The organism is Paenibacillus sp. S28 (assembly GCF_016624415.1).
GTDB classification, from domain to species: Bacteria; Bacillota; Bacilli; order Paenibacillales; family Paenibacillaceae; genus Paenibacillus_AQ; species Paenibacillus_AQ favisporus.
Genome location: NZ_JACVTM010000016.1, coordinates 56,826 through 114,496, shown reverse-complemented (window position 1 = coordinate 114,496; position 57,671 = coordinate 56,826). Strand labels below are relative to the sequence as shown.

Annotated in this window: 52 protein-coding genes (2 of these 52 cut by a window edge); 37 read left to right on the top strand and 15 right to left on the bottom strand. The window is 53.3% G+C overall.

The window, feature by feature from the left end:
• The 4 genes from IAE55_RS27780 to IAE55_RS27765 all read left to right on the top strand — a co-directional run.
• A protein-coding gene (locus IAE55_RS27780) for a LysR family transcriptional regulator (RefSeq protein ID WP_145165097.1) crosses the window boundary here: on the top strand, positions 1–306 show its 3' end. The gene continues 558 nt to the left of window position 1, outside the view; the window shows 306 of its 864 coding nt (coding positions 559–864); its start codon lies off the left edge, out of view; it ends in the stop codon at positions 304–306.
• 256 nt (positions 307–562) lie between these two features.
• Positions 563–2,260: an extracellular solute-binding protein gene (locus IAE55_RS27775; protein WP_442793359.1), complete on the top strand. Its 1,698-nt coding sequence runs from the start codon at positions 563–565 to the stop codon at positions 2,258–2,260.
• 36 nt (positions 2,261–2,296) lie between these two features.
• Positions 2,297–4,183, top strand: a complete 1,887-nt coding sequence (locus tag IAE55_RS27770) for a sensor histidine kinase (RefSeq protein WP_200634444.1) — start codon at positions 2,297–2,299, stop codon at positions 4,181–4,183.
• Positions 4,184–4,190: 7 nt separating this feature from the next.
• Positions 4,191–5,750 carry a response regulator gene (locus IAE55_RS27765; protein WP_200634443.1) on the top strand — a complete coding sequence of 520 codons (1,560 nt, stop codon included), beginning with the start codon at positions 4,191–4,193 and terminating at the stop codon, positions 5,748–5,750.
• A 91-nt stretch (positions 5,751–5,841) separates the two neighbouring features.
• On the opposite strand, the gene IAE55_RS27760 is transcribed toward IAE55_RS27765, so the two are convergent.
• Together IAE55_RS27760 and IAE55_RS27755 are read right to left on the bottom strand one after the other, a co-directional pair.
• The gene (locus IAE55_RS27760) at positions 5,842–6,681 is read right to left on the bottom strand and encodes an alpha/beta fold hydrolase (protein WP_200634442.1); all 840 of its coding nucleotides are present in this window, start codon (positions 6,679–6,681) and stop codon (positions 5,842–5,844) included.
• 33 nt (positions 6,682–6,714) lie between these two features.
• Complete coding sequence (locus IAE55_RS27755; RefSeq protein WP_145165089.1) at positions 6,715–7,365, bottom strand: hydrolase; 651 nt, start codon at positions 7,363–7,365, stop codon at positions 6,715–6,717.
• 286 nt (positions 7,366–7,651) lie between these two features.
• Here IAE55_RS27755 and IAE55_RS27750 point away from each other — a divergent pair, with 286 nt between their 5' ends.
• Together IAE55_RS27750 and IAE55_RS27745 are read left to right on the top strand one after the other, a co-directional pair.
• A complete protein-coding gene (locus IAE55_RS27750; protein WP_076176227.1) occupies positions 7,652–7,837 on the top strand; it encodes a XapX domain-containing protein in 186 nt (61 codons plus the stop codon).
• Positions 7,838–7,862: 25 nt separating this feature from the next.
• Entirely contained in the window at positions 7,863–9,695 is a 1,833-nt protein-coding gene (locus tag IAE55_RS27745; RefSeq protein WP_200634441.1) for an amidohydrolase, read from the top strand.
• A 127-nt stretch (positions 9,696–9,822) separates the two neighbouring features.
• Here IAE55_RS27745 and IAE55_RS27740 read toward each other — a convergent pair whose 3' ends face one another.
• Entirely contained in the window at positions 9,823–11,064 is a 1,242-nt protein-coding gene (locus IAE55_RS27740) for an MFS transporter (RefSeq protein ID WP_200634440.1), read from the bottom strand.
• Positions 11,057–11,485 carry a hypothetical protein gene (locus IAE55_RS27735; RefSeq protein ID WP_145029768.1) on the bottom strand — a complete coding sequence of 143 codons (429 nt, stop codon included), beginning with the start codon at positions 11,483–11,485 and terminating at the stop codon, positions 11,057–11,059. The genes IAE55_RS27740 and IAE55_RS27735 overlap by 8 nt, the downstream gene beginning before the upstream one ends.
• A gap of 359 nt (positions 11,486–11,844) precedes the next feature.
• Between IAE55_RS27735 and IAE55_RS27730 the strand changes: the two genes are divergently transcribed.
• Together IAE55_RS27730 and IAE55_RS27725 are read left to right on the top strand one after the other, a co-directional pair.
• Positions 11,845–12,795, top strand: coding sequence for a ring-cleaving dioxygenase (locus tag IAE55_RS27730; protein ID WP_200634450.1), 951 nt, complete (start codon positions 11,845–11,847; stop codon positions 12,793–12,795).
• A complete protein-coding gene (locus tag IAE55_RS27725; RefSeq protein WP_145949889.1) occupies positions 12,792–13,412 on the top strand; it encodes an alpha/beta hydrolase in 621 nt (206 codons plus the stop codon). The genes IAE55_RS27730 and IAE55_RS27725 overlap by 4 nt, the downstream gene beginning before the upstream one ends.
• Positions 13,413–13,468: 56 nt before the next feature.
• Here the strand turns inward: IAE55_RS27725 and katA are convergent, their stop codons facing one another.
• On the bottom strand, positions 13,469–14,926 hold the full coding sequence (gene katA, locus IAE55_RS27720; protein WP_325168693.1) for a catalase KatA: 1,458 nt from the start codon (positions 14,924–14,926) through the stop codon (positions 13,469–13,471).
• 259 nt (positions 14,927–15,185) lie between these two features.
• On the opposite strand from katA, the gene IAE55_RS27715 reads away from it, so the two are divergent.
• On the top strand, positions 15,186–15,569 hold the full coding sequence (locus tag IAE55_RS27715; protein WP_145165078.1) for a cupredoxin domain-containing protein: 384 nt from the start codon (positions 15,186–15,188) through the stop codon (positions 15,567–15,569).
• Positions 15,570–15,628: 59 nt separating this feature from the next.
• On the opposite strand, the gene IAE55_RS27710 is transcribed toward IAE55_RS27715, so the two are convergent.
• On the bottom strand, positions 15,629–17,044 hold the full coding sequence (locus IAE55_RS27710) for an MFS transporter (RefSeq protein WP_200634438.1): 1,416 nt from the start codon (positions 17,042–17,044) through the stop codon (positions 15,629–15,631).
• 196 nt (positions 17,045–17,240) lie between these two features.
• Between IAE55_RS27710 and IAE55_RS27705 the strand changes: the two genes are divergently transcribed.
• Positions 17,241–17,594, top strand: a complete 354-nt coding sequence (locus IAE55_RS27705; RefSeq protein WP_105445333.1) for a winged helix-turn-helix transcriptional regulator — start codon at positions 17,241–17,243, stop codon at positions 17,592–17,594.
• A 106-nt stretch (positions 17,595–17,700) separates the two neighbouring features.
• Here the strand turns inward: IAE55_RS27705 and IAE55_RS27700 are convergent, their stop codons facing one another.
• The 4 genes from IAE55_RS27700 to IAE55_RS27690 all read right to left on the bottom strand — a co-directional run bounded on the left by IAE55_RS27700 (position 17,701) and on the right by IAE55_RS27690 (position 21,254).
• Positions 17,701–18,798: a hypothetical protein gene (locus IAE55_RS27700; RefSeq protein ID WP_200634437.1), complete on the bottom strand. Its 1,098-nt coding sequence runs from the start codon at positions 18,796–18,798 to the stop codon at positions 17,701–17,703.
• Between the two features lie 12 nt (positions 18,799–18,810).
• Positions 18,811–19,512: an SPFH domain-containing protein gene (locus tag IAE55_RS34165; RefSeq protein WP_267918382.1), complete on the bottom strand. Its 702-nt coding sequence runs from the start codon at positions 19,510–19,512 to the stop codon at positions 18,811–18,813.
• Entirely contained in the window at positions 19,457–19,885 is a 429-nt protein-coding gene (locus IAE55_RS34160) for an SPFH domain-containing protein (protein WP_267918381.1), read from the bottom strand. Before IAE55_RS34160 ends, IAE55_RS34165 begins: the two co-directional genes overlap by 56 nt.
• 226 nt (positions 19,886–20,111) lie before the next feature.
• Positions 20,112–21,254 (bottom strand): tyrosine-protein phosphatase, encoded by a 1,143-nt coding sequence (locus tag IAE55_RS27690; protein ID WP_234489914.1) that lies wholly within the window; start codon positions 21,252–21,254, stop codon positions 20,112–20,114.
• A 274-nt stretch (positions 21,255–21,528) separates the two neighbouring features.
• On the opposite strand from IAE55_RS27690, the gene IAE55_RS27685 reads away from it, so the two are divergent.
• Both IAE55_RS27685 and IAE55_RS27680 read left to right on the top strand, forming a co-directional pair.
• Positions 21,529–21,882: a VOC family protein gene (locus tag IAE55_RS27685; protein WP_200634436.1), complete on the top strand. Its 354-nt coding sequence runs from the start codon at positions 21,529–21,531 to the stop codon at positions 21,880–21,882.
• Positions 21,883–21,910: 28 nt separating this feature from the next.
• Positions 21,911–23,629, top strand: coding sequence for an ABC transporter ATP-binding protein (locus tag IAE55_RS27680; RefSeq protein WP_200634435.1), 1,719 nt, complete (start codon positions 21,911–21,913; stop codon positions 23,627–23,629).
• Between the two features lie 112 nt (positions 23,630–23,741).
• Here the strand turns inward: IAE55_RS27680 and IAE55_RS27675 are convergent, their stop codons facing one another.
• Entirely contained in the window at positions 23,742–24,170 is a 429-nt protein-coding gene (locus IAE55_RS27675; protein WP_145165066.1) for a MarR family winged helix-turn-helix transcriptional regulator, read from the bottom strand.
• Positions 24,171–24,344: 174 nt separating this feature from the next.
• Between IAE55_RS27675 and IAE55_RS27670 the strand changes: the two genes are divergently transcribed.
• The gene (locus IAE55_RS27670) at positions 24,345–25,805 is read left to right on the top strand and encodes an MFS transporter (protein ID WP_200634434.1); all 1,461 of its coding nucleotides are present in this window, start codon (positions 24,345–24,347) and stop codon (positions 25,803–25,805) included.
• A gap of 155 nt (positions 25,806–25,960) precedes the next feature.
• On the opposite strand, the gene IAE55_RS27665 is transcribed toward IAE55_RS27670, so the two are convergent.
• Entirely contained in the window at positions 25,961–26,833 is an 873-nt protein-coding gene (locus IAE55_RS27665; RefSeq protein WP_200634433.1) for a CPBP family intramembrane glutamic endopeptidase, read from the bottom strand.
• Positions 26,834–27,036: 203 nt separating this feature from the next.
• Here IAE55_RS27665 and IAE55_RS27660 point away from each other — a divergent pair, with 203 nt between their 5' ends.
• The 4 genes from IAE55_RS27660 (at position 27,037) to IAE55_RS27645 (ending at position 33,710) form a co-directional block, all read left to right on the top strand.
• Positions 27,037–27,465, top strand: a complete 429-nt coding sequence (locus tag IAE55_RS27660) for a J-domain-containing protein (protein WP_325168692.1) — start codon at positions 27,037–27,039, stop codon at positions 27,463–27,465.
• Between the two features lie 104 nt (positions 27,466–27,569).
• A complete protein-coding gene (locus tag IAE55_RS27655; RefSeq protein WP_145165108.1) occupies positions 27,570–28,772 on the top strand; it encodes an MFS transporter in 1,203 nt (400 codons plus the stop codon).
• A 61-nt stretch (positions 28,773–28,833) separates the two neighbouring features.
• On the top strand, positions 28,834–30,465 hold the full coding sequence (locus IAE55_RS27650; RefSeq protein WP_200634432.1) for an SWIM zinc finger family protein: 1,632 nt from the start codon (positions 28,834–28,836) through the stop codon (positions 30,463–30,465).
• The gene (locus tag IAE55_RS27645) at positions 30,462–33,710 is read left to right on the top strand and encodes a DEAD/DEAH box helicase (protein WP_234489913.1); all 3,249 of its coding nucleotides are present in this window, start codon (positions 30,462–30,464) and stop codon (positions 33,708–33,710) included. Before IAE55_RS27650 ends, IAE55_RS27645 begins: the two co-directional genes overlap by 4 nt.
• 260 nt (positions 33,711–33,970) lie before the next feature.
• Here IAE55_RS27645 and IAE55_RS27635 read toward each other — a convergent pair whose 3' ends face one another.
• Positions 33,971–34,921, bottom strand: a complete 951-nt coding sequence (locus IAE55_RS27635) for a DMT family transporter (protein WP_200634431.1) — start codon at positions 34,919–34,921, stop codon at positions 33,971–33,973.
• 142 nt (positions 34,922–35,063) lie between these two features.
• Here IAE55_RS27635 and IAE55_RS27630 point away from each other — a divergent pair, with 142 nt between their 5' ends.
• Both IAE55_RS27630 and IAE55_RS27625 read left to right on the top strand, forming a co-directional pair.
• Positions 35,064–36,404: an aminotransferase-like domain-containing protein gene (locus tag IAE55_RS27630; RefSeq protein ID WP_200634430.1), complete on the top strand. Its 1,341-nt coding sequence runs from the start codon at positions 35,064–35,066 to the stop codon at positions 36,402–36,404.
• Between the two features lie 27 nt (positions 36,405–36,431).
• Entirely contained in the window at positions 36,432–37,154 is a 723-nt protein-coding gene (locus IAE55_RS27625) for an AAA family ATPase (protein ID WP_076176189.1), read from the top strand.
• Positions 37,155–37,233: 79 nt separating this feature from the next.
• Here IAE55_RS27625 and IAE55_RS27620 read toward each other — a convergent pair whose 3' ends face one another.
• Entirely contained in the window at positions 37,234–38,157 is a 924-nt protein-coding gene (locus tag IAE55_RS27620) for a LysR family transcriptional regulator (protein WP_200634429.1), read from the bottom strand.
• Between the two features lie 138 nt (positions 38,158–38,295).
• Between IAE55_RS27620 and IAE55_RS27615 the strand changes: the two genes are divergently transcribed.
• The 12 genes from IAE55_RS27615 (at position 38,296) to pruA (ending at position 48,691) form a co-directional block, all read left to right on the top strand.
• The gene (locus tag IAE55_RS27615) at positions 38,296–38,679 is read left to right on the top strand and encodes a tautomerase family protein (protein ID WP_200634428.1); all 384 of its coding nucleotides are present in this window, start codon (positions 38,296–38,298) and stop codon (positions 38,677–38,679) included.
• A gap of 67 nt (positions 38,680–38,746) precedes the next feature.
• Entirely contained in the window at positions 38,747–39,487 is a 741-nt protein-coding gene (locus IAE55_RS27610; protein ID WP_105445321.1) for an SDR family NAD(P)-dependent oxidoreductase, read from the top strand.
• 294 nt (positions 39,488–39,781) lie between these two features.
• Positions 39,782–39,985, top strand: a complete 204-nt coding sequence (locus tag IAE55_RS27605; protein ID WP_200634452.1) for a hypothetical protein — start codon at positions 39,782–39,784, stop codon at positions 39,983–39,985.
• Between the two features lie 366 nt (positions 39,986–40,351).
• Positions 40,352–40,915: a class I SAM-dependent methyltransferase gene (locus IAE55_RS27600; protein WP_200634427.1), complete on the top strand. Its 564-nt coding sequence runs from the start codon at positions 40,352–40,354 to the stop codon at positions 40,913–40,915.
• 72 nt (positions 40,916–40,987) lie between these two features.
• On the top strand, positions 40,988–41,905 hold the full coding sequence (locus IAE55_RS27595) for an aldo/keto reductase (protein WP_192717501.1): 918 nt from the start codon (positions 40,988–40,990) through the stop codon (positions 41,903–41,905).
• A gap of 54 nt (positions 41,906–41,959) precedes the next feature.
• A complete protein-coding gene (locus IAE55_RS27590; protein ID WP_192717502.1) occupies positions 41,960–42,556 on the top strand; it encodes a YdeI/OmpD-associated family protein in 597 nt (198 codons plus the stop codon).
• Positions 42,557–42,767: 211 nt separating this feature from the next.
• On the top strand, positions 42,768–43,385 hold the full coding sequence (locus IAE55_RS27585; RefSeq protein WP_200634426.1) for a hypothetical protein: 618 nt from the start codon (positions 42,768–42,770) through the stop codon (positions 43,383–43,385).
• Positions 43,386–43,526: 141 nt separating this feature from the next.
• Positions 43,527–43,853 carry a thioredoxin family protein gene (locus tag IAE55_RS27580; RefSeq protein WP_200634425.1) on the top strand — a complete coding sequence of 109 codons (327 nt, stop codon included), beginning with the start codon at positions 43,527–43,529 and terminating at the stop codon, positions 43,851–43,853.
• 203 nt (positions 43,854–44,056) lie between these two features.
• On the top strand, positions 44,057–45,262 hold the full coding sequence (gene rocD / locus IAE55_RS27575) for an ornithine--oxo-acid transaminase (RefSeq protein ID WP_200634424.1): 1,206 nt from the start codon (positions 44,057–44,059) through the stop codon (positions 45,260–45,262).
• Between the two features lie 6 nt (positions 45,263–45,268).
• A complete protein-coding gene (gene rocF / locus IAE55_RS27570; RefSeq protein ID WP_200634423.1) occupies positions 45,269–46,168 on the top strand; it encodes an arginase in 900 nt (299 codons plus the stop codon).
• An 18-nt stretch (positions 46,169–46,186) separates the two neighbouring features.
• A complete protein-coding gene (locus IAE55_RS27565; protein WP_200634422.1) occupies positions 46,187–47,101 on the top strand; it encodes a proline dehydrogenase family protein in 915 nt (304 codons plus the stop codon).
• A gap of 18 nt (positions 47,102–47,119) precedes the next feature.
• Positions 47,120–48,691: an L-glutamate gamma-semialdehyde dehydrogenase gene (pruA, locus tag IAE55_RS27560; protein ID WP_200634421.1), complete on the top strand. Its 1,572-nt coding sequence runs from the start codon at positions 47,120–47,122 to the stop codon at positions 48,689–48,691.
• Positions 48,692–48,866: 175 nt separating this feature from the next.
• On the opposite strand, the gene IAE55_RS27555 is transcribed toward pruA, so the two are convergent.
• Positions 48,867–49,322, bottom strand: coding sequence for a MarR family winged helix-turn-helix transcriptional regulator (locus IAE55_RS27555; RefSeq protein ID WP_076176161.1), 456 nt, complete (start codon positions 49,320–49,322; stop codon positions 48,867–48,869).
• Positions 49,323–50,055: 733 nt separating this feature from the next.
• Between IAE55_RS27555 and IAE55_RS27550 the strand changes: the two genes are divergently transcribed.
• From IAE55_RS27550 to trxB, 6 genes are all read left to right on the top strand, one after another.
• Positions 50,056–50,685 (top strand): TetR/AcrR family transcriptional regulator, encoded by a 630-nt coding sequence (locus IAE55_RS27550; protein ID WP_200634420.1) that lies wholly within the window; start codon positions 50,056–50,058, stop codon positions 50,683–50,685.
• 119 nt (positions 50,686–50,804) lie between these two features.
• The gene (locus IAE55_RS27545; protein ID WP_200634419.1) at positions 50,805–51,395 is read left to right on the top strand and encodes a permease; all 591 of its coding nucleotides are present in this window, start codon (positions 50,805–50,807) and stop codon (positions 51,393–51,395) included.
• A 209-nt stretch (positions 51,396–51,604) separates the two neighbouring features.
• Complete coding sequence (locus IAE55_RS27540) at positions 51,605–52,900, top strand: homocysteine synthase (RefSeq protein ID WP_105445308.1); 1,296 nt, start codon at positions 51,605–51,607, stop codon at positions 52,898–52,900.
• A 338-nt stretch (positions 52,901–53,238) separates the two neighbouring features.
• On the top strand, positions 53,239–54,540 hold the full coding sequence (locus IAE55_RS27535) for a hypothetical protein (protein ID WP_200634418.1): 1,302 nt from the start codon (positions 53,239–53,241) through the stop codon (positions 54,538–54,540).
• A 356-nt stretch (positions 54,541–54,896) separates the two neighbouring features.
• The gene (locus IAE55_RS27530) at positions 54,897–56,861 is read left to right on the top strand and encodes a heavy metal translocating P-type ATPase (RefSeq protein ID WP_200634417.1); all 1,965 of its coding nucleotides are present in this window, start codon (positions 54,897–54,899) and stop codon (positions 56,859–56,861) included.
• A gap of 278 nt (positions 56,862–57,139) precedes the next feature.
• Positions 57,140–57,671: the 5' portion of a thioredoxin-disulfide reductase gene (trxB, locus tag IAE55_RS27525; RefSeq protein ID WP_105445306.1), read on the top strand. 410 nt of this gene lie beyond the right edge of the window; 532 of the gene's 942 nt are visible here — the first part of the coding sequence; the start codon lies at positions 57,140–57,142; its stop codon lies beyond the right edge, outside the window.

Sequence of the window (57,671 nt, the reverse complement as noted above, 5' to 3'; positions counted from 1 at the left end):
TCTTCCTTATTTGTTGGGGATAAAAGTTTAATCGAGCAACTTCATACATTCAGCGAGAAAATCACCAAATCTTTACAATCGAATTTTGAGTCCACTTCGACGGCTATTCTTCTTTCTATGGTACTGCAAAAGTTGGGGGTAGCTATTTTGCCTGCTTCATCAATTGAAACATTTTCTGGCCAGCATCTGAAAATGATTCGTTTCGTAGATCCAACGCCTGTACGTGAGATTAAGCTTATTTTTAAAAAGTATCATCACCATAATCCTTCTGTTCAGAAATGTATCGATTTTTTTCTGGAATCGTAGATAGGGGAACTAAAACATCATAACTAACGAATGCGAGCCTAGACGAAGGAATATTTCCTGTCTTGCTCGCTTATTCGCGTTAGTCGGCATTAGGAAATATCCCAAATATAGTAACCCTGCGTATCATGTTAGACTCTTTCCTTTGCCTGCTATAACCTTTATACTAGCAATAAATTAAGGATTCTGAACGGCAATTGTCTGTTTTTGTGGAAATATATTAAATAATGGGATATTAACGGCCGAAGGGGAATTTTGAATGGACAAAATGCGTAAATCAGCAATGCTGTTACTGGCTCTGATGATGTGTTGGACTTTGGCGTCTTGTTCTGGGAACACTGACACATCGAGCAATGGTACTGCTGATGATACGATTTTCAACGCCAATCTTAAAAAGGCAGATGCTTCTCAAACGAAGCTATCTCCAAATGAGCCCGCCTGGAAGCTGGACACGACACCAATAACGTTTGACTGGTATATCAATTTCGATTGGTTCACCGGTAAGTGGGGGGGCAACGTAGTTTCCGATTATATAACGAAGAAGACGGGTGTCAGTTTGAACTTTATCGTGCCTGCTGGAGACGCCGGGGAGAAGCTCAACACGATGATGTCAGCAAGGTCGCTCCCTGACTTTATCACGCTAGGCTCGTACGAGGATTCCGTGCAGAAGATGATAAATGGAGATATGGTGCTTCCATTAAATGAGCTGGCGGAACAATACGATCCTTATTTTTTAAAAGTCGCTGACCCAGAGAAGCTTAACTGGTACACACAGGCTGACGGGAATGTGTACAGCTACCCGAATGCATCTTCATCCCCTGCGGATTATCAAAAATACGGGAAGCTTTTTACGTCTAATCAGACCTTTGTTGTTCGGAAAGACATGTATGAAGCCCTCGGGGAGCCGGATATGAGCACGCCGGAAGGGTTTCTCGGCGCACTGAAGGCTGCGAAGGAAAAGTTTCCGGAAGTAGACGGCAAGCCGCTCATTCCGATTGGCCTTCATGAATTTACGGAAACCGGCAACTATTCGCTGGAAGACTATCTTCAGAACTTTCTAGCCATTCCGAAGCAGAAAAACGGCAAATTGTACGACCGTCGAAGCGACCCGACCTATTTGAAATGGCTGAAGATGTTTCGCCAAGCGAATGAGGACGGACTGATGCCGACAGATGTCTTTCTTGATGAGAAACGAGTGGAAAAGGACGAAAAAATATCGCAAGGGCGTTATTTTGCCATGCTGTATCAGTGGTCCGATTTTTCAGAGATTAACCAGGCGCTGTATCAAAAGGACCCGAATAAGGTCTATATCGCGATTGACGGTCCGGCGAACGATGCGCATGATGCGCCAACCCTTGCAGGAAACGGCATCTCCGGTTGGACCGTGACGCTCATCTCGAAGAATGTCAAAGATAAGAAGAGGGCCATTGCCTTCCTCAGCTATTTGCTCAGCGAAGAGGGAAACAAGGACCTGTTCTTAGGAGAGAAGGGCGTCACCTACGATACGATTGACGGCAAAGATCAGTTCCTGCCGGAGGTCATGCAGCTGCTTAATACCGACCGCCAAGCGTTCGATAGCAAATATGGCGGTTCTTATATGTACTGGATGCTAATGGATACGAACATGAATCTAGCATGGATGACGGGGATGGATGCCGAGCCTTCCAAACAAATTGCCGATTGGACGAGGGGCAAGACGGTTAGCACAAGCGAGTTCGAAAACCTGGACCCGGACCCGACAACGAAGGAAGGTATTGCGGTAGGCAAAAATACGCGGCTCTGGGCGGAGACGCTGCCGAAGCTGCTGATGTCGAAGTCGGATGCCGAATTCGACCGACTGTTCGCCGAATTCATGAAAGTCACTACCGAGGATCCCGAGTATGAAGCCATCGCAGCAAGCCGCCAGGCGGCCTATGAACGAAATGTACAGAAGCTGAAGTCGTCACTCAATCCGTAGTTCAATAGAGGAAGCAGCAGGATGTGAAAATAGGGGATGGGATTTGCGGCAATTCGTTGGTTATTGGGGATACGTACATTTACGTTTAACCTTTCGCTTCAAGTCAAACTGATTCTGTCATTTGTGTTCGTTATCTTTATACCGGTTGTTTTATTCTCTTGGTATACGCTTAATGAAGAGTCCGCCAAGGCAATGAAGGAATTGTTGGAGAACAATAAGAATGTGCTGGAAGTAGAGAAGATCAACATTGAGAATAACGTAGAGCTGATGGGATGGACCGGTCAGCTTGCGTTATCCAATCGGGAAATGAATAATTATCTGCAAATCGAACAATTTCAGGATACGGCGCAAGTTCTTCATATAAAGAAGGACGTGGTCAACAGCTTTCAATATTTTCTGTTTAACAATCCGCGGATCGCGAATGTCCGTCTATTCACGGATAACCGATATGTGAATGAGATTTGGCCGGTTATCCTGCAGGAGTCGCGTATTCAGAGCAAGCCTTGGCATGATGACGTGATGAAGCAAGGCGGCTTACCCTGGTGGGAGATACAGGAGAACGTCGGCCTCACCGGTATGCCCTCCGAACAAATGCCGAACGAGCCCTTCATGACGTACTTACAGGAATTCAAGTATCCGGACAACGCTACCCATAACGGGATTCTAGAGATATCGATGCAGTTATCCGATTTCTTCTCCCAAACGTTCAGCAGCGTACAGGATAAAAACTCCCAGCTGATCGTAGTCGCAAGGAATGGACAAGTTTTCAGCTTAAAGGATTCGTCCGTGTTCAAGCAGCACGGCGCGGAGGAATTGATAAGCAGCATAAAGCTGACGAGCAATACGGATTACGAGACGGTGCGGTTCAAGGTTAATGGACATTCCTACTTGGCTTTACAGAGCTACATCCCATCGATTGACGTACATCTGGTCAATATGGCTAGCCTTGAGGAAACCATGGAAGGCATTAACCACTCGAAGGTTCGTTATATCGTGCTCGTTTCATTACTGGCGGCATTTCTCGTGCTGCTGTCTTACTCGATGCAAGCGATCATTTTGCGCAGGCTTAAGGCGCTAAGAGAATCGATGCAGCAGGTTAGAAATGGCAACTTCAACGTCAAGCTGCCGCCGATTACCGGTACCGATGAGGTAGGAGAGCTGGGCTTTCATTACCGCAAGCTCATTCTGAAAATTAACGAGCTCATTCAAGACCAGGCAGCTCGGCAGGCGGCAGGCAAAGAAGCTGAGCTTCGGGCGCTGAAGAACCAGATCGATTCCCATTTCCTCTACAATACGCTGGAGAACGTCAAGATGCTGGCGGAGATTGAAGGGCAGTATCTTATATCGGACATCATGACCTCGTTAGGCGGTATGATGCGGTATTCGATGGAATGGAGGCAGGATCACGTGATGCTCAGCGATGAGATCCAGCAGGTCCAGCATTATGTATCCGTCATGAACATCCGTTATGATGGTAGACTCGATCTCCAATTGTCTATTGAACCGGAATGCCTCAAGCAGGAATCGCTTAAAATGTCGCTGCAGCCCGTAGTCGAGAATGCAATCAAGCATGGGATGAGCCGCATGCATTCCAAGGACGGAAATCTTCTCATTACGATCTCTGCCGTCCGACGTGATCAAGCTTGTGTCATAGAGATTACGGATAGCGGCCGCGGTATACCGTATGAAACGCTGGGCTTGTTGAATCAAATGTTGCGAATGGAAGAGCATGCTTATCAGGAGGTCCGGCAATTATTCGTTCGTAAGGAGAACGAGGACGGTAATGGAATCGGTCTGCGTAATGTGGACCAACGTTTAGTGATGAGCTATGGGGTGGAATATGGGATTCGGATCGAAAGTCAGGAAGGAAGCTATACACGCATAATCATGACTTTGCCGTACCGGGTCATGGGAGGGGGATAGGACATCTATGATTAGCTTGCTGATCGTCGACGACGAGAAGATCATTCGGAGGGGCTTGCAATCAGTCATTGAGAGGCAGTTCCCTGATCTGTTTAATTATCGATTTGCCGAGAATGGAGAAGAGGCGCTGGAGCTGCTGCGCCAGGAGCCTGCGGATATTATGTTTACAGATATCCGAATGCCCATTATGGATGGGATCGAACTGCTTGACCAACTGCAAGACCATCCGGTTAAACCCGAGGTTGTATTGCTGTCTGGCTATAATGACTTCGTATACGCGCAGAAAGGGATCCGCTTTGCCGTAAAGGATTATCTCGTAAAGCCTGTGATTCGGGAGGAGCTGTTCGCCGTCCTGGAACGATTAATGCTGGATATAAAGAAAAGAGAAGAGCGAGCAGACAAGGCGGGCGAAGATGCCAGCCTTTTTGCTGCCGAGCTGGTTACCCTGCATTTAACCCAGAAGGATGTGGATGATGCGATCACACCGAACAAGCTGAATCAGGCCGGCTTAAGCTGGTTGGATGCAGGATATACACTGGGCTTGGTTACGCAACGTGGTGGAAGATCACAGGCAAGCAGTACGGATGCAGCTTCTTTCAGGAATCAAATCGCTGAGCTGTTACAAGGGCATATGAATTGGATGCTGACGCGTGATGGAAAAGGCGGAACGATTATGATAGCAAGCGATCCTGGTATGTTCTACCGGTTGGCGGAACAGTGGGGGTTAAGTGAGTATGAGACACAGCTGCGAATTGCGATTAGTGATTCCGTTCAAGGGATTGAGCAGATAAGGTGGGCATACAGTCAGGCGAAGCAAACTATGAAATACGGGATTCTGCTTCCAGATCTCGATGTGCTGGATTACACCGGCATAAGTGATCGCAATGAGCGGTATGTCGTCCCTATGGAGTTGATTCAACGAATATTGAATCTCCTTGGAATGGGACGCGGGGATGAAATCAAACAACTTCTGGATCAAATCCTCGATGTTCGTATCATTAGCAGCAGTGAAATCGGATATCTGGAACGTATTAGTCAGCTGCTGAACGAGGAGCTGTTCGATAAGTTGTTCCGCATCTACGGGCTTAAGGTATTCGGTCTATTAATGAAGTACGCTCCTGTTGGTCACATCGGAAATTTCGACCGATTTGAAGATTATTACAAATCTGTCGAACAGCTTCTTGATCGTCTGGATCGGTTCATCCAAGATCGGAAAGAGCAGGTGCCAACGGAACAAAATACGATACAAAAAGTACTCACCTACTTGCAGACGCATTATGCAGACAATTTAAACATGGCGGTGGTGTCCAACCATTTCTCACTCAATTACTCGTATTTCAGCCAAGCCTTCCAAGAATTTACCGGTGAGAGCTTCTCGAACTATGTTCGCCGGTTAAGGCTGGATAAGGCGAAGGAACTTCTGGTGCACTCCGATTTGAAGGTGTACGAAATCAGCGATCAGGTTGGATTCGAAAATGTGAAGCATTTTACGAGAATATTCAAGGATACCGAAGGCATCACAGCGCTGGAATTTCGAAGCCAGAGGAGACGGTTTGAAACCGAGTGATGAGAAAAGACTAAAACACAAATGACCCATAAGAGGGTCATTTTTTTTGTGAAAAAGCATCCTCTCATGGGTCACAGTTCACACCTTTCAATCATTTAGCATTCAGAAAGTTAATTAAAGCTGTATTGAATTCTTCAGGGTGAGTCGCGTTTAGACCATGAGGTCCACCTTCGATGACGACGAGTTGACTACCTGGAACCGCTTCGTGGGAAAGTTGACCGCTGACTTCAAGCGACACAATTGCATCGGAATCCCCATGGATGACAAGCAATGGGATATTAAATTTTGCCAAATCGCCCCGGAAATCCGTCCGACCGAAAGCCTCAACACAATCCAGCGTCCCCTTTGGCGAAGCAGAAGAAGCAATTTCAAGGTTGTAATGGCGGAAAGACTCGCTAACCAGATCGGTTCGATCCCCTGCTTTAAAGAAATTGTGAGTGAAGTCGTCAAGGAAGGCGACACGGTCTTTTTTCAAACCGTCTAGGAAGCCTTGAATCGTGGCTTCATCCAGACCACCTTCCGGATGCTCGGCAGATTTGTAAAAGAACGGTGGAACCGCAGCGGCCAGCACGGCTTTTTTGACACGGCTTGTTCCGTATGTACCGATGTAACGGGCTACCTCTCCGCCACCCATCGAGAATCCGACCAGCGTTACATCCTTAAGGTCCAGCTGTTCGATTAGCTTATGAAGATCCGCTGCAAACGTATCATAGTCATATCCGTTCCACGGTTGGGAGGATTGCCCGAATCCACGGCGGTCATAGGTAATCACGCGGTAACCTGCATTGATGAGCGCTGGAACTTGATTCTCCCAAGAGCGTCCGCTCAGTGGCCAACCATGAATCAAAATGACAGGTTTGCCTGTGCCAACATCCTCAAAATTCAACTGAATGGGGTGCCCATTTTCTTCTCCGACTAATAATTTTGGCATGTTTCATTCTCCTCTGATTTTTATTGATAGTTATTAATTTTGGCTTCCGCCCTCGTGGCCGCCAAACATCGTTTGGGCATAAACAATACCCGCGCCATAAGCACCGGTGTGCTCCTTAGCAATCGACATCACGGCGTCATAGGTTTCCTGGCGAGCCCAATCGCGTTGGTACTCAAGCATAACAGAAACCCAGGTAACCGGGATGGCTCCTGCTTGGATCATGCGTTGAACGGCCATGTTATGCGCTTCCGTAGTCGTCCCGCCTGAAGCATCCGTTACGATGTATACTTCGTATCCGTCTTTAATAGCTCCAATAACAGGAAAGGCAAGGCAAACCTCCGTCCAGAGCGCTGCCATCACCAGCTTTTTGCGGCCTGTTTTCTTCACGGCTTGTACCAGGTTTTCATCTTCCCAAGAGTTCATTGTTGTACGGTCGATCGGTACCTGATCTGGAAATACCTCTTGAATTTGCGGATGAATCGGGCCTGAGAATGATTCTGCAGCCACCGTTGTAAGAATGGTGGGCACATTAAAGACTTTCCCGGTTTTGGCCAATCCAACCGTGTTGTTAATGATGGTTTGACGATCCGCGCTTTGAACTCCAAAGATCATTTGAGGCTGATGATCAATAAGAATAATTGCAGAGTTTTCAGCCGTAAGTAAATCAGTCTTGTCATTAAACATACGAGGATCCTACCTCCTAGATATTGGTTGCAGCAGGGCCCGAGACATTGGAATGCTGCATGTATTCAGTCTATGGAAATACCAATGTGCAAACAATCTACAGTTTTCTATATTTTTCATAGGAAAATCCTATATACTTCGAAAGTTCTATAAAGAATATACATAAGCAATTCCTATGGCTGTTATAGAAAAAGCCATATTGTTAGTGAAAATGTCGACTTTTAGACTTATGAATAAAGGCAGTCTAGCAAGAACATCACAATTCGTATTAAAGGAGGTATTGACTATGAGCACAGGTTCTATAGGTTCTATGGCCTTAGCCCTTGCCGCAGGTATTGTCATTGGCGTTGTTTTTCAATCGCTTAAGATCCCGTCGCCAGCACCGCCTTTTTTGGGACTGCTCGGTCTCGCAGGTATGTTTGTAGGCCAGCGGCTGATCCCCTGGATCCAGCAATGGCTAAACCACAAATAATGCAATCTAAAAGGAGAGCGGAATCATGTCTAGAAAAACGATAGATGTTGAGGCCAGTCTAGTCATTCACAATGCCAGCATCGTAACGATGGACGATGTAAATCCTACCGCATCGGCAGTTGCCGTTAAGGACGGCCAGTTCCTGGCTGTGGGTGATGATGCCGAAATCATGAAATATGTCGGATCCTCCACGCAGGTTGTCAACGCCAACAAACGAATGTTGATACCGGGCTTGAACGATTCGCATATTCATCTCATTCGAGGCGGTCTCAACTATAACCTCGAACTTCGCTGGGATGGGGTGCCATCGGTAGCGGATGCATTGCGGATGCTGAAAAAGCAGGTTGATCGTACGCCAGCACCTCATTGGGTCCGTGTTGTAGGCGGATGGACGGAGTTCCAATTCATCGAACGCCGGATGCCAACTCTGGATGAAATCAATCGAATTGCTCCGGAAACCCCCGTTTTTATCCTTAATCTTTATCGTCAAGCTTTTTTGAACAAAGCTGCCTTACGAGTAATAGGGTATACGAAGGATACGCCTAATCCGCCAGGCGGAGAAATCCAAAGGGACAGCCGGGGTAATCCAACAGGAATGCTCATCGCCAGGCCTAATGCAACGATTTTGTACGCTACCTTAGCTAAAGGGCCAAAGCTTTCATATGAGGACCAAATGAATTCAACCCGACTCTTTATGAGGGAATTGAATCGATTTGGAGTGACAAGCGTTATCGACGCTGGAGGGGGCTTTCAGAACTATCCCGATGACTATCAGGTGTTTGAGGAACTGGATAGACGTGGAGAAATTACGGTTCGCACGGCGTATAATTTATTCACTCAGCATCCCAAGAATGAATTAAACGATTTTAAAGCATGGACCGCTTCATCGCAGCCGTACACGGGCAGTTCTTATTATCGTCATAACGGTGCAGGTGAAATGCTTGTTTACAGCGCAGCAGACTTTGAGGATTTTGTTGAGCCTCGTCCGGAGCTTCCTGCTGTACTGGTAGATGAGCTCTTCGAAGTTACCCAACATCTCGTTCAACAACGTTGGCCGTTTCGTCTTCATGCCACTTATGGAGAATCCATAACACGTTTTCTTGATGTGTTTGAAAGAGTAAACAAAGAGGTGCCGTTCAAGGACTTACGCTGGATTCTAGATCATGCCGAAACGATTCATGAGAAGGATTTGGAGCGGGTCGTCGAATTAGGAGGTTCGATCGCGGTTCAAAGCCGAATGGCTTTCCAGGGGGAATATTTTGTCGAAAGATATGGGGCAAAAGCAGCGGAGAATGCTCCTCCGATAACCAAGATGATGAAGTCCGGATTGCGCGTTGGTGTGGGAACGGATGCCACCAGAGTAGCAAGCTATAATCCTTGGGTGGCCTTATATTGGCTAGTGACGGGCAAAACACTGGGAGGATTAAGCCTGTATCCTGCTTCTAATCGTGTAGAGAGACACCAAGCGCTTCGGATGTATACGACGGGTAATGCATGGTTTTCAAAGGAAGAAGATGTGAAAGGGCAGATCAAACCGGGTCAATATGCTGATTTTACGATCCTTTCCGATAATTTCTTTCATGTCTCGGAAGAAGCAATTAAAAAAATTGAATCTGTCTTTACAGTCGTAGGTGGTAAGATTGTCTACGGTACCAGCGAATTTCAGTCTTTGTCGCCTCCAGCTCCCAAAGCCAGCCCAGACTGGTCTCCGCATAATTTCTTTGGCGGCTATTACAAGGGTCCGGAATATGGAGGTGGTGGATCAGGTGCCCATACGCCTAAACAGGTCCATCTTCATCATAAGTGTAACCATCATCACGGCAGCGGTTTCTGCGACTTGGATTGCTTTGTCTTCTAAAAGTGAATAAATCTAAGGCGATCCTAGGTCAGACAAAAGGTACAGTCCCCTCATTGAAAATGGGGGACTGTACCTTTTTATTTAGAAGATTTTATCAGCGGCCCCAATCAAAACAGGAGTCATCTTCCTAATGATAATGCTCAACGTTAGTTTGATTGGGCGGATTGATTGGGGTGGTGGTGGTTTCCTTTTTCTCTAAGCGAATGAAGAATGGGACAATCGTGCTTAGCAGCAGTAATCCGGCCAACACCTCGAAAGTGAACACATGACCTTTGATGCCGGTCAGATAAACCGAGACGATGGGGCCAAGTGAGGCTCCGATAAATAGCATAAACATGTGGAAGGAAAGAGCGCTAGCTCTTAACTCTCCAGCTAAAGTGCCTATTAGAGACAACAAGGCGGGAAGAGCCATAGCTATGCCAGCTGCAAAAACAATACTCGCCAAGATTAAAAACGCAAGGTTCTCCCAGACGCCTACAAGACCTAGGCCAATACCGGCCAAGATCAGACCGCAACATAGTACATTTTTTACGCCAAACCTAGCAACGAGCCTTCCATCAAACGGGGAAACGAGCATGCCGATGATACCGGCTGCGCGAACCCATAAGATTTCCTGGTGGCTCAGACTGAAGGGAGCGCTGCTTAGATAACTTCCAAGCGTAGAGAAAAAACCGACAAGTGCAATAAAGAGAGTTGAGGAAATGATGTAACAGAAGGGCAGGCTTTTTTTCTTGAAAATACCGCCAATGCGCTTTAACGGAGAAAAGAAATTGCCCTCCGGCTTCTGGATGATATCTTTGGGTATGCATAAGGTAATCAGAAAAAACGAAATAAAATACACGATGCCAAGGATGTAAAATACATATCTCCAGCTTAGTTCCAATACGACGGTGCTGCTATAGATCTGTCCAACGATACTGGCCATCAAAAAGGCGGTGCTTATAAATCCGAGGATCGTTACCCTTTTTTTCGTTGGGAACATCTCTATTGCGTAGGCTAACACAGAAGGAGGAAACATGGATGCTGCCAATCCTTGGATAACCCTTAGCACAATAAGCCACTGAAACTCATGGACCGTTCCAATAAAAGGGGTTGATACCGCGAGCAAGCATAATCCGGATATCATCATTCTTTTCCGTCCGTAGCGGTCGGAAAGCCCCCCGAACAGGAGTCCTCCGCCGGCAAAAGCAAATGAAAAGGCGCTTCCTGCCCAAGCTGCTTTGGAAGATGAAATCTGGAATACGTCCTCAAATAAGGGAAACAAGGGGATCGTTAAATATAGGGATGAGACGACAATTAATGAGCACCAGAATAGAATCAGGGTCGTAAGGTTATAACGTGGTGCCGCTTGCTTTGCTGGATTAATCAATCGTGATTCCCCTTTCTTCTGCAGGCGTCCCTTTTGTTACAGCTACATTGGTTTCCTTCACATTTAAAAACACGTTGACAGCAAAAACAAGAATGCCGCTTCCGGCAACGGATTCACCTATACGTTTAATCGTTGATAACCATTCTTGATCATAGCCGTTTGCAATAAAGCACAGCGAGATCAGCATGATTGGCAAACCTGTGCCCTGCAACCAGAAGTGCCAATGAGCCAGACGGGACGCTGCGGCTTTGGGAAAACGCAGATAAGTAAATCCGCAAAGGGCTAAAGTTGCCCATCCGAAAAGGTTGGTGTGGGCATGAACGCTAGTCAGTGCAAAATTCAATGTTGCACCCATGTAGATTCCAATGCCAATACCGAGAACAATATAAATAACAGCCATTTTTAAAAAACGTACTCCCATCCAAACTCTCCTTTGTATTTTACGAGATTCATTCTCCAGTCAAGGAGTTCTATAGATATTGAATTCCAAGAACCAGATATGTAACACAATCGTATAAACGGATGTTCGCACGATCAATATCGATATTTCTATGTCTCATATAGCTTTTTCTTATAATTATCGTAACAGCCTGGGAAAATCCTCGCCTTTTGCAATATAGGTTTTTCGTACAAAAGATATAGTGAATTCGCTATGCAAGTATAGAAATAATGGAATGGTTCGCTGCTGCTCTTTTCTCTATGATTTGAATCAGGAGTACTTTTCAATTATTAGCAGGATCGAAAAAAACTAACAGAAGGAGTCTGGGAAGGATGGGGAATATCATAAAGAAAACGGCAGGCATCCATCATATTACTTGTTTGGTGAAGGACGCGCAGAGAAATGTAGATTTTTATGCTGGAGTTCTAGGTCTTCGTCTTGTGAAAAAAACAATTAACTTTGACGCACCCGAGGTATACCATTTGTACTTCGGCAATGAAAAAGGCAGCCCCGGAACGATAATGACGTTCTTCCCGCACGAACTTTCCCGCAAGGGTCGCATAGGAGGAGGACAAGTAGGTACAACAACGTACGTAGTACCCATAGGCGCAATTGATTTTTGGAAAGCACGCCTCACGGCGTTCGAAATTTCCTTCACGGAAAGCACCCGTTTTTCTGAAAACTATATCAAATTTTTAGATCTTGACGGTCTGCAGTTAGAAATTGTTGAACGGGAAGACGGAGCGCTCAATACATGGTCATTCGGAGGTATCCCGGCGGATAAGGCGATCAAAGGATTTGGGGGCGCCGTGCTATACAGCGTAGCATCCACCAAGACCATGCAGGTACTTGAGGACGTTTTAGGTCTTGAAAGGGTAGGGCAGGATGGCGACTTTATTCGCTATAAGGCTGAAGGGGACATCGGCAACCTCATTGATGTGAATGCGGAGCCCATGGAATGGGGGATCCCAGGTAGCGGCACCGTTCACCATATCGCGTGGCGAGCCAAGGATTTTGAAGACCATGATGCCTGGAGAAGCCATGTGGAAAGCAGCGGTTTACAGCCTACACCGATTATTGACCGACAGTATTTTCATGCGATCTATTTTCGTGAACAAGGCGGCATTTTGTTTGAAATTGCGACAGATCCGCCAGGTTTCGCAAATGATGAGCCTGAGGATCATCTGGGCGAGGTATTAATGTTGCCGTCATGGTTTGAAGACAGCCGTGCTGAAATTGAAAAGAACCTGCCCCCTATTCAAGTGCGCGAATTGGAGTCAATCAAGCAATGAAACACTTATATCGGAAAGGTTCAAAATCAAGTTCGGTGACATTTCTCTTATTGCACGGTACGGGTGGAACGGAATACGATTTATTGCCGGTTGCTCGTCGAATCTCTTCGGTCTCGAATGTCCTTAGTGTTCGGGGAGAGGTGCAGGAGAATGGAAAGCCCAGATTTTTCAGGAGGTTGGCTGAGGGCGTCTTTGATGAGGAGGACCTTTTATTTCGAACTGAAGAACTGAACGGATTTATCGATCAAGCAGCGAACCGATATGAGTTCGACCGCCAGAATGTAGTGGCGATCGGTTATTCTAATGGAGCAAATATTGCAGGAAGCCTAATGTTCCATTGCAAGAACTCATTAAAAGGCGCGATATTATTCCATCCCATGGTTCCTCGTCGCGGTGTATTACTCCCTGATTTATCGCAAACACCCATATTTATTGGTGCTGGAACGAATGATTTTATCTCCCCTGCGTCTGAGACCGAAGAATTGCTAGCACGATTGGAAGGCGCAGGTGCTTCCGTCGAAGTCCACTGGGAACATGCAGGTCATCAGTTAACTTTCACCGAAATCGACGAAGCAGCCAATTGGTACAAAGAGCATTTCCCTTCGCATAACATTTGATAACGTAAAAAGAGCAGTTACACAGGCTATGATTAGCTGTGATAACTGCTTTTTGTTTAATAGGATAAAGTCTCCATATCTCTTAAACCAAGCCCCGTAGCAACCGCGTTTCCCCATTCAGGATCGGCTTTATAAAAATGGGCGATTTGACGAAGTTTTATTTCATCCTTTTCAACCGGTTTCATGGCATTCACAATATTATTTACCAAGCGCCCGCGTTCTTCTGCACTAAGTAACCGATACAAGTCACCAGGTTGAGTGTAATGGTCATGATGGTCATAAGGGACACTGTCGGCTGAACTGGATACCTCAAACGTAGCTGTCTTGTATGCTGCAGATTCAGTCACCCCGTTGTAACTATTCGGTTCATAATACATTGAACTTCCTCCGTTGCGATCATAACGCATTTGACCGTCACGCTGGTTATTATTCACTTCGATAACGGGTTTATTAATAGGAAGCGTGTTATGATTTGTTCCAACCCGATAGCGGTGTGCATCGGCATAGGCGAATAAACGGCCTTGAAGCATCTTATCCGGAGAAGCTTCAATACCGGGTACTAAGGCTCCAGGAGAGAAAGTTGCTTGTTCGACTTCAGCGAAATAATTCTGCGGATTACGATCGAGGACCATACGTCCAACCTCGATAAGAGGGTAGTCTTTTTGCGACCACACTTTTGTGACATCGAATGGATCGAATCGATAAGTATTTGCATCTTCAAGCGGCATGATTTGAACATACAACTTCCACGCGGGGAAGTCTCCCTTTTCTATAGCATGAAACAAATCCTCAATGTGATAATCCGGATTTTCGCCGGCCAGTTTAGCAGCTAGTTCGACATCCAGATTTTTAACACCCTGTTCTGTTTTGAAATGATATTTTACCCAAACTCCTTGTCCATCTGCATTGACCCACTTAAACGTATGGCTTCCATAACCATGCATATGACGTAAAGTAGCAGGGATACCGCGATCAGACATCAAGATGGATACTTGATGTAAGGACTCGGGAGACAATGACCAGAAATCCCATACTGCGTTTGGATTTTTAAGGTGGGTTTGAGGATGCCGTTTCTGAGTATGGATGAAATCCGGGAATTTAATGGCATCTCTTATGAAGAAGACAGGCGTGTTATTTCCTACTAAGTCATAGTTCCCTTCTGCGGTGTAAAACTTGACGGCAAATCCACGAGGGTCACGCACGGTATCTGCAGAGCCAAGTTCGCCTGCAACCGTCGAGAAGCGGATGAACAAGGGCGTGCGTTTACCAACCTCGGATAAAAAGTCGGCTTTGGTATATGAGGACACATCGTGGGTTACTTCAAAATATCCGTGCGCACCGGCACCTTTGGCATGAACAACTCGCTCAGGGACACGTTCACGATTGAAATGGGCCAGCTTTTCAAGAAGATGGACATCTTGAATGAGCGTTGGACCTCGAGAGCCGGCAGTCATAGAATTCTGGTTATCTCCAACCGGGGCTCCCCAACTTGTCGTTAATTGGCCATGCTTGATTTCCAATTTAAATACCCCCAATATGTAAAATTAGTACATTAGAAACATCTTATTATCCATTTTGTATTTTGATCAATATCGGTCTATCTATATTTGACATAGTTATCGTTTATATCTTTTTAGAAGTCAGTGTAAGAAGAGGTGAAGAAGCTGAATTCCCCGCAGATATAAGAAATCCCCATGACAGATATTGACAAAGGCTTATTGATAGATACGAGTGGGAGGATTTAAGCTGTTACTATCACAAGGAGGGGGTAGCATGTTTCGTATAACCTGGGTTTCCGTTATTATTGTTGCGTATGTCATATTGCTTACCGCATGTGGAGCTAGTAAAAATGAAATGGTTCAATCAGCGCCTAGTGAAGAGTCAAAAACAGTAGCGAATGAAGTCGTAATCAAGGCAACGAACTGGAAGTTTGATAAGGCGGAGTATCGAATTAAAAAAGGAGAAGCCGTTAAGTTAACCTTAGATCCGGAATCCGGCGTCCATAGTGTTGCATTTAAAGGCCTTGGAATTAAAGAACTGCGCTCCGGTGATTCCGAGGTTGTGGCAATAAATGAGGCTGGGACGTATGAACTCTTCTGTAACACAATGTGCGGCTCAGGCCACGCCAATATGAAAGCTAAACTTATAGTTGAATAAAAGCTTTGAACGATCGATAAATGAGAGGTCCGTCCTGCGATGCAGGGCGGACCTTTATTTTAGCTGTTTACATACTTTTCTGCTGAGCGTTTACGAAGGCCGAGGGCGGTGATGCCAATCCCGAGAAGGGAAGCGGCAATCGGAACCATCATCGCTGTGCGGTAGCCATCGAGCATCGCTTGGGGGGATTTGTCGAGACCTGTAGTGCTGATCTGTACAGCGGTCACGACCGCCAAACCAAGTGCGGCGCCAAACTGGAAGGAGGTATTCAATAGCCCGCTGGCGAGCCCCTGCTCTTCTTCCGCTATTCCGTCCGTGGCGGCGATGGTTAAAGGTCCGTAAGTCAGCGAAAAGGCGAGGCCCGTCAGGATCATCGTCGGGAACATCGTTGCATAGGTCCAGTCCAAACCGATGGGAAGAAAAAGGGCGTAGGCTAATGCAGCGAGGCAGAACCCGCCGAAAATCACCGGAATATTGCCGAAACGGTTTACCAGCTTGGGGGTCAGCGTAGGTGCGAGTATGGAATCGACACCGACGGCGAGCAAGGCAAGACCCGTTTCAAGAGATGACCAGCCGCGCAGTTCTTGGAGGTAGAGCACCGTCACGAACTGGAACCCGAAAAAAGAGCCGGCAAACAACATGGCACCCAGGTTTGCCCGTACGAGTGAGCTGGCAGAAAATATGCCAAGGCGTACCAAGGGGGAAGCCGAGCGTCGTTCAATCGTTGCGAAGAGACCGAAAAGCAGGGCACTGCAGGCCAGGATTCCGGCGGTCCAGCTCCAGCCCAGGTTGGAGGATTCCACGACACCGTAAACCAGAAGCAGCATGGCCGCCGTGACGCTGACTGCTCCGGCCAGATCGAAGCCTCTGGAGGAGGCCTCCGGCCGACCAGAGGCCGGTATGAGGCGAATCGCGGCTAGAAGAATCACAAACGCCAATAGAACCGGACCAAAGAAAACCCACCGCCAGCTGATCTCACTTAAGATGCCGCCGACCACAAGACCAAGAGAAAACCCGGCGGCCGCTGTCCCGGCATAAACGAGCAATGCCTTGTTACGTGCAGTCCCCTCCGCAAAGCTTGTCGTGATGATGGATAAGCCGGCCGGAGTCATGAATGCTGCGCTAATGCCTGTAACAAACCGGGCGGTGATCAGCATCCAGCCTTCGGTCGATAATCCGCCTAGCCCGGAGAAAGCAAAGAAAACGGTGAGCCATAGCAGAAACATTTTTCTGCGCCCGAACAGGTCGGCTGCCCGGCCTCCCAGCAGCATGAAGCCGCCATACCCCAGTACATAGGCGCTGACTACCCATTGCAGCGAACCGGTGGACATGCCCAGTTCAGCACGGATCGAGGGCAGAGCCACGCCCATCATCGACACGTCGATCCCTTCCAGAAAAATTGCGCCGCACAAAACGAACAATAAGCCCCAGGAAAGCTTGCCGGAACTTTGAGACGTTTGACCATTTGCCTTCATTCGATAAGTCCTCCTCATTATGAATAATCATCCATTCCGGAACCGGCTCGATCGGGTCTGCCGATTTCCTTATTGGCACAAGGAGATTATGTATCATATAATCGAGGAACAGAAGTACGCACTTTTTTGTGTCATTTTCACCAAAAGGTAATATAGGAACCAAAAAGTACCTATTTTGATCGGGGGAAAAAGTGCCATGAAAACAAGTATGCCACAAGCTTTTAATATACCTATAGAAGCGACCCTGGAAGTCATCGGGGGAAAATGGAAAACGCTCATTTTATGCCATTTAACCTATGGAGCGAAACGAACGAGCGAGCTGAAAAAGTTGACCCCGGGCATCACGCAAAAAATGCTGACTCAGCAGCTTAGAGAGTTGGAGGAGGATGGGGTTATCATCCGGACGGTATACAACCAGGTCCCGCCGAAAGTCGTTTACGAATTGAGCGAGCTGGGCCAATCACTCCGGCCGGTCATCGATGTGATGTGCGAGTGGGGAGAGCGGTACATCCAGGGATCAACCGAGAACCAGGCAAGCTCGAACATGTGACGTAAGCCGCGGAGAAACTAAAAAAAGAGCTCAGCAACCAGGCTGAACTCTTTTTTTATTCTATTTTATGATTTGCGAGTGTTATGAATCCGACCAACAGGCACATTTAGGATTGATAAAAATACAAAATAGTGGCGGCGACCACAAGCACGCAGAAAAGGGTGAAGAACGTAATTTTCCATCCGCTGCGCGGGACCTTGCCGCTGATGCTGCCCGTCTCCCCGTTGACCATATACCGATAAGTTTTCTCTTTATACGTGTAAGAGGCATTCCAAAGCGGCAGCAGAATATGCTTGTAGGTCCGCTCGGAGTATTGGGTATCGATGCTGAGGTTGCGCAGTTCGTCCCCGCCGATTTGCCGGCGTATCGAATCTTCCAGGCTGTCGTCCATCCGGGATACCGCGTCGCTCCAACCCTCACGCAGGGGCACGGTATACCTTTCCGCCACAAAACCGCTTAAATATTCAGGCTTGTATGGTCGAAGGTCCTCCAGGCTGAAATCGTCAAACTGCTCCATCAGGCGGGTGTTGTGTTGTTTGGAAGCAGGAACAAGCACATCGTTGAAAAATCGCTCGTAAGAGCCGGAAGTCCAGTGCCACACGGTGTACCGAACCTGCTCCTCGTACGTCTCTGTTTTCCCGTCAACAGTCCGGGTACGCGTCTCAGTTCGGTAATGATAGGTACCTACCTCTGCCGAATAATCGGAATCGGTCTGGGCATCAAAGGTCCAGAAGGGGACATAAATGCCGGAAACCGTCGAGCGGGTTTGCTGCTTTTTGAAGGCGCCCGGCACGAACCATTTTTTCTTCTTCCACTTCAGGAACAGGGCGTTCGCCTCATCCATCGAGATGTGAAAAGGGATGATGGATTCGGGCCGTATGCTGTCCGGATCCCCTTGGGGCAGGACCTTGGGGGAGCCGCAAAATGCGCATAGAGCCGCCGTCTGCGCGGCAGGCAGGAGCATCTGGGCCCCGCAGTTCTCGCATTGGACCGCCTGCTGCTCGGTCCCCCAGTCTTTCAAGGCCTGATCTTGTTCATCCGCAAAATCCAGCTCATATTCGGTGGGCTCGGACGGATAACGGGGCTGTTCAATGGGAGCCAGGCTTCCGCAATACGTGCATTTCATCTGCTGGGTTTCGGTATCAAAAATCATTTGCGCCCCGCAGCCCGAGCAGGGGAAGCGGATCGGTGCTTCGACGGACATAAGCGCTCTCCTCTACACTTTATTGCCGCAGCTCGGACAGAACTTCATCGTGCTGCTCAAGCTGCCCCCACACTCTGTGCAAAATTTTTTCTCCGGCCGCGGCGTACCGCATTCCGGGCAAAATTTCTCGGAGGCTTTGAGCTCGTGTCCGCATTGGGCGCAGGGCTCGGTATCAACGGGGGACGCCGGATGGGCAGGTGCGGCAGGCTGGGGCTCCACCGCATCCGCTGAGGGCTTCATCGCTTGATTGAACATCTGCCCCATGGCCATGCCCGCCCCGAGGCTTGCCCCGGCGCCTGCAAGCCCGCTGTCGGGATTGTTGGCTGCATCGCGAAGCGATTCGGCGGCCTGAAACTTCATGTACTGATCGAGATTGCCGGCAATGTTCATGGATGATTTCCGGTCGATCATTTTTTCGACTTCTTCCGGTAAGGAGATGTTTTCGATAAAAAATCCCGACAGGGACAGACCCATAGCGTTGAAAATCGGCTCCAGCTTGGTCCGGAGGGCGGAGCTCAGCTCGTCGTACTGCACCGCAATATCCATGATCGGAATTTTGGCCTCGCCAATCAGGTCGCTCACACCGGACACGATCACCGACTTGAGATAACCGCCGATTTGATCCGAACCGAACGAGGACTGGGTCCCGAAGATTTCCTTAAGAAACAATGCCGGGTCTTGCACGCGGAACGCGTAGCTGCCGAATCCCCGCATCCGGATGGCTCCGAAATTCAGGATCCCGCATCATGATGGGGTTGGTCGTTCCCCATTTTTGGTCCGTGAAGTTACGCGTGTTTACAAAATACACATCCGCCTTAAACGGCGAATTGAATGCATATTTCCATGACTTTAACGCCGTCAGAACCGGCATGTTCTGCGTGCTTAAGGTATAAGTGCCTGGGCCGAATACATCGGCGATCTGGCCCTCGTTCAGAAAAATCGCGGCCTGCGATTCCCGCACCGTCAGCCTCGCACCCATTTTGATCGCTTTGTCGTAGACCGGAAACTGGTGCACGATTTCATTGGTGTTGTCCGTCCATTCAATAACCTCGATAAATTGGCCTTTAATAAAAGAAAACAAACCCATCGTTCAACCTCCATCTTTATTCCAGTTATCTCCATTATACGTGATTCCGGTTTGTCCGTCTCAACGAATCGACGAAGGTTCAGCACCATACGCCACCATTGGACAAAATATGTCGGGGATGATAGGGGAAGCTTATACATTCTTATCTCTATAAAAAGAACGACCTGTATGGCTTCATCCATACAGGTCGTCTTTATGTTCGTATCCGGAGAACCGGGATAGGCGACTATTCGAGATACATCCGCTTCAGCTTCGCCTGCTCGTCTTTGCTTAGCCCCAAGCCTTTTTCCAGGAAGCCCTGGATCGAGCCGTATTTCTTGGCCATTTCGTCGATAGCAGCGTTGATATATTCCGGGCGGACGTCCATTAACGCTGTGATGACTTCGATCGCATTCTCGTCCGTCAGATTAAACTGCTTCACCATGGCGTCCACAGCCGCCTTGTTGTACGCTTCGCGGTACTTGTTGCTGAGCAGGAAATCCTGCACTACGGTTTCCTTCGGAACGCCGAGCGCAAGCAGCATCAAGGCCGATCCGAGGCCGGTGCGGTCTTTGCCCGCGGTGCAGTGCTGTACGAGCGCTGCGGATGCCGGATCCAGCATCATATCGAACAATTTCACGTAAGCCGAAGGGGAGTCGACCATGTCGCGGTTGGCGGCGGTCAGCACGTCGCCGGGCTTGCCCATTTTGTCGAATTCGCCGCTCGCCATGAAGCTCATGATGTCGGTGCCGCTGCCGGATTGGCCGAAGACCGGGTTGCGGACATAGGCAGCGCCGGGAACCACCGGATCGGGCTTGGATTTCACTTCATCGTCCGCGCGATAGTCCACGATCGTCTTCAGGCCGCTCTTCTGCAAATAGGCGATGTCGCTTGCCGTCAGGCCGGCGAGTTCATCCGAGCGGAACAGCTTGCCCCATTTGACCGTTTTGCCGTCCGCCGTTTTGTAGCCGCCGAGATCGCGGAAGTTGGTGGCGCCTTGGAGCGGCAGCAGGCGCTCGGCGGTTGTGATGACGGCGCCGCTCGCCGCCCTCACTTTAAAGTAAACGCGGCTGCCCGGATTCGGGTCCTTCGTTCGCAGTCCACCAAACGAGGCGTAGGTGCGGGCGAGCTCCTTCCAGCCGCTGTCCGGACTCTGGCTCCAGTAAACTTTAACCGGTCCCAGATTGGCGGTGGTCTGCCAGTGCAGCGTCAGCGTACCGTCTTTGGCCCGATCCACGGCAGCCCCGGTAAAGCTGCCCTGCTTGGCGTTGGCTTGAATGCCGGAGGCGGGCGCTTTGCCCGCAGGTGCAGCTGCGCTGGCCATGACTGCCGACAGCGGCGCAGCTGAAAGCAGCAGGGCCGTGCCCAGCAGAATCGTTTTTTTCATCATTGTCGTTGTTCTCCCCCTCTGGTCTTGGAAAAATGCATGTTGTCCTCTTTATGATGGGGGAGAAGTGTTGGCATCATGTTATCCGAGCATCAGCGGAAGGTAAAATTGTGTCAGTATTTACATAAATCTCGATAAAGGTGTCAGATTTAAACGAAGCATGAGACAGAATGCTGACGGATGTGGGTCAGAACAGAAGAAATTCGGCATACAGGGAGGGGGTCCCCGACCAGTGTCGAATAGTTACTTGGAAGTAAAAGGAACAAGGAGGATGGAGATGAAAGTAAAACGGATTGTCACGAACATTCATACGGAGGATCTGGCGGCCGCCCGTACTTTTTATGAGGACGTGCTCGGTTTGGAGAAGTGGATGGACCACGGATGGATCGCTACCTATGGGACCGATGCCCGTATGGATGTTCAGGTCAGCGTCGCATCGGAAGGGGGCTCGGGTACCTCGGTGCCGGACCTGTCCATTGAAGTGGATGACGTCGACGAAGCTCTGAACCGCATGAAGCAGGCGGGCTTTCAGATCGAATACGGTCCGGCGGATGAGCCGTGGGGCGTGCGCCGTTTCTATGTACGGGATCCTTTTGGGAAACTGATCAATATCCTGGCCCACAAGCCGTAAAATTACAACAAGGAAGTGTGATACATCCATGATTCGAAGGTTTTTCGCGTACTACAAGCCGTACAAGGGGCTGTTTATCCTTGATTTCGTGTGCGCGGTGTTCGCCGGGCTGCTGGAGCTGGCCTTTCCGCTGGCCGTCAGCCATTTTATCGATAACCTGCTGCCCAGCAAGGACTGGGCGATCATCGTCTTCGCCTGTCTGGCGCTGCTGGCCATTTACGGGCTCAATATGGTGCTGCAGTATATCGTAACTTATTGGGGTCATATGCTGGGCATCAACATTGAAACGGATATGCGTAAAAAGCTGTTCGATCACATCCAAAAGCTCTCCTTCCGTTTCTTCGACAATCATAAAACCGGGCATTTGGTCGGGCGGATCACCAATGATCTGAACGACGTCGGCGAGGTGGCCCACCATGGGCCGGAGGATGTCTTTATTGCAATTATGACGCTGATCGGCTCCTTTGCGCTGATGGCTTCCATTAACATGGAGCTGGCACTGCTGACCTTCATCATTATTCCGGTCATGGCCTGGGTGATCATCTTCTTCGGCGGCCGAATGACGACCACGTACCGGCGGCTGTTCGGGAACGTGGGGAATTTCAACGCCCGGATCGAGGACAATGTCGGCGGAATCCGCGTCGTGCAGTCCTTTGCCAATGAGGAGCATGAGAAGAAGCTGTTTGACGTCGACAACCAGAACTTCCGCCAGACCAAGCTGATGGCTTATAAGACGATGGCGAAAAGCATGTCGGTCACCTACATGATGATGCGGCTCGTCACCGTGTTCGTAATGCTGTGCGGCGCCTGGTTTTTCCTCAGCGGACGGATCGAGCTGGGCGAGTTCATGGCGTTCCTGCTGCTGTCCAACGTCTTTTTCCGCCCGATCGAAAAGATCAATGCTGTCATCGAAAGCTACCCTAAAGGCATCGCGGGCTTTCGGCGGTATTTGGAAATTATGGATACCGAGCCAGATATTGCGGACGCTCCGGATGCAGTGGAACTGGATCGGGTTGTAGGCAATATCCGTTACGAAGGCGTCACCTTCGGTTATGATCCGGCCAAACCGATCCTGAACAACATCGATCTGTCGATCCGGGCGGGGGAGACCGTCGCGTTCGTCGGTCCTTCCGGAGCGGGGAAAACGACGATCTGCAGCCTGCTGCCGCGATTCTACGAGCTGGATGGGGGACGGATTACGATCGACGGCATCGATATCCGGGACATCAAGCTGGATTCGCTGCGGCGGCATATCGGCATCGTGCAGCAGGACGTGTTCCTGTTCTCCGGCACAGTGAAGGAAAATATCGCATACGGCAATTTGAATGCCACCGATGAGGAAATTTGGAAGGCGGCGGAGCGCGCATCGCTGGCCGCAGTGATCCGCTCCATGCCTGAGGGCATGGATACGGTGATCGGCGAGCGGGGTGTGAAGCTGTCGGGCGGACAAAAGCAGCGCTTATCGATCGCCCGGATGTTCCTGAAGAACCCGCCGATCCTTATCCTGGACGAGGCAACGTCGGCGCTCGACACCGAGACGGAAGCCGCCATTCAGCAGGCGCTGACCGAGCTGTCGCAGGGGCGCACGACGCTTGTCATCGCTCACCGGCTGACGACGATCCGCAACGCGGACCGCATTATGGTCGTGAATGAACAGGGTATTGCCGAGGAAGGCATACACCAGGAGCTGATTGCCGCCGGCGGCATATACAGCCGGCTGCACCTGGTCCAGTCGCAGCATTCGTAATACCGGAATTAGCCGAGGCATTGCTTGCGATATAAGGAAGCAAGTTCTCGAAGCTGATTCCTTCTCTTATCATCAAAAAGGAGCTCCACGATACCCGTGGGGCTCCTTTACTTTATTCATCTTTTTGGGCCAAGCTGACTTTGTGCAGCAGCGAGATCAGCTGATTATGCTCTTCCGGGGTCAGATACCGGGCTAGAGTCCGGCTGGATTCATCCAGGATCGCATGCAGCTGAGGCTGTACTTCCTTGGCTTTGGAGGTGGGATACAGCAGCTGGGAACGCCGGTCATCCGGGTCCGGCTTGCGCTCGATATAACCAGACGCCTCCAGCTGTTTAATGGAACGGGCCGTGGTGGCCTTGTCGAATTTCAACTGCTGGGTCAGCTGTTCCTGCGTAATTCCCGGTTGATGCAGGATGGCCTTCAGGAAGCTGTGCTGTCCGCCGCCGCCGATGCCGTAAGGAGCCAGTTCCTTGGCGAGCCTTTTCTGGTTCTGGCGATGGATGTACGAAATCAGCTTGCCAATCGGTTCTTTGTTCGGCATTACATCGGCACCTTCTTTCATCATGAAGTGGAGGGACAACGGTAACGATAAACTCAAGTTCAGCAAATATTTTATCTCAAAATGGTTGCAAGCGCAACTAATATAAGGTACACTGTTACTGCCAATTAGTTGCGCGCGCAACTAATGATGATGAACAGGAGCAGGAGGTACCACATGAGTTCAATACAGCGGACGTACCAAGAGGATGCGAATATCCAGAAGAAGCGCTGGATCATCCTCATTGTTCTGAATTTATTTACATTTATGTCCACACTGGACGGAAGCATCGTCAACATCGCCCTACCGGTGCTGTCCAAACAGATGGGACTGCCGATCGCCCAGATCGAATGGGTGACGACGGGGTACCTGATGGCGATCTGCGCAGTCATTCTTTTCTTTGGAAAACTGGGGGATATCGCAGGCAAGATCCGTATTTTTAAAATCGGCACGATCATCTTCATTATCGGATCACTGCTGTGCGGGTTCAGCACAACGCTGCCGTTCCTGATCGTCTCCCGGGTCATTCAGGCGCTGGGAGCCTCGATGACCATGGCGAATAGCCAGGGGATTCTGACCGATATTTTTCCGGCGAAAGAGCGGGGGAGAGCGCTGGGGCTGATCGGCACGTTCGTTTCTCTCGGGAGCATTGCCGGGCCATCATTAGGCGGCATCATCATTTCATCGCTTGGATGGGAGTACATTTTCTGGGTTAACGTACCGATCGGTTTGATCGCGATCATCATGGGATGGAAGGTGCTGCCGGCGGATTTGATCCGGGTCAAGGCCAAGATCGACGTGCCGGGAAGCTCGCTGTTCGCGGTATTTATCATCACCTTGTTCGCAGGACTGCTGCTTGGCCAGCAGGCCGGATACGGCAACGTCTGGATTCTGCTCGCTCTTGCCGTCGCGCTGGTGGCGTTGGTCATCTTCCTTCGCACCGAAGCGGTTCGCAAGGACGCGCTGCTGGATCTGTCATTGTTTAAAAATCCGCTCTTCTCCATCAGCATTCTGTGCGGCTTTCTCGTCTTTACGGCCAATTTCTGCTTCAACATCATCGCGCCGTTTTATGCCCAGAACATGCTGAATCTGTCGCCGTTTGCCGCGGGATTTCTGCTCATGCTCTTCCCGATCTGCATGGTCATCGTGGCGCCAGTGAGCGGCGCTTTGTCGGACAAAATCGGCTCGGAGCTTCTCACCTTTGCCGGCCTGGTCGTGATGGTGATCGCCCAATTCGGCTTGGCCTGGCTGCATGAAGGAAGCAGCCTCGTGCTCGTCGGGCTGTGGATTGCCATGCTCGGCATCGGCAGCGGCCTGTTCCAGTCGCCGAACAACTCGCTCGTCATGTCCCAAGTGCCGCGCACGCAGCTCGGCTCAGCCGGGAGCGTCAACTCCTTGGTGCGGAACGTGGGCATGGTCGTCGGCATCACTGTCGCAACGACCATTTTGTTCCATGTCATGAGCCTCCGCGCCGGCCGGCGGGTGACCGGGCTGGTGCCGGGTCATCCCGACATTTTCTTAAGCGGCATGCACGCGGTGTTCAGCACGTCAGCCTGCATCTGCCTGGTGGCCGCCGCCCTGACGGGCTGGCGCATGTACCGGGCAAAGGCGGGGAAGCGCCGGGAGGTAAAGGCTTGATTTTTAAGATGAAAAAGCCAGTTTAATACTGAAAACAACCGTCCGAAAAAGGACGGTTGTTTTTTTAAAGGTATAAGAAAGTATTGGCTTCGGAGACTCAAGTTCCTTATAGCGCAACAAAAATTTCAGCAAAAAGGGTCCCGCTTTGCTCCGCGTTAACCTCCGCATGACCCCGCGTTAACCTCGGACAGCTCACCGGATGCTTTTTTAGCTCGGGTGCTTTTTCCAAGCTTGATCCAGATTACAGCCGCGCAGGCCGCCCATACCGCAATGGTGATGACCCCGCTCTCCCCGGCCACGTAAGACCAGCCCGAAGCTTTATCGAAGAACAGCTGCTCCAGCCAGCTCCGCGACAAATTGATGACCATATGAATGAGAACGACCGGCCAGATACTGCGGCTGCGCCAGCGGACCCAGCCCATAAACACGGATAACGGAAAGATCATGACAGTAAACAGCACCAGGTTGATCCACACATTCCCGTCCGTATTGTATTGGTTTAAATAAAAAGGATAGTGGAAGCAGGCCCACACGGCGGCGGTGATCAGAATGGACTTTCGAATGCTGTAAGCCTCCGTCAGCTTGGGCTGCAGGTAGCCGCGCCAGCCGATTTCCTCTCCGAAGGAAAAGATCAGCATGCTGATCAGCATCTGAGGAGCCCAGGAGCTTTTGGTGATATACCAGGCATATTCGGAAACGGTGAAGCGAGCGGTGCCTTGGCTCAGGAATTCGGCCGACGGCAGTTGGACGATCCCGAAAGCCCACGCGGCAAGAAACCCGATTCCAATCGGGACGATGGACAAGATAGCGGCAAAATACCAGCGGAGACCGCCAAACGTGCCGAGCCCCGACGAACGTAGAGAATCTTTCCTTCCGGATACAAAGATCAGCATCAGCAGCACGGTGATCATTGGAGCAAGCTGGCTGATGGCGACGAGATTCATGCCTCCGGACAGATTGGCCAGCAGGGTAAGCAGCAGCACGGTTATGCTGAATGCCGCCGCGGAGCGAATAGATGTTATTTTCATGAATAACTTCCTCTCTTGTTGGTTGTTAATGTTATGGTAAGGGGCAATTATCAAGAATTTATAAAGCTCTGATGATCATTTGCGGCCTTTTCGAAATACGACATGCAGAGGGAAGACCGGGGTATGCTACAATGGGGTTATACGAAATGCGATAGGCTCCAAATAACGGATCGGCGATCCTGGCATAAGGAGAGGTGACTGGGGTGGAACGGGAAGATCAGAACAAAGAAGCCAAAGATCAAGACGAAAAGGCCGAAGCGGAAGACCGTTACCAGAACATGTCCACGCGGTACGGGCTGGTGGAATCGGCTATTGACGATTTTGCGAAGCGGGGCGGGTTTGACGATTTGCCAGGCAAAGGCAAGCCGCATAAGATCGACGACGAAGATGTGTTCAGCAGCATTTTGAAGAAAAACAATTATCAGCCTCCTTGGGCCGAGCTGCGGAAGGAAATCGCCGCGGATTTGAAGCGTCTGGCTGACAATCCCGGCTCGGATCACGAGCTTCGGGCCGAACTCGAAGCGGTTAACGACAAAATCAGAACGTATAACCGGATCGTGCCGCACCCGATGCTGCAGAAGGGGCTGGTGTCCAGAGCGAATTTGGAGAATGCCTACCCCAAATGGGTTTAATGCTATAAAACGTTCATTCACTTTATGATTAAGGAGATTTATCATTGCAGACACAGGCGGAATTGAACGACGTGAAAACGGCCAAGCCGGCCGGCCGCAACTATATGCTGCAGCTGGCGACCGTTTTTATCGGGTTCATCATTTTTGGGTTTTCGGAAAATATCAAGGGTCCGGCGATTCCCCGCATCCAGGCGGATTTCGGACTCGACGAGCAGCAGCTTGGAACCCTGCTCTCGCTCAATTCGCTCGGGTATCTGCTGGCCTGTTCCTTCACAGGGTATATTACCCGCAAGATCGGGATCAAATGGGTCAGCATGATCTCGTTCGGATCGATGGTTCTCTCGGGCGTCTTCATCTTATTGTCGCGAACATACCCTCTATTTTCGGCGTCCTATTTTTTCATGTACATCGGCAACGGCATGCTGGAAATCGGCCTGGCGATTCTGGGAGCGCGGATTTTCGTGCGCAATACCGGGACGATGATGAACTTGTCGCACTTTTTCTACGGGCTCAGTTCGATCGTGGCGCCGATGATCGCCTCAGGTTTAATGTCCGTTTCGATCATGGGCTTAACGCTCGGCTGGCGTGAGATGTATATGGTGATGCTCGCGCTGGCAGTGATTCCGATGATCCCGGCGCTGCTCGGCCGGTTTCCGGGCGACGATACCGTCCAGGAGGACCGGATCTCGCTGTGGATGCTGACCAAGGACCGGGCCTTGTGGATGATTGTGCTGCTGCTGACCTTCGGAGTCATTTCGGAAATGGCCGTGGGCAGCTGGCTGGTGAATTTTCTGGAGAAAAGCTATCACTGGGACCAGACGGCAGCTTCGGGCATGCTCTCGATCTTTTTCCTTTGTTTCTCACTGGCACGCCTTTTCCTAGGCCCGGTAACGGACCGGATCGGCTTTATTCTGTCGCTGATGATCCTCTCCGGCTTCTCGGGGCTGTGCACGTTCGCCGCCATTGTCAGCGGGGAAGGGGGCGCGTTCCTGTTTGCGGCCGCAGGCATCGGCATTGCTCCGATTTATCCGACCGTCATGGCGGTCATCGCCAAGCGTTACGTGAAAGGAAGCGATACGGCCATCACCTTCACCGTCACCCTGATGGGGGTCGGCAGCGTGATCGGCAATTATCTGATCGGCGCCATCACGAGCGGGGTAAAGCATATCTTTGGTGCCGGCACCCCTGAAGGCCTGGTCCGGGGACTGCAGGCCGGATATTCGTTTATCGGCTTATGCGCCCTGATCTGCTCGGCGGTCAGCTTCGTGCTGTACCGGTATTTGAAAAAAAGAAACGAACTGCTGTAGGGAAAGCGTGGGGGTTCCTCACGCTTTTTCCTAACGCTCTCTCAGGAGACGATGAACAATCATGAGTGTGAACCAAACTTTAAACGATATACAGTGGCAAGAGTTGATCCGCAGCGTTGCGGAGTATTATAACGACCTGACGATCAAACGCGGATTTCAATATTATAAGCAGGGCCGGGTGGCGGAACTGTCGATCGGCGGGGATGGCGAAATTGAGGCCGTGGTGAAGGGCGGGGAGGCTTACCGTGTCCACCTGAATCCCGAGTCGGTTCAGGACAGCCGCTGCAGCTGCCCGGTCGGGGAACGATGCAAGCATTCCATCGCCGCCCTCCTGGAGTATGTCAGCCGGCAGGGCCGGTCCGTGCATGCGATTGTCAATGCGCACACGACCGTCAGGTTGCAGCACTATCTGCCGGAGACGGAAGCTGAAGAAGACCTCGAGCCTGTGCAGCGGGGAAGTGCGGCGGATGCTTTAAGGGAGAAAGCGGCCCATTTGGTGGAAATGAGCCTCTCCGAATGGCACGCCTTCTTCAAGCTGTGCATCACTCCGCTGGAATTTACGAGCCAGAACTCGCACTATGCCCGGAACGCCATTCATGCGATCAACGCCGTCAAGCCGGACCTGACTCCAGCCTTAGAGCAGCTATATCGGCTCCATGCCAGGCTGTATATGCTGATCAAGCTGATCAAGCCCATTGTGCCGGGCGGACGGTCTCCGGCATTTTTGGGGTACCACGTGCAGGTGGCCGCGGATGAACTGCGGGGAGGCATGCTGCAGCTGCTGGGCGAGGGGATCGATCTGGCCGCCGAGCCGGATCAGTGGCCGCGCGTGACCAAGACGCTGAACTACCTGCGCCGGCAGATGCTGACGGAAACGGGGCAGCAAGGTTATCTGTTCGATGTTTATGACCGGTTCTGGCTGAAATGGATCCATCCGAACGTCACAGACACCCGGATGCATGAGGAAGAGATGCGGAAACTGCAAAGCGTCGAAGAGGAGCTGGGCGATACGCTCTCCCGGCTGCCGTGGATGCTCGCCCAGGCCCGTATTGCGTTCCTGATGGGGGAAGACCGGCAGGCCTGGTCCTGGCTGCAGGCAGCGGACAAGGCTTCCATCATCCCGAACGGATTCCTGACCTCCTTTCTGGACGAGCTGTCCGCTTCGGAGGATTGGGCCCGCCTGCAGGAATGGCTGGTGCGGCTGGCTCCTCTGTTCAGCAATCACCGGAAGGAGCCTCTGCACGAATATGCCGCATATTGGAATACTTTTGTCCAGCATGTGCCCGAGGCGGAGGAGACGATGTGGCATACCCTCGCCGGGATGCTGCCGTATTCCAAGGAAGTTTATGAAGAAAACCTGCTGGCTCACGAAAAATGGCGCTTGTGGATGGACGTGCAGCTCAGCTCCGGCAAGGACCCGCTGGAGTTCCGGGTCAGCGTGCTTGCGCCGATCGAGAAGCAAGCGCCTGAGCTGCTGCTGCCCTTCTACCATCAAGGCGTGGAGCGGCATGTTCTCCTGAAGAACCGCTCCGGCTACAAAGCCGCGGTCAAGCTGCTCAAGCGTCTGGCCAAGCTGTACAAAAAATTGAAGCGGGAGGAGCGCTGGGAAGAATTCATCATCGTGTTTTCCAGCCGCCACAGCCGGCTGCGCGCGCTTCAGGAAGAGCTTCGGAAAGGAAAGTTGATCCCATGATTCCATACACCGACACCATCACGATCCATACCCGGCTCAGCGGGTACGGCGACGCGCTCATCTACGGCTCGACGCCAACGCGCCGGACCGTGCCCGGCATCGACCTGAAGCACAGGCTGTTCGCCTGGCATGAAGAAACTTTGTACGGTACGCAGCTGGACGTTCAGCAGGTGCAGGACATCGAGCTAGTCATCCTGCCGGCGGAGTACGTCATTGCGTTCTTCGCCCAGCTGGACCTGCTTGCCCACATCCAGTGGGCGGGAGACGAAGGGACGGAGACGTTGATCCGGCTCGCTCCTACGCTGATGTCCTGCGTTCGTGAGAAGCGGTACAACCCGAGCCTGCCCGCGTTTCAGTCCGGCAAGCTTCAGTGGAACTGGGATGAATCCCGGCTGGATGCCGAAGCGCGGGAAGAGATCAGGGACCTGGGACCGGAGTTCGCCGAGGGGCTGCGCGCCGCGTTCTCTTCGCTGGTATTCAGCGAATGCTATGGAACGGAAGCGACGGCTTCAGACCTGCGCCGCGAGTACCCGATGCTCTTCGCGAGAGAGGGGGCCGTCGCCGGCTTGACCGAGCAGGCGTGGCTCATCTCGATCGGCTGGAAAGCGGACGCGGCGCCGTTTCGGCCCGTGCTGCAGCTGCTGGAGCCGGACGAAGCCGAGCCCGTCTGGCGCCTCCAGCTTGTGCTGCAAGACAAGCTGGACCCGTCGGTGCTGATGCCTGTCCGTCTGGATGCGGACGGACAGGCATCCGGCGTGTGGCCGGACGTCTGGACGGCCCACATCCGCGAGCGCTCCGCCGGGTGGGCGGAGCATCTGCGCGCCAGCCTGCCGGCGAGCGTGCGGGCTGCGGAGCGCAGCGACGTGCTGGGCCAGCCGCTGTCCGACGCGGCGGCGTGGCAGTTTTTGACGGCGGACAGCCGCCGTCTGCTGGATGCGGGCTGGCAGGTGCTGCTGCCCGCGTGGTGGGAGGCCGCCAGCCGGCGGAAGCCGAAGCTGCGGGCCAAGGTCAAGGCCGGCGAGGGCGAGGAGGTCGCCGCCAAAGGGCAGGGCAGCTCACTGTTCGGCCTGGACTCGATCATTCAGTTCGACTGGCGGGTGTCGATCGGCGACCTTCAGATTACGGAAGACGAATTCAAGGAGCTGGTCGCCCGCAACGAGCGGCTGGTTCGCTTCCGCGGCGAATGGATTACGCTCGACCCCAGCCTGATCAAGCAGATCGGCCAGATGATGGAAGGAGTCGACAGCTCGCAGGGCTTGTCCCTTCAGGACGTTCTGCATCTGCATCTCCAGCGGAAGGACGAGGATGCCGGCTCCCGGAAGCGGGAGGACGGCGAGGAAGAAGAGGCGGACGAAGATCCGGATGAAGCGGCTCGGATCGAGCTTGAGGTGGAGCTGAACGAGCATCTTCTGACGCTGATGAATCAGCTCAGCCAGAAGTCGGCCTGGCCGAAGCTGGACGTTCCATCCGGGCTGCAGGCCGAGCTGCGTTCTTACCAGTACGACGGGTTCTCCTGGCTGGCGTTTCTGCGCCGGTTTGGCCTGGGCGCCTGCCTTGCCGACGATATGGGCCTGGGGAAAACCATCCAGTTTATCACGTATTTGCTGCACCTGAAGGAGACGGCGGACGCCTCTGGGGAACGGTGCCTGCCTTCGCTGCTGATCTGCCCGACCTCGGTGCTGGGCAACTGGCAGAAGGAGATCAGCCGCTTTGCGCCTTCGCTGAAGGTGCTGCTGCATTACGGCAGCCGCCGGTCAGGAGAGGCGACGCTCCGTGAAGAACTACGCGAGGCCGATGTAGTCCTGACCTCGTACGCGACCGCGACACTGGACCAGGACCTGCTGAAGGAGTTCGCCTGGGAATCGCTGTGTCTGGACGAGGCACAGAACATCAAGAACGCCCAGACGAAGCAGTCGGCCGCCGTGCGCAGCTTTCCGGCCCGGCACCGGATCGCGCTGACCGGAACGCCGATCGAAAACCGGCTTTCCGAGCTGTGGTCGCTGTACGATTTTATGAATCCGGGATTTTTGGGCAGTCTCCGCAGCTTCCAGGTCCGCTTTATTCAGCCGATCGAGCGGGATCAGGACGAGCAGCGGACGGCGCAGCTGCAGAAGCTGGTGAAGCCGTTTATGCTGCGGCGGAAGAAGAAGGATCCGCACATCCAGCTGGAGCTGCCGGAAAAGAACGAGATGAAAACCTATATCCACCTGACCGCCGAGCAGAGCGCCCTCTACGATCAGACGGTCAACGACCTGATGAACCGGGTGCAGAAGCTGGAGGGCATTCAGCGGAAGGGGGCCATTCTGTCGGCCCTGACGCAGCTCAAGCAGGTCTGCGACCATCCGGTGCTCCTGACCGGGGAATCGGTCGACAACTTTGTGGATCCCGCGGATATGGCCGCGGTTTCTGGTACGGAGGGCGCAGCGGCAGGCACGGACGGTGCGGCTGACTCAAGTGTCCTGCTGAGTGATTCAAACGCTCCAGGAGTTTCGGGTGATCTGGAGACTGCCGGAAAGCATGAGGCTGAGGGCAGCGAAGCGGTTATAGTTGATCGGCGGGCTTCGGCTGGCACAGTTGATGCAGTGGACTTGGCTGCGGAAACTTCAGCCGAAGCAAAGGAGCCAGACCATGAGGCTGCTGCATGGACTGCGGCTGAATCCTCAGGAGGCCAGCTCGACACGGAACGGCTTGTCAGCCGCTCGGCCAAGCTGGAACGGCTGCTGGCCATGGTCAAGGAGCTGCGGGAAGAGGGCGATCGCTGCCTGATTTTTACGCAGTATATCGGCATGGGCGAGATGCTTCAGCGGGTGCTGGGGCAGGAGCTGCAGGAGCCGGTGCTGTATCTGAACGGCAGCACTTCCAAAACCGCGCGGGACCGGATGATCGAACAGTTCCAGTCCCAGTCGCTGCCGGCTGCCGAGCAGCCCGGTGTGTTCATCCTGTCGATCAAGGCGGGGGGCGTCGGTCTGAACCTGACTGCGGCCAACCACGTCTTCCACTTCGACCGCTGGTGGAACCCGGCCGTGGAGAACCAGGCGACGGACCGGGCCTACCGGATGGGCCAGACCAAGGACGTGCAGGTGCACAAGTTCATCTCACTCGGCACGCTTGAGGAGCGGATCGACGAGATGCTGGAGAGCAAGCAGCAGCTCAGCGATAATGTCATTTCCAGTACGGAAAGCTGGATTACCGAGCTGTCGACCGATGCGCTGAAGGACCTGTTTACGCTGCGGCGCGACTGGTAGGCACAGCTGAGGGAGAAGCTGGGAAAGAAGCTGGAGGCATGTATCATTGTTGGGGTGCGAGAACAGCGCAATTATCGTTCAGAAAAATGAAATCATCAGCGATGAAATAATCCATATTGAAAAACAGCTGCAGGAAATTGCAGCTGTTTTTTTGCTGTTAAAGTGCCTGACATGCATGATCCTTAATTCCTGTGCTGCCTGTTTTGTTTTGGTCTGCCTTCATGCCCAAGTGGCCGACTAAGGTTAAAGCCCAACACGCGTCATCCTTTGGAGCTCCCGAGCTGTTTGCTCTGGTCCGCTTGTAGGCCCTGGCGCCGCTTCAGGTTCACACCCATTACGCCGCCGATAATCAGGACAGCTCCCACCCAGTGGTACCAGTCGAGACGCTCGTTCAGCAGCAGTACGCCGCCGGCGATCGTCACGACGGTGGAGAGGCTGCCGAAGACGCTGACGCGGGAAGCCTCCATGCGGGACAGGGCATAGTTGGTCAGAAACGAAGTCACCAGGGAGGACAACACACCAAGGTACAGCACGGCCAGAAAAAATTTAGGCTCCAGGAACGGCGTGAAATACTGGCTGAGCGTCCCTTGAGATACATGCTTAATCACCGATATGGCATTGAAAAACACAAAGCCGAAGAAGGTGATGATGTAGGTCATATCCTTTGGACGCCAGGTTTTGGTCATCCTCCGGGCGCCTGTATTATATCCCGCCATGGACAGGGCAGACAGAAGGATCAGCAGGATACCGCCAAGGCTGGCGGAGGAGATGCTGATCCCGGGCACGGCGAAGATCAGAATGACGCCGGCCACCGAAACCAGGGTGAACATTTTTTGGGCAAACGTCGTGTGCTCTTTAAGGAAGATCGCAGCCAGTATCATCGTAAATACCGGCACGACCGCCTGGACGATCCCGGCTACCGATGACGAGGCGTAGAGCAGCCCAAATGCCTGCAAGGCAAAAAACAGCGAAGGGTAAAGAAGGGCCAGCGGAAGCAGCGCAGCTGTCCGGGGCATGACTTCCTTCATTCGGGCCCGCCCGGGAAAAGCGAACAGCGTTGCCGCCAGAAAGGACAGCGTGAAGCGATGGGCAAGCGTGTCGAGCGGATCCGATACGCTTAGCGCGATTTTGACGAAAATAAAAGACAATCCGATGATCAAAGCGTTGATGAGCGCGGCCGCGACCGCTTTTTTATTCGAAGAAGCATTCATAAAGTCAGACCTCCCTAATCACTGCGCGCGCTTTATGGACCGGTCCTGTTGATGGTTTCATTTTACGGGGGACGCGGCTGTGCTACAATATCAATAATCATCATCTGTACCGGTACAAAAGAGCGGGGGAGGAGGCGTTACGATGTATAAATACGCCGAGCTGATCAACGATTTGGAACTGCAAATCTCGGGTGACGCCTATAAGGAGGGGGACAGGCTGCCGTCCATCCGGGAACTGTCAAAGCGCTACGATTGCAGCAAAAGCACGGTGATCCGCGCGCTGGAGGAGCTGCAGGACAAGCATTTGATTTATGCCGCCCCCAAGAGCGGTTATTACGTGATGAAGCGGTCCGGAAAAAAGCAAAATACGGGAAACCGGTGGATCGATTTTACGGCTGCCGCGCCGGATCCGGATATTTTTCCGTATCTGGATTTTCAGCATTGTATCAATAAAGCGATCGATATGTACCGCAACGACTTGTTCATTTACGGAACCCCCCAGGGACTGCCGTCCTTGATCCGCGAGATGCAGCGCCAATTGGCCTCTTACCAGGTGTTCACCGATCAGCGCGGTATCTTCATTACGTCTGGGGTACAGCAGTCGCTGGGGCTGCTGGCGCGTATTCCGTTTCCGAACGGCAGGCACCGGGTTTTGGTGGAACAGCCGTGTTATCCGCTGCTGATGGAGTACCTGAGGACGTACGGCATGGAAGCAGAAGGGATCCGGCGGTCGGGCGACGGCATCGATCTGGATGAGCTGGAACGGATGTTTAAGACTAGGGAGATCAAGTGGTTCTATACGGTGCCACGCTTCCATAATCCACTGGGAGGATCCTACAACCGATCGCAGAAGAAGGCTATCGCCCGTCTGGCGGCCCAGTACGACGTCTACATTATCGAGGACGATTACATGGCCGATCTGGAGCAGGACGCCAAAGAGGACCCGATCTATGCGTACGACAACTCCGCGCATGTCGTCTATTTAAAGAGTTATTCCAAGATCATATTTCCGGGTCTGCGGATCGGTGTGGCCGTGCTCCCTGAGGCACTGTGGAACGATTTCAACCAATTCAAAAAACTGGCGGATATCGACAGCTCGATGCTCTCCCAGGCGGCCCTGGAGCTGTACCTCAAGAGCGGCATGTTCGAGCGCCACCGCAAAAAAATGCGCAGCTGCTATGGGCGAAGATCCGCCCTGCTGCATGAAACGATCATGATGCATGCAGGGGGTATGCAATCGTCTCGGTTTACTTACCAGCCGGCCCGGCAGCTGGGTGTCCATACGTATCTGAAGCTGGAGGATGCTGCCCGTGCCCGTCAGGTGATCCAGCGGCTGCACAAAAAGTTCATTCGGGTCGAAACGGCAGACGCGGGTTACCTTGATTCGTTTGTGAAAGAGCCGCTTCTCAAGCTGAATGTGTCCAGCGTCAAGGAGCCGGATATAAGGTCCGGCATTGAGCAGGTGATTCGGGAGATCGGGTAGGACGATCGATGTGAAGGGAGGAGACCGATGTTTTTACGAAGCTTGACCATTCTGCGCAATGAACATACCAAGGGGAACGAGTACCCCTTTTCCATTCCGGCGCTGCGGAATTTGGAGTCCCTGTCGTTTCGGGGAAACGTCACCTTTTTTGTCGGGGAAAACGGGTCGGGCAAATCCACGCTGATGGAAGGAATCGCCGACCGGTGCGGATTCAACACGGCAGGCGGGAGCAGAAACAACGCGTATGAGGTGGATGCTTCCCAATCAGCGCTTGGCGACCATATCCGATTGTCCTGGATGCCCAAAGTGACGAACGGGTTTTTCCTGCGCGCGGAGACGTTTTACCATTTTGCCAGCCATCTGGACACTATGCCTGCCAGCTTACGCTATTACGGAGGGCGATCTCTGCATGAGCAGTCGCATGGGGAGGCCTTTCTGTCGCTGTTCAAGCACCGGTTCGGTAAAAAGGCTATCTACCTGCTGGACGAGCCCGAAGCGGCTTTATCCCCGGCGCGGCAGCTGGCGCTGCTGAAGGTGATCAAGGATTTGGAGAAAGAGGCCCAGTTTATCATCGCGACCCATTCGCCGATCCTGCTGGGCTATCCCGATGCGGATATCATCAATTTTGACGTTCATCCTCCCCAAGAGGTTCAATATGAAGATACGATGCACTATATTATCACCCGCCGCTTTCTTGAAAACCGGAAGCGTGTGCTGAGCGAGCTGTTTGAGGAGGAGGACGGGGACTGAAGCGGATGATTCCATGTTAAAAGCCCATTTCGAGGAAATGGGCTTTTTTGCGTGGGCTCGATTGTGCCATGGATCAAACTTACGCATTCAGCCTGATTGCCTCGGAGGGTTCCTCCGCCGCTGCCTGCGGCAGCCCCCGCTGCAGAGCCTCATATAGCCTGGAGGCGGCCAGGCGCGGCGGGTATTCAGCCGACCGGCACACATAACCGCAGGTGATGTTGACGGCATTGCCTTTAAAAGGACGGATTACTGTTCCGGCAGGTGCAGGCTGCAGGACGGTCAGCGGCACGAGGGCAGCGCCCAATCCGCTCTGCACGTAAAATTTCAGCGCAGCCATGCTGCCGATTTCCATCGCATCCATAGGCGGGCCTCCGGGCTCCTGCATGATCATTTCAAGCTTCCGGCGGTAAGGGCAGTCGGCTTGCGTAATTAGCAGGCGATGCCCTCTAAGATCGGCGGGCGTGACGAGCTCCCTGGAAGCCAGCGGATGATCCTCCGGCATGAGGACGACAAAATGTTCGGTCAGCAGCGGTTCATAATAAAGCCCGGCACCAAGCTGGGGAGGAGAACAAATCGCCATGTCCAGATCTCCCCGCAGCACCTGTTCGTTCAGCTGGGGCGAGCTGGCAATCGTCACGGATACCCGTATATTGGGGTAATCGCGCAGAAAAGAAGCGAGGATCTCCGGCAGCCGGTAGCTGGCAATGGGCTCTACGACGCCAAGACGGAGATGGCCAGCTTCCCCCGACAGCAGCTCCTTCATGGTGCCTTGAAGCTGCTCCACATCCTTGACGATATGTGCGCTTTGCTCGTGAAAAAGGCGGCCTGCTTCGGTGAGCTGAAAGGTTTTGCCCCGTTCGATCAACCGGACGCCGAGCTCTGACTCGAGCTTCTGAATTTGCATCGTGACGGTGGACTGGGCGTAATTCAGTTCTTCGGCCGCCCGGTTAAAGCCGCCAAGGGCGACGATCCGGTGAAAGGTTTTGACAGCTTTCAGGTCCATGATATTTTTGCCTCCTGCTGTATGGTTCAATATTTTTGAATTGGTCGTTTATTTAATTCAATTATACAAATATGAGCCCCGGGATTACAATATGATTGCCGGCAGAAAGAAAACGGAAGCTACAGGAGGTTATGGAACATGCCATTTGTGCGGATAGATGTGGGGCAGGGGCCCTCGGAAGAAGAACTGGCTGTTATCAGCCGCTCCATTCATCAGGCGATGGTGGACACGATCGACGTCCCGGAAGACGACTATTTTCAGGTGATTACCCGGCATGGGGCAGGGGAACTGCTGTACGACCGAAGTTACTTAAACGTAGAACGGTCCAACGGACAGATATTTATACAGATTACGCTGAAGCAGGGGCGGACGCTTGCGAAGAAAAAGGCGCTGTATGCCGCCATCGCAGAAAGGCTGCAGCAGTCGGCGGGCATCCGGCCGCAGGACGTCATGATCATTTTAACGGAAAATACGGCGGAAAACTGGTCGTTTGGCAACGGCATCGCACAGATGGTCCCGTGATTGGATTTCGGAAAGACAACAATGAATTTCTGACCCAATTAAGGAATTTGAAAGGAGAGCTGATCACATGAACATTCAGCATAAAACAGCGATTGTCACAGGCGGGGGAACAGGGATTGGAAAAGCGGTGTCAATCGAGCTGGCGAAGCGGGGAGCCCGCGTGGTCGTCAATTACTCCCGGTCGCGGGAAGACGCGGAGGAAACGGTGCGGACCATTCAAGAGGGCGGCGGCACAGCCGTTGCGGTCCAAGCAAATGTAGCTAAAGAGGCAGAGGTTCAGGCGATGGTAGGCAGAGCCGCCAGGGAGTTCGGTTCGGTCGATATTTTGATTAATAACGCCAGCATTACCCGGTATATTGCCATGAATGACCTGGAATCCGTGAACGACGAGGCGTGGGATGAGCTCTACCAGGTCAACGTGAAAGGGATGTTCTACTGCGCCAGGGCGGCAGCTGCCGAGATGAAAAAGCAAAAACAAGGCGTTATCGTCAACCTGGGGAGTATCGCCGGCATTACGGGCAGCGGCTCTTCGCTGCCGTATGCCGTGTCTAAGGCCGCAGTGCATGGGCTGACCCGCTCGCTCGCCCGGGCGCTTGCCCCGGAGATTCGCGTGAGCAGTGTCGCGCCGGGGGCAGTGGCCACCCGATGGTGGGCCGGGCGCGAGCAGCAGATGGAGCAGCTGGCAGGCTCCTTGCTGCTGAACCGGATTTCTTCGCCCGAAGATATCGCCCATATGATCTGTGCCGTGGTCGAACAGGATTCGCTGACCGGGCAGGTCATTACGGTGGATGCAGGGCAGACGATGTAATTAGGACATTGGGCAGAAGGGGCGCATATGTTGTAATACAGGCGGGCGGCCGGCCGTACGTCGCGAAAACAAGGGGATTTCGGAGTCGTTGATGCAAAATCTTCCGCACCTCTGAAGCGTTTCACAACATATCCACATCATATCCACAGCAAATCAAAGGCATATCCACAGCATACCCACAGCATATCCGTTGCGTGAAAGACTTCAAACGAGTAACCTGATCTTAGCTCCATTTGGAAAAGACGGATTACACCAGCCGCGGTTAGAATCCGCGGGGTCAGGAGGGATTGCCCGATGCGCGAATGGATCGGCAAATGCCGCGATTGCGGCAGGGACATTTATTGCGAGAACGGTTTTTTGAATGGCGTGGTGCTGGAGGGCCAGTCATTGAAATGCTTCCCGTGTGCGGAGCAGGAGGATGCGGGAACCGGTGACTCGGAGCGGAAAAGTGCAGAAACCGGTGATTCGGTACAGCTTTCGGAGAGAGAACCGGATTAGCACAGGATATACTTGCAGACCAGGAGTAACTTCCAAGTGGCAGCCTGAACAGGCTGCCTTTTTGCTTTGCATCCCCTGCATCCTTTGCATCGTCAAAAATTATGCATCGTTAGAAATACCCGCCCGATCCGAAGTTTTTCAGCCGTTCTCAGTCGATCTCATTTCCCCGGCCTGAGCATCCATACCTGGGTCGGTACCTATCCCTTGGACGCCTAACTTGAGTCCTACAGGAGGAAGGCTTGGGATCCGGAGTTTTCTCCGGGGCATGCACCGTTAGGCGATTGTGTCTCTATGGTTGATAATGGTAGGATGAAGAAAATAAGGGTGATACCTCATATGGGGATATCCGACAAGGAGGATGAGCAAGTGGCTGCAGAAGAGTACGACCCGACGCTGATCGCGCGGCTGGAGAGCCCGGAACGCCTGGAGAAGCTTCCCCCGGAGAAGCTGCTGGACCTGCTGGAGTTGTCCGGGCACGAGGACCTGCTGGATGTGGGGGCAGGCAGCGGTTACTTCACGTTTCCGGCGGCGGCACGAACTTCCGGAACGGTCTATGCGCTGGACACCCATCCGCAGATGCTGGACATGCTGAAGACCCGTTCGGAAGAGCGGGGCGTTACGAATATTCGGCTGATTCAGGGAACGGCAGAACAGATTCCGCTAGGGGATGAAGGCGTGGACGTGATGATCCTGTCCCTCATCCTGCATATTGCCGAGCCGCATGAGCAGGGATTGAAGGAAGTGCAGCGCGTTCTCAAAAAAGGAGGCAAGGCGCTCTGCGTGGAATGGGCTTACCCGGACAGCGAACAGCCGTCGGATCACCGAATCTCCTCATCGGACATGGCCCGCATGGGAGAGGAGCTTGGCCTCAAGGTGCTCAGCAGGCAGCCGTGGTCGGACAAGTATTACAGCATCGTTTTTCAAAAATAACATGTGTATCGCCCGGCGGAAGCTGTGCAGCGCCAAAAATGCAAACCTATTCACAGGAGAGGTGGCTTGAGAATGAAATACAGACGGCTTGGAAAAACGGAATTGAAGGTATCGGTGGTCGGTGTAGGAACATGGCAGTTCGGAGGAGACTGGGGGAAGGACTTTAACCAGCAGGAGGTGGACGCCATTCTGCACAAGGCGAAGGATCTGGGCATCAACCTGATCGACACGGCGGAATGCTATGGTCCGCATCATCTGTCCGAGAGCTTCATCGGAAACTTTCTGAAGCGGGACCGCCGTGAGGACTGGGTCGTGGCTTCAAAATTCGGCCACCGCTGGCATGACCACTGGGAAAACGCCTGGTCCGCAGATGAGGTTCTCGTCCAGCTGGACGAGTCCTTGAAAGCGCTGCAAACGGACTATATCGACCTGTACCAGTTCCACTCGGGCTCGGATGAAGTATTTCACAATGACGATCTGTGGACACTGCTGGACAAGCAGGTGCAGGCCGGGAAAATCCGCAACCTCGGCATTTCCATCGGCAGCAACGATAACCTGGAGCAGACTTCACGGGCGACCGAACTCAACGCCAAAGCGATTCAGGTCGTGTACAACCGGCTCGACCGGAAACCGGAAGAGCGAGTCTTTCCGTCCTGCACCGAGCAGGATCTGGGCGTGCTTGCGAGAGTGCCGCTGGCCAGCGGTTATCTAAGCGGCAAGTACAAGCCCGGCGCCGTGTTCCAGGATAACGTGCGCAAACGGCATGAGCGCGACAACATCGATGCCCGCCTCCGCGAGGTGGAGGAAATCCAGCGGACTGAGGTGCCCGAAGGCGTGGGCATGGCCCAGTGGGCCTTGGCCTGGTGCCTGCAGAACCCCGCCGTGGACTGCGTGATCCCGGGCTGCAAGAGCCCGGAGCAGGTCGAAGCCAATGCGGCCGCTGCGGACCTCGATATGGTCCAGGATACGCATCCGCGGGCGTGGAAATAAGCAGGGAAGCAGGCGTTCGGCACATTCCTGATTAAAGGAGGAGCAGACCGACTTATGTCCAGTAAAACAGGAGATGGGCGGGAAGAACTGCCCGTGATCTTTTTTGAGAGTCAGCAGGCATGGGAGGAGTGGCTCAAAGCGCATCATGCCGAGTCACGCGGCATTCGGCTGCAGATGGCCAAGAAGGGATCCGGCATCCCATCCATCACGTATGACGAAGCATTAGAGATTGCACTCTGCTACGGCTGGATCGACAGCCGCAAGGAGGCCTGGGACGATACGTATTGGATCCAGCGGTTTGGCCCGCGCGGGCCGAGAAGCATCTGGTCCAAGATCAACAAGGAGAAGGCTGAGCGCCTTGTCACAGAAGGACGCATGAAGCCGGCCGGTCTTGCGGCGATCGAGGAAGCCAAACAAAAAGGCCAATGGGAGCAGGCTTATGCATCCCAGAGCCGGTCGCAAATTCCCGAGGATCTGGAGCGGAAGTTCGAGGAGCATCCGGATGCGGCAGCCTTTTTTGCGACGCTGGACAGCCGCAACAAATACGCCGTCTTATTCCGGGTCCAAAGCGCCAAGAAGCCCGAAACGAGGGCTAAACGAATCGACCAGTTTATCGACATGCTGGAAAAAGGCGAAAAAATATATCCTTAGATTGTGCATCAGTCCTCAGTCACCATGATCAGCCGAAGCCTCCGTCAACGACGGGGGCTTCGCCCTTTCTTGACCTGCTGCAGCACTTTCCTTCCTGAATATTACGGTGCTCTTCCGAATAGGCTGTTTATAGCTGAATCATCGGAAAAAGGCGGAAGGGGCGGGGCGGCCAAACCTGAAAAGCCGCATCCAGAAAGGCGGGTTTTGCTTCATGCTGTTAAATATTAGCGTGGTGATGGTCTTGGTGTATACGGCGGTATGTATCGGGTATGTCCAAATTCACCGGAAGCATCTTTTGAACATGACCGGCAACATGGTGGCGATGACGACAGGGCTGATCTCCAACTTGACGATCGGGGTCATCCTGGGCATGATGTTTGCAGGCGATCTCGTACTGTCTACCGGCCTGTCGGTGCTGTTTTGCTTTGCGATTGGCTACCTGGTCGGCAAACCGCTCCATCTGCTGGCTGTCATTGAGGGCATCGGCGGGGGGATCATGGGCGGACTGCACGGCGCTATGCTCGGCGAGATGATTCCCCGGGCCCGATGGGACGTCATGCTGTTTATTATGGATGCGCTGTTTATTGCGATGACCGCCATGGTCATGTATTTGATTCATAACCAGAAATACAAGGCCCGGGAGGCTGCGGACGAAGAAGAGCGGGCGGAAGGATCTGGACAGATGCCCGGGCTGATGCCGATCCGGCTGTCCTTTTGGATGCTGTATATTATCCTGCCGGTCGTGACCCTCTGCGCTGCAGCTATATTCAGCCATTCGGTCCCTGCCGGAGAAGTTCCGGTAACGGGACATGAGATGCATTCCATGTAAGTCCTTTGCAAAATCGTTCATAAACGGATACAATACAGGTAACGGCTAAATTGTAACGATTTTGGTTACACTTACATCGCCGGGTGTCCGGCAGCCTGCCGGACCGCTGTATACCGACTAATGGACAAAGGGGATAGGATAATGGAACGCATTCAAACGGAAGCCCAATATAACGAACTGATTCAAGGGGACGGCATCACGGTCATCAAGTACGATGCAACCTGGTGCCCGGACTGCAAAACGCTCGATAAATTTATGCCGGACATTATGGCCAAACATCCGGATAAGAAATTTTATGCACTGGATGTAGAGCAGTTGGAAGAAGTATCTTCCCAGAACGATGTGCGCGGCATCCCAAGTTTGCTCGTGTACAAGGACGGGAAGAAAATCGCCCATCTGCACAGCAAATTCGCCAAAACGCCTGCTGAAGTATCGGAATACCTTCAAACGCTGGAGTCCAAGCAATAATTTGCAATGAACCGAAGCCATCGGCCAAGCACCCCCGACTCACGTTAGAACGTGAAGACGGAGGGTGCTTTTTCTTTTGGAAAAGCCCGCCCCATCGGGTTATTTGGCATGCGCCCGTTACGGGATTTTTTACAAACATGAAATGAAATGGAAAGCAATACACATAGGGTGAGAAGATGATGCCAAGAGAAGGATGTGCAGCCATGGCAACGACAGACGAGATTCTGCAAATGATGGATGAGCACAGCGCCAACAATTACTATCCGCTGCCGATCGTCATTCATAAGGCAGAGGGCGTATGGGTTGAGGATTTGAACGGACATCGGTATATGGATATGCTCAGCGCATATTCCGCCCTCAATCACGGTCACAGGCACCCCAAAATCATGCAGGCGCTGCAGGAACAGGCCGGCAAGGTGACCCTTACATCGCGGGCGTTTCAGAGCGAGGCGTTCGGCATCTTTGTGAGCAAGCTGGCAGCATATACCGGCAAGGACAAGATTCTGGCGATGAATACGGGCGCCGAAGCGGTGGAAACCGCGCTGAAAATGGCAAGGCGGTGGGGCTACCGGATCAAGGGCATTTCGGAGAATCAAGCCGAGATCATTGTCTGTACCGGAAACTTTCACGGCCGTACGCTGAGCGTCACCTCGTTCTCCTCCGAAGAGGCGTATAAACGGGATTTCGGGCCGTTCACACCCGGCTTCCGGATCATCCCATACGGCGATGCTTCCGCGCTGGAGCAGGCCATTACGCCGAACACGGCGGCCTTTCTTGTGGAGCCGATTCAGGGTGAAGCCGGGATCGTGATGCCGCCTGAAGGCTATTTAACCCAGGTGCGGGAGCTGTGCCGCCGTCATCAGGTGCTGCTGATGGCCGACGAAATTCAGACGGGGCTCGGCAGGACGGGACGCCGCTTTGCCTGCGATTGGGAGGGCGTCGTTCCGGACGTGTACATCCTGGGCAAAGCCCTCGGCGGGGGCGTGCTGCCCGTTTCGGCCATCGCGGCAGACCGGGTGATCATGGACGTGTTTGAACCGGGTTCGCACGGCTCGACCTTTGGCGGCAATCCGCTGGCTTCGACGGTGGCAGCCGCTGCGCTGGATGTGCTGGAGGAGGAGAAGCTGGCGGAACGTGCCGAAACGCTTGGGCGCCTGTTTATGAAAAAGCTTACATCGATCTCCCATCCCGATATCGTCTCGGTCCGCGGGCGCGGCCTGCTGATCGGGCTGCAGCTGTCAGTGCCGGCCCGACCTTACTGCGAGGCGCTGGCCCGCATCGGCCTGTTATGCAAGGAAACCCATGATACCACGATCCGGTTTGCGCCGCCGCTCATCCTGTCCGAAGAAGAACTAGAATTTGCGCTCAGCCGAATTGGGGAGGTATTCACCGGTCAAGGGAGGGCGTGAAAACGTATGGGGCAACCAACTATTTCGATTATCAGCGTACCGTTCGGTTACGGGGCGGGACGGCCGGGAAGCGAGCAAGGGCCGGACAGCATCCTGAAGTTCGGTCTGGTCAAAAAGCTGGAGCAGCTCGGCTACGATATGGACGCCGGGCGGAGGATCCAGCTGCCCTCCAGACTGACGCCCTATCCCACCACGCGTATGAAGCATGTGGACCAGGTCATGGCAGTCTGCTCACAACTGGCGCGAGAGGCGGCGTCGGCGGCGTCAGCCGGCAGCATTCCCCTCATGCTTGGGGGGGACCACAGCATCGCCATGGGCTCGCTGGCCGGGCTCAGCCGGCATTACCCGAACATGGGCGTCATCTGGGTGGATGCCCATTCGGACCTGAACACCGAGATCACCAGCCCATCCGGGAACATGCACGGCATTCCCCTGGCAGCCGCCCTCGGCTTGACGCAGCTGAAGCTGACGCAGGTCCTGCCCGGCGCCGTTCAACTGAAGCCGGAGAACTGCGTCATCATCGGCGCCCGTGATCTGGACCGGGATGAGAAGACGCTCATTCGCTCGCGGGGCATCACCTGCTTCACGATGTACGAGATCGACCGGCTGGGCATCGAGCATGTCGTGCAGGAGGCGCTGCGGATCGCCGGGACCGGCACGGACGGCCTGCACGTCAGCTTCGACATCGACAGCGTCGATCCGTTTGAGGCGCCCGGGACGGGTACGCCGGTCCGCGGAGGGCTCAGCTACCGCGAAGCCCACTTGGCCATGGAGCTGATGAGCGAATCCGGCCTCATCACGTCCGCGGATATGGTGGAGGTCAATCCCAGCCTTGACCGGAACAACCAGACCTCGAAGCTGGCGGTGGAGCTGCTCAGCTCCTTGTTCGGCAGCCGGATTTTGTAGGCGAAAGGAGGCGTCTCCTTGGAGAAAGCCATGAAGTCTTTGTTTTTGACGCTGGCCAAAAACCGGGCGGCGAACCGCTGGGCCAAACGGTACGGACTCCGGCTCGGGGCCAGGCGCTTCGTTGCGGGCGAGTCAATCGAGCATGCGATTGACGCCGTCCGCAAGCTGAACGCCAGCGGGCGGATGGCCACCCTCGATTACCTGGGGGAGTTCACGAGCAGCGAGGAGGAAGTGCGCGAGACGGCCGACATGTGCCTCAAAACGCTGGATGCGATCCACCGGTCCAAGGTGCAGGCCAACCTGTCGCTCAAGCTGACGTCGCTCGGTCTGGATCTGAGCCCGGACTTGTGCTTTGAGCTGATGCGGAGAATTTTGGCCAGGGCGCAGAGCTACCGACTGTTCGTGCGGATCGACATGGAGGACCACGCCCACTGCCAGCCGGCGATCGACATGCTGAGGAAGCTGCGGGGCGGGTATGACAATGTGGGTATCGTCATCCAGTCGTATTTGTACCGGTCGGAGGAGGATGTGAAGGAACTGGGCGCCCAAGGGGTCAATCTACGCCTGGTGAAAGGGGCGTACAAGGAGCCCGCAAGCGTCGCGTATCCCCGGAAGGAAGATGTGGACGACAATTTGATTCGTCTGATCAAGATGCACCTGCAGTCCGGCAGCTACACGGCGATCGCCAGCCATGACGAGCGGATCCTCAGCGAGGCTAAACGATTCATCGAGGAGGAGGGGATTCCGCGCTCCCGCTTCGAGTTTCAGATGCTGTACGGCATCTGCGAGGAACTGCAGCTGAAGCTTGTCGAGGAGGGCTACCGGTTCCGGGTATACGTCCCGTTCGGCGTGGACTGGTTCGGATATTTCATGCGCAGGCTGGCGGAACGGCCGGCCAATGTCTGGTTTGTGCTCAAAAATACTTTTAAGTAAAAAGGGAGTGAGGTAGCCATGAACTCGTTTGCCTGGAGCGCCGCATTTCAAAATGAGCCCTTCACCGATTTTAACCAGCCGGAGCACCGCGAAGTATTTCTGAAAGCTTTGGCCGCCGTGAAAGGGCAGCTGGGACATCGTTATCCTGTCGTGATCGGCGGAAAAGAGGTATACACGGAGGAGGAGCTGGTCTCGCGGAATCCCGGCCATGTGCGGGAGGTAGTCGGCCGGATGAGCCAGGCCGGTACCGACCTTGCGGAGCAGGCGATGCAGCAGGCGCAAAAGTCCTTTGCCACCTGGAAAAGAACGACGGCCACCGAGCGGGCGGCGCTGTTGCTCAAGGCGGCTTCCCTGCTGCGCCAGCGCAAGCACGAGTTTTCCGCCTGGATGGTCGTCGAAGCCGGTAAAAACTGGGCTGAGGCCGACGCGGATACGGCGGAAGCGATCGATTTTATGGAGTATTACGCCAGGGAAGCCGTCCGGCTCAGCGAGACGTCGCTGCACCAGCCGCTGCCGCGGGTACCGGGAGAAGAGAACAGGCTGCAGTACATCCCGCTGGGCGTCGGCATTATTATCCCGCCGTGGAATTTCCCGCTGGCCATATGCGCCGGCATGACGACGGCCGCGGTGGTGACCGGCAACACCGTCCTGCTCAAGCCCGCATCGAACACGTCCGTTATCGCCTACCAGTTCTTCAAGCTGATGAAGGAAGCCGGATTCCCGGACGGGGTCATCAACTTTGTGCCGGGAAGCGGGGCCGTCATCGGCGATTACCTGACGGCGCATCCGCAGACCCGGTTCATCAGCTTCACGGGCTCAAAGGAGGTCGGCCTCCGGATCAACAAGCTGGCCGCGGAGCAGGCTGAGGGGCAGATCTGGATCAAGCGGGTCGTCGCCGAGATGGGCGGCAAAGACGGCATCGTGGTGGACGAGACGGCGGACCTGGAAGCAGCGGCAAAGGCCATCGTGGTCTCGGCCTTTGGCTACCAGGGGCAGAAATGCTCCGCCGGGTCGAGGGCGATCATCGTCGAGTCGGTCTACGATCAGGTGCTTGCCCGCGTGACGGAGCTGACCAACCTGCTGGAGGTGGGATCTCCAGAGGATAACGCGCCGGTCGGACCGGTCATTGATGAGAAGTCGCGGGACAAAATTTTGGAGTACATTGGGATCGGCAGGGAAGAAGGGCGTCTCGTGACCGGCGGGGAACAGGTCGGGGAAGCCGGGTATTATATCCGGCCGGCCATCTTTACCGATGTCCCGGTCAAGGGACGGATCATGCAGGAGGAGATTTTCGGACCGGTGCTGGCGGTCGTATCTGCACGGGATTGGGAGGAAGCGATCGAGATTTATAACGATACGGAGTTCGGATTGACCGGATCGTTCTTTTCGACGGACGAGAACCGGATCTCGGCTGCGCTGGAACGCATGCACTGCGGCAACTTGTATGTCAACCGCAAGTGTACCGGTGCGCTCGTGGGCGGCCAGCCCTTCGGCGGCTTCAACATGTCCGGGACCGACTCGAAAGCCGGCGGGCATGATTACCTGCTGCTGTTCACCCAGGCGAAGGTGACCTCCCGCAAGCTTCCTTGAGCTTGCACTTCCGTGGCGGGTCATGCCTGGATAAATGACAAAGCACCTTGACTTGCCGGCGTTTCGCCGCAATTCAGGGTGCTTTTATTGGGTTTGTTCTCGAAAGTACAACGCTTCTAGAGCCCTTTTTCTTCGGATTCGAACTTGTTGCTTCAGATCCACATGTTGAGGGGGATCACTGTGCCTGCCGCTCATTCCGCTGCAGCTGAATGAGCTCGCCAAGCTGACGGATGGTGTCCAGCAGATGCTCGGTTTCATCGTCCGTCAAATTTCCCAGTGTCTCGACGATGCGGACGGCGCTCATTTCCGCCAGCTTTTTCAGCAGCGCAGAGCCTTTGTCCGTAATCGAGATGTTAACGAACCGGCGGTCCTGCTCACTGCGGCTGCGCACGATGAGCTCTTCCTGCTCCAGCTTGTCGCAGATTTGCGTAATGGCGCTGGTGGTCAGGCCGGTGACCTTGACGATGTCCGTTCCGCGCTGGCTGCCGCTATTTTGCAAATATTGAAGTATAAACGATTCTGTTGTGCTTAGCTTCACCTGGCGAACCAGACCGGCATAATCTATAATTCTTGGAAGTCTGTCCATCAATTCAAAATATCGGGTCGCGAGTTCTGTAGATGTAGAATGCAAATTAATCTCCCTCCTGGAGGCAACGGACGAGCCGGCTCGGCTCGAAACGTCCGTTCATGCATTTAATTGGTCCTAATGACATGTTAGTTTGATTTTAAGATACCGTCAACTTTCACCGGATGGGTTCCATGGGGACGGTATGTGCTTGACAAACCGCTTGTGGAAGATATATACTTTTCCATGCACTTATTAAAAGTAAGCTTATATCCAATAAGCTCTTACTTATCAATCGATAGGATTATGTGATCCGAATGTGCAACCATTCATTCGCTTAATTCGACATCGATTACTCTCTTTATAACTCTCAGGATTCCTTTTTTATGGCAGCCGCGACGCGGCTGCTCTTTTTTTTTGCCTGCAAGTTCAATAAGGCGCCCGGGGCAGGCGCAAAAGGACAACGAAAAAAGGTAAGAAAAACGTCTATCGACGTACCTTCACAGAAGACAGACCGCGTCTAGAGGAAGTTTTTCTTGCGAGATCAGGAAGCAGAAGCTCTGAAACTTATACTTTCTGATCTCTTAAGAAAAACGTCTATCGCCGTACCTTCAAAGAAGACAGACCGCGTCTAGAGGAAGTTTTTCTTGCGGGATCAGGAAGCAGAAGCTCCGAAACTTATCCTTTCTGATCTCCTAAAAAAAGGATTGACTATAAAGTAACCATTGGTTATATTTATGACATACAGATTAAGTAACCGTTGGTTAGTTAAAAAAGACTGAAAGGAACAAACACCCAGATGCCCAGAAAAAAGCAAGTTCGATCCGAACAAACCAAGCAGGACATTTTGAATGCGGCCGGCCGGCTTTTTGCGGCCAAAGGGTACGATGCCGTCACTATGAGGGAAGTGGCCAAGGAAGCTGGCTGCTCCCATACAGCGATCTACATTTATTTTGAAGATAAGGAGGCGCTGCTCCACGAACTGTCCATCCCGGCGCTAACGGAACTGCAGCTTCAGATTGAGGAAAAGGTGTCCGGAAAGCTGGAGCCGGAAGAAGCATTAAGGCAAATCAGCCTGGATTTTATCCGCTTTTGCCTGATTCATCGCAATATGCATCGCATCTTTTTTGAGGCACGCTCCGTAAGGGTGGACGAAGCGGAGCCCGAACTTGAGATTAACCGCGTCCGTAATGGGATGTTCCGTCTGCTGATGCAGGCTGTCCGGCAGTGTCTGGATTTACCGGAGGGAAGCGAGCGGCTGCTGTCGGCCACCCGGATATATTTTTACCTGCTTCATGGCATTGTGGGCACCTATCAACTGTCCGAAGAATCGGACGAGGCATTGATGGAGCGTCTGCTTCCCACGTTTCGTGAAGCGATCGAGGTTTTGCTGCTGGGCTTCCGCGCACAACATGCGCCGGATAAATAACGATCCGCAAAGGAGAGGTTGATGGATGAGCTTTATCGTTCTGATGCTTTTGTTTACGGTGGTTTGCGGTTGGCTTGATTTCCGAATCGGCCGGACGACGAAAAAGGAGGGGAAGTAAGATGTTCGCAGGCCATTTTGGACTCGCCGCAGCGGCCAAAGCCGCAAGTCCCAAAACTCCGCTGTGGGCGATCATGCTGGGCACGCAATTGCTCGACGTTATTTTTGTGCCGCTGCTGCTTACCGGAATTGAGACAACCGTGGAAACGGATGGTGGAGGATACGGTGGAGCCGTTATCCATGCAGACTATACGCATTCGCTGGTCAGTGCGCTGATCATCGCCCTGCTTGCCGGGCTCGGAGCCTGGAAGCTGTGGGGAAAGCGAAGTGCAGGGGTTATCGGCGGCGTGGTCTTCAGCCACTGGCTGCTCGATCTGCTGGTGCACCGGAGTGACATGCCGATTCTGCCGGGAAATCTGGGCTCATTGCCTTTGATGGGGTTCGGCTTATGGAAATGGCCTTTCATCAGCGGAGCTTTGGAGGTTCTTCTTATTGCCGTGGGTGCCGTCATGTATTATCGGTCAGTTCGATTAAGGGCAGGTAACGCGCCGGAAATCGCCGGCAGCGCCTTTCCTGCCAAAGCGGTATGGGCTGCTGCGGTAATGGCCGTCCTGCTGATGGGCTCGTTTATATCCGATCTGATCGGGATTTGATCTTCCGGACTTTTGCTGAAATTTGGATTTTCTTGATCGGCCCGTCCATGCGCTGCGTTTAGGTCTCACGTTCTCGGACATATAATTCCAATAAATTTTATCGGATTTATAATAATTTCCTTCTTTTCAAACCTCACAAAGTATGAGAAAATATGAAAAAATTCGCGTGTGGAATCATTTTCCACAGTCACATGAAGGAGGATCCACCTATGTCCGAGAAACGCCCATTATCCATTGAAACGCTCGCCGTCCATGCAGGCCAGGAAATCGATCCTGCGACTTTTTCGCGTGCCGTGCCGCTCTATCAAACGACGTCTTACGGATTCAAGGACAGCGATCATGCCGCCAACCTGTTTGCTCTGAAGGAGTTCGGCAACATTTATACCCGCATTATGAACCCGACCACCGACGTATTTGAGCAGCGCGTTGCAGCCCTGGAAGGCGGTGCCGGAGCGTTGGCGGTTTCCTCCGGGCAGGCGGCGATCACCTTCTCCATCCTGAATATTGCCGGTGCCGGGGATGAGATCGTCTCGTCCTCTACACTGTACGGCGGAACCTATAATTTATTTGCCAATACGCTAGCGAAGCTTGGCATTAAAGTGCACTTTGTCGATGCCAGCAACCCGGAAAATTTCCGCGCAGCCATTACGGATAAGACGAAAGCGCTGTACGCCGAAACGATTGGCAACCCGAAAGGGGACGTGCTTGATGTGGAAGCCGTTGCCGCCATCGCCCATGAGAACGGCATTCCGCTGATCGTGGACAATACATTCCCGAGCCCTTATCTGCTGCGTCCGATCGAGCACGGTGCCGACGTCGTCGTTCACTCGGCAACGAAGTTCATCGGCGGCCACGGCACGTCCATCGGCGGCGTAATCGTCGACAGCGGCAAGTTTGACTGGGCGGCCAGCGGCAAGTTCCCGGGGCTGACCGAGCCGGATCCAAGCTACCACGGCGTCGTGTATACGGAAGCCGTCGGCCCGATTGCCTACATTATCAAGGCGCGCGTACAGCTGCTCCGGGATTTGGGATCGGCAATCTCCCCGTTCAACTCGTGGCTGCTGCTTCAAGGTCTGGAAACGCTGCACCTGCGGATGGAGCGGCACAGCGAAAATGCGCTGAAAGTCGCGCAGTTCCTGGAAAGCCACGATGCGGTAGAGTGGGTCAGTTACCCCGGGCTCGCAAGCCATCCTTCGCATGAGCTGGCGAAGAAGTACCTGCCGAAGGGACAGGGAGCGATTCTGACGTTCGGTATCAAGGGCGGCACGGAAGCAGGCCGCAAGGTGATCGAGAACGTGAAGCTGTTCTCCCACTTGGCCAATGTCGGCGATTCGAAGTCGCTGATCATCCACCCGGCCAGCACCACGCACCAGCAGCTGTCGGAAGAGGAGCAGGTGGCCGCCGGGGTGAACCCGGAAATGCTGCGGCTGTCGATCGGTACGGAAGCGATTGACGATATTTTGCACGATCTGGAGCAGGCCATTGAGGCCAGCCAGCAAGCTTAAGCCATCCAAAGCTATACAATGCTATAGAAGTTAAATCCCGTCCTTATCCTGATCAGCCGCCTCGTTTGAGGCGGCTTTTTGTGTTGTGAATCGTAAGCTTGCCCAATGGGGGCTCTCCGCCCGCAGGCTTTCCTTGGGAAACCGCGCAAATTCCGTATATTTCGCCCTTTCGGCTAATATTCTGTAGGGTATATAGATTGAACTCAAGTTTCGAATGAAAACCCTCATTGTAACGGCTTATCCAAGTCTTTCAACATGAATTTCTTGAGTTCATTCTGTATAGCAATTTACGCAAGTGGAAGCTCATTTATCTCTGAAGAGAGGGTGGACAGCCAAAAATGAAGGGTGAACGGTGTCAGAACAGCTTCTGCCAATTCGGCTCCTGCCCCGCACCTTGCGGTGTGGAAGCGGTTCACCAGCCGGCATGCGGACAAATGGGCGGGAGCGCTCGTGACCGGCGTTCCGGCAGGGAAGAGGAGAACGGCCGCCAGGAATCAGATGCCCCCCACTTGGAAGATGCCGGAGACTACGCAAGGGCAGGCTCCCTTCCCGAGATCGCATCCCTGGTAGAGCTTGCATCCATCGGCTCGATTACAAGGGAGAAGGCGCTTCTGTCCGCGGATTCCGAGCGGATTGGGGAAATCCTTCAGGAAGCGGAGGAATACCGGTCCAAGCCAGAGGAGGGCACGACCCCGGAAATGCTGTTGGATTGGAGTGATTCCATGCGCAGTTTGCGGGTATATACGGAGGAAGCTCCTTACCTGTACCGGCAAAACGAACGCCTGGACGGAGCAGCCGGTCTTGTGCTGCTTCGGGAAGAAGAGTGGCTGAGAACCGGCCATCTGAAGGAAATTTATGCGGAGTGGCTCAATCGGGATCCGGGAGATGACGGCCGCGAACGGGAAATTCAGGAGCGGCTGATGAACCGGTGGAAGGGGCATCTGGTGAATCTCTTGCACAGCCTGCAGGGAGCACCGCTGACGGTGGCTCTCGTGTCCGGACGCCTGAAAGACTACCGTAAGCTGAAAGGCGACGCGGCGCTGGACATTGATATGCTCCGGGATATTCAGCTGGAAGCCCTGTTTCGGGCCGCCCAGTCCTGCCAAATGCAAAGGATCGACTGCAGTCTGAAACTGCTGGTTCCTTATCCGGAGGACGGGGAGGCTTTTCATAGGATTCATGATTTTATCGATCGGGTCGGCGAGGAAACCCTTTGTCACCAGCGCAGATCCTTAGTATACCGGGTCGGAGCGATGCTGGATTGGGATGTTCGCGAAACGGCGGCTGCAGAAATCGCCAGGTTCGCGGATTTCATCGTAATCAACGGGAAGCATGAAGGGGCTTGGCTGATGGAATACCTGGTCAGCGAAGAGGAGAGGGGAAAAGTGCTCAGTGCGGGCATTCCGTACAGCGTGCTGGAGGAGCTGGTGTACAGCATCCGCCGGACGAAGCCGGCTATTCGGATCTGCCTCTCCGGGGCGGTAAAACCGTCGGATCTCGCTTATGTTTATCGTTTGGGGCTGAACGCGGTCAGCACGGTTCCCTCCGAGCTGCCGGGCGTGCGGCTCGCCGCAGCGCAGTGGGAGCTCCTGGAAAGGCAGCACGAACAAAGGCGCAGATCTGCGCAGGGAAGAACGTAGGACGGCACTTTATAGGATAAATAATCAATAGGCTTAATGATTGCTGGGGCAGGAAGGTCTGCTTCGGATTCATTAAAGCCTATTTTTTTTCGTAAAAAATAGCATACCCGTTTACTTTTTATGGGAGGACGCGTATACTGTAATTAACAAAAAGTTTCCTTAACACAAAATTATTGTATTGACGCAAAAATGATTATCATTCTCATTTAAAAACAACAATCGCGAAGGAAGAAAGGTTCGTCAGAGGCGTTCCGTTTCCATCCGCATACCATGCTGCTCCGGCTAGTCCGGAGCAGCATGTGCCATTTTAAGGGGACTAATAATGCTATTCATTCTCATTAGGAAGGTGATCACTCATGGAAAACATACGAAATGCTCCTGCTCAATCGATCCAGCGACAGGCCAATCTGAACCGCCCAGGTCCCGGAAAGAAAGGGCGTTTTGATCTACGCTCGCTGATCCGCAATTCGGAAATGCAGGCGGCGCTGGCGAGCGGACTGCTTATGCTGGGCGGCTGGGCGGCCAGCTGGCTGTCCGCTCCGGCCTTCGTATCGATCGTGCTGTATAATCTGTCCTATGCAGCAGGCGGCTGGCTGAAAGCGAAGGAAGGGGTCGAAACGCTGATCCACGAGCGCGATCTGGACGTCAACCTGCTGATGGTGGCTGCCGCGCTGGGTGCCGCAAGCATCGGCTACTGGAACGAAGGCGCCATGCTTATCTTTATTTTCGCCCTGAGCGGAGCATTGGAAAGCTATACTACCGAACGAAGCAAAAAGGATATTTCGTCGCTGATGGCGCTGAAGCCGGAAACCGCGCTGCGGATTCAGGACGGGCAGATGAAGCTCGTTCCGATCGGGGAGCTGGCCATCGGCGACCTGGTCCTGGTCAAACCGGGAGAATTGATCCCGGCGGATGGAATCATCCAGAAGGGGAGCTCCTCGGTGAACCAATCGTCCATCACCGGCGAATCGGTCCCGGCCGACAAAGCCGCGGGCGACGAAGTGTTTGCCGGAACGTTGAACGGGGAAGGCGTGCTTTACGTGGAGGTGTCGCGCTCGGCGGAGTCCACCGTCTTTGCCAAAATTGTAAAGCTTGTTGAGGAAGCCGAGACCGAGGTTCCGGATTCGCAGCGTTTCATGAAGCGGTTTGAAGCCATTTATGCGCGCATCGTGGTGGCGGCGACGCTGGTCCTCATTTTTGTGACTCCGTTTGTGCTGGGCTGGAGCTTTGGAACTTCCTTTTATAAAGCGATGGTGTTTTTGGTGGTAGCTTCGCCGTGCGCACTGGTGTCTTCCATTATGCCGGCGATGCTGTCCGTTATCTCCAACCGGGCACGCCGGGGCATTCTGTTCAAGGGCGGTGCGCATGTAGAGAACATGGCGCTGACGTCTGTGGTCGCTTTTGACAAAACAGGAACGCTGACGCTCGGAACGCCGCAGGTAACGGATTTCATTCCGGCGGACGGATACGATCGCCTGGAACTTCTGGGCATTTGTGCATCCGTGGAACAGCTGTCTGAACATCCGCTGGCTAAAGCCATCGTGGTGAAAGCCGAGGAGGAGGGAGCGATGCTGCCTTCAGCGGAATCGGTCACCTCGCTGACCGGCTGGGGCATGGAAGGCTGGGTTCAGGGCAGACGCTGGCGCATCGGGAAGGCGGATATGCTGGATCAGGCCGACCCGTCCGGCGAACATGCCGCATGGCTCCGGCAGCGTCAGGAGCTGAATGAGGTTGGCAAAACCGTGTCCGTGATCCTGGACGGAGAGCGGATTGCCGGGCTGGTCGCACTCGCCGATGTGATCCGCCCACAGGCGGCCGCGGCCGTGAAGCAGCTGCAGTCGATCGGCGTCAAGGTCGCGATGCTGACAGGCGATCACAGCCTGACGGCGAACGCCATCGGCAGCAGCATCGGGGTTGATTACGTCTTTGCCGATTTGCTGCCAGAAGAGAAGGTAGACCATGTGAAGCGGCTGCGCGAGCAGTATGGCCACGTGGTGATGGTCGGGGACGGCGTGAATGACGCGCCAGCACTGGCTACGGCCACCGTAGGCATGGGTATGGGGATGAACGGCAGCGGCACTGCACTCGAGGTGGCGGATGTCGTTCTGATGAACGACAACATTGAGGAGATTGCCTCAACGATTACCCTCGCCCGCCGCGCCCGGCGCATCGTCAAGCAGAACATGGTGTTCGCCGTGTCGGTGATTTTGCTGCTGATGGTCAGCAACTTTGCCGCCGGCATCGCCCTTCCGTTCGGCGTGGTTGGCCACGAGGGGAGCACGATTCTTGTCATTTTGAACGGACTCCGTCTGCTGCGGTAAGCACGGATTGAGACTGAAACGGCTCAGATATGAAGGAACCTCCGAAGGAGAATCGGAGGTTCCTTTTTCGCGCGGAAGGAAATTGTTAAACGATTTGTAAAAATTAAATTGTTCACAATTCAGGTGAAAGGCATGTATACTTAATCTATTGACATCTTATGAAAAATATATGATAATGATTATCAGATAATAATTATTTTAAATTAAATGATAAATAGATCCCGGACGAACCCGCTAAGGGACGATGCCCGGGAACAGGAAGCTTGGAGGGAGATCCTATGTATAAATCCGTAATTATCGGGACAGGACCTGCCGGATTGACGGCAGCGATTTATTTGGCACGGGCCAATATGAGTCCGCTGATTATTGAAGGGCCGCAGCCTGGGGGTCAGCTTACAACGACAACGGAAGTTGAGAACTTTCCGGGATTCCCTGAAGGCGTGATGGGACCGGAACTGATGGATAATATGCGCAAGCAGGCGGAGCGTTTCGGCGCTGAATTCCGCACGGGTTGGGTGAACAACGTAGAACTGGGTGCACGTCCGTTCAAGCTTGACGTGGAAGGCATCGGCCAGATCGAAACCGAGACGCTGATCCTGTCCACTGGTGCTACCGCCAAATACCTGGGCATTCCCGGGGAGCAGGAGAATGTCGGACGCGGCGTAAGTACCTGCGCGACCTGCGACGGATTTTTCTTCCGCGGTAAAGAAATTATCGTGGTCGGCGGCGGCGACTCCGCGCTCGAAGAAGCCGGCTTCCTGACACGCTTTGCGTCCAAAGTGACGCTGGTACACCGCCGTACTGAGCTGC

Coding starts and splice junctions, on each gene's coding strand:
- IAE55_RS27775 (WP_442793359.1), top strand. CDS start 563: ATGGACAAAATGCGTAAATCAGCAATGCTGTTACTGGCTCTGATGATG.
- IAE55_RS27770 (WP_200634444.1), top strand. CDS start 2,297: ATGGGATTTGCGGCAATTCGTTGGTTATTGGGGATACGTACATTTACG.
- IAE55_RS27765 (WP_200634443.1), top strand. CDS start 4,191: ATGATTAGCTTGCTGATCGTCGACGACGAGAAGATCATTCGGAGGGGC.
- IAE55_RS27760 (WP_200634442.1), bottom strand. CDS start 6,681: ATGCCAAAATTATTAGTCGGAGAAGAAAATGGGCACCCCATTCAGTTG.
- IAE55_RS27755 (WP_145165089.1), bottom strand. CDS start 7,365: ATGTTTAATGACAAGACTGATTTACTTACGGCTGAAAACTCTGCAATT.
- IAE55_RS27750 (WP_076176227.1), top strand. CDS start 7,652: ATGAGCACAGGTTCTATAGGTTCTATGGCCTTAGCCCTTGCCGCAGGT.
- IAE55_RS27745 (WP_200634441.1), top strand. CDS start 7,863: ATGTCTAGAAAAACGATAGATGTTGAGGCCAGTCTAGTCATTCACAAT.
- IAE55_RS27735 (WP_145029768.1), bottom strand. CDS start 11,485: ATGGGAGTACGTTTTTTAAAAATGGCTGTTATTTATATTGTTCTCGGT.
- IAE55_RS27725 (WP_145949889.1), top strand. CDS start 12,792: ATGAAACACTTATATCGGAAAGGTTCAAAATCAAGTTCGGTGACATTT.
- IAE55_RS27715 (WP_145165078.1), top strand. CDS start 15,186: ATGTTTCGTATAACCTGGGTTTCCGTTATTATTGTTGCGTATGTCATA.
- IAE55_RS27710 (WP_200634438.1), bottom strand. CDS start 17,044: ATGAAGGCAAATGGTCAAACGTCTCAAAGTTCCGGCAAGCTTTCCTGG.
- IAE55_RS27705 (WP_105445333.1), top strand. CDS start 17,241: ATGAAAACAAGTATGCCACAAGCTTTTAATATACCTATAGAAGCGACC.
- IAE55_RS27700 (WP_200634437.1), bottom strand. CDS start 18,798: ATGTCCGTCGAAGCACCGATCCGCTTCCCCTGCTCGGGCTGCGGGGCG.
- IAE55_RS34165 (WP_267918382.1), bottom strand. CDS start 19,512: ATGCGGGGATTCGGCAGCTACGCGTTCCGCGTGCAAGACCCGGCATTG.
- IAE55_RS34160 (WP_267918381.1), bottom strand. CDS start 19,885: ATGGGTTTGTTTTCTTTTATTAAAGGCCAATTTATCGAGGTTATTGAA.
- IAE55_RS27690 (WP_234489914.1), bottom strand. CDS start 21,254: ATGATGAAAAAAACGATTCTGCTGGGCACGGCCCTGCTGCTTTCAGCT.
- IAE55_RS27685 (WP_200634436.1), top strand. CDS start 21,529: ATGAAAGTAAAACGGATTGTCACGAACATTCATACGGAGGATCTGGCG.
- IAE55_RS27680 (WP_200634435.1), top strand. CDS start 21,911: ATGATTCGAAGGTTTTTCGCGTACTACAAGCCGTACAAGGGGCTGTTT.
- IAE55_RS27675 (WP_145165066.1), bottom strand. CDS start 24,170: ATGCCGAACAAAGAACCGATTGGCAAGCTGATTTCGTACATCCATCGC.
- IAE55_RS27670 (WP_200634434.1), top strand. CDS start 24,345: ATGAGTTCAATACAGCGGACGTACCAAGAGGATGCGAATATCCAGAAG.
- IAE55_RS27665 (WP_200634433.1), bottom strand. CDS start 26,833: ATGAAAATAACATCTATTCGCTCCGCGGCGGCATTCAGCATAACCGTG.
- IAE55_RS27655 (WP_145165108.1), top strand. CDS start 27,570: ATGCTGCAGCTGGCGACCGTTTTTATCGGGTTCATCATTTTTGGGTTT.
- IAE55_RS27650 (WP_200634432.1), top strand. CDS start 28,834: ATGAGTGTGAACCAAACTTTAAACGATATACAGTGGCAAGAGTTGATC.
- IAE55_RS27645 (WP_234489913.1), top strand. CDS start 30,462: ATGATTCCATACACCGACACCATCACGATCCATACCCGGCTCAGCGGG.
- IAE55_RS27635 (WP_200634431.1), bottom strand. CDS start 34,921: ATGAATGCTTCTTCGAATAAAAAAGCGGTCGCGGCCGCGCTCATCAAC.
- IAE55_RS27630 (WP_200634430.1), top strand. CDS start 35,064: ATGTATAAATACGCCGAGCTGATCAACGATTTGGAACTGCAAATCTCG.
- IAE55_RS27625 (WP_076176189.1), top strand. CDS start 36,432: ATGTTTTTACGAAGCTTGACCATTCTGCGCAATGAACATACCAAGGGG.
- IAE55_RS27620 (WP_200634429.1), bottom strand. CDS start 38,157: ATGGACCTGAAAGCTGTCAAAACCTTTCACCGGATCGTCGCCCTTGGC.
- IAE55_RS27615 (WP_200634428.1), top strand. CDS start 38,296: ATGCCATTTGTGCGGATAGATGTGGGGCAGGGGCCCTCGGAAGAAGAA.
- IAE55_RS27610 (WP_105445321.1), top strand. CDS start 38,747: ATGAACATTCAGCATAAAACAGCGATTGTCACAGGCGGGGGAACAGGG.
- IAE55_RS27605 (WP_200634452.1), top strand. CDS start 39,782: ATGCGCGAATGGATCGGCAAATGCCGCGATTGCGGCAGGGACATTTAT.
- IAE55_RS27595 (WP_192717501.1), top strand. CDS start 40,988: ATGAAATACAGACGGCTTGGAAAAACGGAATTGAAGGTATCGGTGGTC.
- IAE55_RS27590 (WP_192717502.1), top strand. CDS start 41,960: ATGTCCAGTAAAACAGGAGATGGGCGGGAAGAACTGCCCGTGATCTTT.
- IAE55_RS27585 (WP_200634426.1), top strand. CDS start 42,768: ATGCTGTTAAATATTAGCGTGGTGATGGTCTTGGTGTATACGGCGGTA.
- IAE55_RS27580 (WP_200634425.1), top strand. CDS start 43,527: ATGGAACGCATTCAAACGGAAGCCCAATATAACGAACTGATTCAAGGG.
- rocD (WP_200634424.1), top strand. CDS start 44,057: ATGGCAACGACAGACGAGATTCTGCAAATGATGGATGAGCACAGCGCC.
- rocF (WP_200634423.1), top strand. CDS start 45,269: ATGGGGCAACCAACTATTTCGATTATCAGCGTACCGTTCGGTTACGGG.
- pruA (WP_200634421.1), top strand. CDS start 47,120: ATGAACTCGTTTGCCTGGAGCGCCGCATTTCAAAATGAGCCCTTCACC.
- IAE55_RS27550 (WP_200634420.1), top strand. CDS start 50,056: ATGCCCAGAAAAAAGCAAGTTCGATCCGAACAAACCAAGCAGGACATT.
- IAE55_RS27545 (WP_200634419.1), top strand. CDS start 50,805: ATGTTCGCAGGCCATTTTGGACTCGCCGCAGCGGCCAAAGCCGCAAGT.
- IAE55_RS27540 (WP_105445308.1), top strand. CDS start 51,605: ATGTCCGAGAAACGCCCATTATCCATTGAAACGCTCGCCGTCCATGCA.
- IAE55_RS27535 (WP_200634418.1), top strand. CDS start 53,239: ATGAAGGGTGAACGGTGTCAGAACAGCTTCTGCCAATTCGGCTCCTGC.
- IAE55_RS27530 (WP_200634417.1), top strand. CDS start 54,897: ATGGAAAACATACGAAATGCTCCTGCTCAATCGATCCAGCGACAGGCC.